Annotated in this window: 72 protein-coding genes, 1 CRISPR repeat array and 1 other annotated feature (1 of these 74 running past the window's edge); of the genes, 9 read left to right on the forward strand and 63 right to left on the reverse strand. The window is 28.2% G+C overall.

All coding sequences use genetic code 11. From position 1 onward, the window contains the following. The 34 genes from KGF39_RS20155 to KGF39_RS02130 all read right to left on the reverse strand — a co-directional run. Positions 1 to 115: type I toxin-antitoxin system toxin (locus tag KGF39_RS20155; RefSeq protein WP_413927061.1), on the reverse strand; the 115-nt coding region annotated here is incomplete at its 3' end. A gap of 133 nt (positions 116 to 248) precedes the next feature. Beyond that, on the reverse strand, positions 249 to 4,712 hold the full coding sequence (locus KGF39_RS01980) for a phage tail tape measure protein (protein ID WP_227820991.1): 4,464 nt from the start codon (positions 4,710 to 4,712) through the stop codon (positions 249 to 251). A gap of 195 nt (positions 4,713 to 4,907) precedes the next feature. Further along, on the reverse strand, positions 4,908 to 5,540 hold the full coding sequence (locus KGF39_RS01985; RefSeq protein ID WP_227820992.1) for an AP2 domain-containing protein: 633 nt from the start codon (positions 5,538 to 5,540) through the stop codon (positions 4,908 to 4,910). Positions 5,541 to 5,625: 85 nt separating this feature from the next. After that, complete coding sequence (locus KGF39_RS01990; RefSeq protein ID WP_227820993.1) at positions 5,626 to 6,741, reverse strand: phage tail tape measure protein; 1,116 nt, start codon at positions 6,739 to 6,741, stop codon at positions 5,626 to 5,628. Positions 6,742 to 6,876: 135 nt separating this feature from the next. Then, positions 6,877 to 7,401: a hypothetical protein gene (locus KGF39_RS01995; protein WP_227820994.1), complete on the reverse strand. Its 525-nt coding sequence runs from the start codon at positions 7,399 to 7,401 to the stop codon at positions 6,877 to 6,879. A 222-nt stretch (positions 7,402 to 7,623) separates the two neighbouring features. Further along, positions 7,624 to 8,044: direct repeats of the CRISPR family, unit length 29 nt; unit sequence CTTTACATACCACTTAGTTAATATAATAC. 220 nt (positions 8,045 to 8,264) lie between these two features. Continuing rightward, the gene (locus KGF39_RS02000; RefSeq protein ID WP_227820995.1) at positions 8,265 to 8,474 is read right to left on the reverse strand and encodes a hypothetical protein; all 210 of its coding nucleotides are present in this window, start codon (positions 8,472 to 8,474) and stop codon (positions 8,265 to 8,267) included. Next, positions 8,455 to 8,931 carry a hypothetical protein gene (locus KGF39_RS02005; RefSeq protein WP_227820996.1) on the reverse strand — a complete coding sequence of 159 codons (477 nt, stop codon included), beginning with the start codon at positions 8,929 to 8,931 and terminating at the stop codon, positions 8,455 to 8,457. The genes KGF39_RS02000 and KGF39_RS02005 overlap by 20 nt, the downstream gene beginning before the upstream one ends. Positions 8,932 to 8,986: 55 nt before the next feature. Continuing rightward, entirely contained in the window at positions 8,987 to 9,793 is an 807-nt protein-coding gene (locus KGF39_RS02010) for a hypothetical protein (protein ID WP_227820997.1), read from the reverse strand. A 5-nt stretch (positions 9,794 to 9,798) separates the two neighbouring features. Then, complete coding sequence (locus KGF39_RS02015) at positions 9,799 to 10,143, reverse strand: hypothetical protein (RefSeq protein WP_021371995.1); 345 nt, start codon at positions 10,141 to 10,143, stop codon at positions 9,799 to 9,801. A 7-nt stretch (positions 10,144 to 10,150) separates the two neighbouring features. Further along, a complete protein-coding gene (locus KGF39_RS02020; RefSeq protein WP_227820998.1) occupies positions 10,151 to 10,585 on the reverse strand; it encodes a hypothetical protein in 435 nt (144 codons plus the stop codon). 1 nt (position 10,586) lies between these two features. Beyond that, positions 10,587 to 10,949, reverse strand: coding sequence for a hypothetical protein (locus KGF39_RS02025; protein ID WP_227820999.1), 363 nt, complete (start codon positions 10,947 to 10,949; stop codon positions 10,587 to 10,589). Continuing rightward, on the reverse strand, positions 10,946 to 11,200 hold the full coding sequence (locus tag KGF39_RS02030) for a hypothetical protein (protein WP_021365399.1): 255 nt from the start codon (positions 11,198 to 11,200) through the stop codon (positions 10,946 to 10,948). The genes KGF39_RS02025 and KGF39_RS02030 overlap by 4 nt, the downstream gene beginning before the upstream one ends. A gap of 25 nt (positions 11,201 to 11,225) precedes the next feature. Beyond that, the gene (locus KGF39_RS02035; RefSeq protein WP_227821000.1) at positions 11,226 to 12,194 is read right to left on the reverse strand and encodes a major capsid protein; all 969 of its coding nucleotides are present in this window, start codon (positions 12,192 to 12,194) and stop codon (positions 11,226 to 11,228) included. A gap of 17 nt (positions 12,195 to 12,211) precedes the next feature. Further along, positions 12,212 to 12,847: a phage scaffolding protein gene (locus tag KGF39_RS02040; RefSeq protein ID WP_227821001.1), complete on the reverse strand. Its 636-nt coding sequence runs from the start codon at positions 12,845 to 12,847 to the stop codon at positions 12,212 to 12,214. Positions 12,848 to 12,982: 135 nt separating this feature from the next. Continuing rightward, positions 12,983 to 13,159 (reverse strand): hypothetical protein, encoded by a 177-nt coding sequence (locus tag KGF39_RS02045; protein ID WP_227821002.1) that lies wholly within the window; start codon positions 13,157 to 13,159, stop codon positions 12,983 to 12,985. Positions 13,160 to 13,188: 29 nt separating this feature from the next. Beyond that, positions 13,189 to 13,404: a hypothetical protein gene (locus tag KGF39_RS02050; RefSeq protein WP_227821003.1), complete on the reverse strand. Its 216-nt coding sequence runs from the start codon at positions 13,402 to 13,404 to the stop codon at positions 13,189 to 13,191. After that, positions 13,405 to 14,820 carry an ADP-ribosyltransferase gene (locus tag KGF39_RS02055; RefSeq protein ID WP_227821004.1) on the reverse strand — a complete coding sequence of 472 codons (1,416 nt, stop codon included), beginning with the start codon at positions 14,818 to 14,820 and terminating at the stop codon, positions 13,405 to 13,407. Next, positions 14,820 to 16,304: a phage portal protein gene (locus KGF39_RS02060; RefSeq protein ID WP_227821005.1), complete on the reverse strand. Its 1,485-nt coding sequence runs from the start codon at positions 16,302 to 16,304 to the stop codon at positions 14,820 to 14,822. The genes KGF39_RS02055 and KGF39_RS02060 overlap by 1 nt, the downstream gene beginning before the upstream one ends. Before the next feature lie 10 nt (positions 16,305 to 16,314). Beyond that, positions 16,315 to 17,580, reverse strand: a complete 1,266-nt coding sequence (locus KGF39_RS02065; RefSeq protein WP_227821006.1) for a PBSX family phage terminase large subunit — start codon at positions 17,578 to 17,580, stop codon at positions 16,315 to 16,317. Beyond that, entirely contained in the window at positions 17,570 to 18,010 is a 441-nt protein-coding gene (locus tag KGF39_RS02070) for a terminase small subunit (RefSeq protein ID WP_021365389.1), read from the reverse strand. Before KGF39_RS02070 ends, KGF39_RS02065 begins: the two co-directional genes overlap by 11 nt. 427 nt (positions 18,011 to 18,437) lie before the next feature. Then, positions 18,438 to 18,614: a hypothetical protein gene (locus KGF39_RS02075; RefSeq protein ID WP_021365388.1), complete on the reverse strand. Its 177-nt coding sequence runs from the start codon at positions 18,612 to 18,614 to the stop codon at positions 18,438 to 18,440. A gap of 14 nt (positions 18,615 to 18,628) precedes the next feature. Continuing rightward, positions 18,629 to 18,760 (reverse strand): hypothetical protein, encoded by a 132-nt coding sequence (locus tag KGF39_RS19790; protein ID WP_022617019.1) that lies wholly within the window; start codon positions 18,758 to 18,760, stop codon positions 18,629 to 18,631. Between the two features lie 263 nt (positions 18,761 to 19,023). Next, the gene (locus tag KGF39_RS02080; protein ID WP_021362352.1) at positions 19,024 to 19,524 is read right to left on the reverse strand and encodes a hypothetical protein; all 501 of its coding nucleotides are present in this window, start codon (positions 19,522 to 19,524) and stop codon (positions 19,024 to 19,026) included. An 18-nt stretch (positions 19,525 to 19,542) separates the two neighbouring features. Beyond that, positions 19,543 to 19,959: a DUF1064 domain-containing protein gene (locus KGF39_RS02085; RefSeq protein ID WP_021362351.1), complete on the reverse strand. Its 417-nt coding sequence runs from the start codon at positions 19,957 to 19,959 to the stop codon at positions 19,543 to 19,545. 26 nt (positions 19,960 to 19,985) lie between these two features. Beyond that, positions 19,986 to 20,183: a hypothetical protein gene (locus tag KGF39_RS02090; protein ID WP_227821007.1), complete on the reverse strand. Its 198-nt coding sequence runs from the start codon at positions 20,181 to 20,183 to the stop codon at positions 19,986 to 19,988. A gap of 278 nt (positions 20,184 to 20,461) precedes the next feature. Then, positions 20,462 to 20,596: a hypothetical protein gene (locus KGF39_RS19795; RefSeq protein WP_255643221.1), complete on the reverse strand. Its 135-nt coding sequence runs from the start codon at positions 20,594 to 20,596 to the stop codon at positions 20,462 to 20,464. Continuing rightward, a complete protein-coding gene (locus KGF39_RS02095; protein ID WP_054273563.1) occupies positions 20,596 to 20,958 on the reverse strand; it encodes a hypothetical protein in 363 nt (120 codons plus the stop codon). The genes KGF39_RS19795 and KGF39_RS02095 overlap by 1 nt, the downstream gene beginning before the upstream one ends. Before the next feature lie 29 nt (positions 20,959 to 20,987). Further along, entirely contained in the window at positions 20,988 to 21,407 is a 420-nt protein-coding gene (locus tag KGF39_RS02100; protein WP_227821008.1) for a single-stranded DNA-binding protein, read from the reverse strand. 19 nt (positions 21,408 to 21,426) lie between these two features. Continuing rightward, entirely contained in the window at positions 21,427 to 22,323 is an 897-nt protein-coding gene (locus tag KGF39_RS02105) for a DnaD domain protein (RefSeq protein WP_227821009.1), read from the reverse strand. Positions 22,324 to 22,332: 9 nt separating this feature from the next. Further along, positions 22,333 to 22,971 (reverse strand): ERF family protein, encoded by a 639-nt coding sequence (locus tag KGF39_RS02110; RefSeq protein ID WP_054273561.1) that lies wholly within the window; start codon positions 22,969 to 22,971, stop codon positions 22,333 to 22,335. After that, a complete protein-coding gene (locus KGF39_RS02115) occupies positions 22,958 to 23,239 on the reverse strand; it encodes a hypothetical protein (protein WP_054273560.1) in 282 nt (93 codons plus the stop codon). Before KGF39_RS02115 ends, KGF39_RS02110 begins: the two co-directional genes overlap by 14 nt. Positions 23,240 to 23,317: 78 nt before the next feature. Next, positions 23,318 to 23,560, reverse strand: a complete 243-nt coding sequence (locus tag KGF39_RS02120) for a hypothetical protein (RefSeq protein ID WP_021365380.1) — start codon at positions 23,558 to 23,560, stop codon at positions 23,318 to 23,320. Between the two features lie 147 nt (positions 23,561 to 23,707). After that, entirely contained in the window at positions 23,708 to 23,869 is a 162-nt protein-coding gene (locus KGF39_RS02125; RefSeq protein WP_227821055.1) for a hypothetical protein, read from the reverse strand. Then, entirely contained in the window at positions 23,856 to 24,248 is a 393-nt protein-coding gene (locus KGF39_RS02130; RefSeq protein WP_227821010.1) for a helix-turn-helix domain-containing protein, read from the reverse strand. Before KGF39_RS02130 ends, KGF39_RS02125 begins: the two co-directional genes overlap by 14 nt. Positions 24,249 to 24,417: 169 nt before the next feature. Between KGF39_RS02130 and KGF39_RS02135 the strand changes: the two genes are divergently transcribed. Then, positions 24,418 to 24,654 (forward strand): hypothetical protein, encoded by a 237-nt coding sequence (locus KGF39_RS02135; RefSeq protein ID WP_021365377.1) that lies wholly within the window; start codon positions 24,418 to 24,420, stop codon positions 24,652 to 24,654. On the opposite strand, the gene KGF39_RS02140 is transcribed toward KGF39_RS02135, so the two are convergent. The 3 genes from KGF39_RS02140 to KGF39_RS02150 are packed head-to-tail and all read right to left on the reverse strand — an operon-like array spanning position 24,612 to position 25,878. Then, positions 24,612 to 24,794, reverse strand: a complete 183-nt coding sequence (locus tag KGF39_RS02140; protein WP_227821011.1) for a hypothetical protein — start codon at positions 24,792 to 24,794, stop codon at positions 24,612 to 24,614. The genes KGF39_RS02135 and KGF39_RS02140 overlap by 43 nt on opposite strands. A gap of 47 nt (positions 24,795 to 24,841) precedes the next feature. Continuing rightward, a complete protein-coding gene (locus KGF39_RS02145; RefSeq protein WP_227821012.1) occupies positions 24,842 to 25,642 on the reverse strand; it encodes a phage antirepressor KilAC domain-containing protein in 801 nt (266 codons plus the stop codon). 2 nt (positions 25,643 to 25,644) lie between these two features. Then, positions 25,645 to 25,878: a helix-turn-helix domain-containing protein gene (locus tag KGF39_RS02150; RefSeq protein WP_227821013.1), complete on the reverse strand. Its 234-nt coding sequence runs from the start codon at positions 25,876 to 25,878 to the stop codon at positions 25,645 to 25,647. A 142-nt stretch (positions 25,879 to 26,020) separates the two neighbouring features. Here KGF39_RS02150 and KGF39_RS02155 point away from each other — a divergent pair, with 142 nt between their 5' ends. The 6 genes from KGF39_RS02155 to KGF39_RS02180 all read left to right on the forward strand — a co-directional run bounded on the left by KGF39_RS02155 (position 26,021) and on the right by KGF39_RS02180 (position 29,737). Next, on the forward strand, positions 26,021 to 26,632 hold the full coding sequence (locus KGF39_RS02155) for a helix-turn-helix transcriptional regulator (protein WP_227821014.1): 612 nt from the start codon (positions 26,021 to 26,023) through the stop codon (positions 26,630 to 26,632). Positions 26,633 to 26,643: 11 nt separating this feature from the next. Continuing rightward, on the forward strand, positions 26,644 to 27,192 hold the full coding sequence (locus tag KGF39_RS02160) for a helix-turn-helix domain-containing protein (protein WP_227821015.1): 549 nt from the start codon (positions 26,644 to 26,646) through the stop codon (positions 27,190 to 27,192). Between the two features lie 75 nt (positions 27,193 to 27,267). Continuing rightward, complete coding sequence (locus KGF39_RS02165; RefSeq protein WP_227821016.1) at positions 27,268 to 27,774, forward strand: ImmA/IrrE family metallo-endopeptidase; 507 nt, start codon at positions 27,268 to 27,270, stop codon at positions 27,772 to 27,774. A 103-nt stretch (positions 27,775 to 27,877) separates the two neighbouring features. Beyond that, a complete protein-coding gene (locus KGF39_RS02170; RefSeq protein WP_227437508.1) occupies positions 27,878 to 28,060 on the forward strand; it encodes a type II toxin-antitoxin system HicA family toxin in 183 nt (60 codons plus the stop codon). A gap of 51 nt (positions 28,061 to 28,111) precedes the next feature. Continuing rightward, a complete protein-coding gene (locus tag KGF39_RS02175; protein ID WP_227821017.1) occupies positions 28,112 to 28,525 on the forward strand; it encodes a type II toxin-antitoxin system HicB family antitoxin in 414 nt (137 codons plus the stop codon). Positions 28,526 to 28,606: 81 nt separating this feature from the next. Beyond that, complete coding sequence (locus tag KGF39_RS02180) at positions 28,607 to 29,737, forward strand: site-specific integrase (protein WP_227821018.1); 1,131 nt, start codon at positions 28,607 to 28,609, stop codon at positions 29,735 to 29,737. Between the two features lie 358 nt (positions 29,738 to 30,095). Here KGF39_RS02180 and ilvB read toward each other — a convergent pair whose 3' ends face one another. From ilvB to KGF39_RS02270, 18 genes are all read right to left on the reverse strand, one after another. Further along, positions 30,096 to 31,784, reverse strand: coding sequence for a biosynthetic-type acetolactate synthase large subunit (gene ilvB / locus KGF39_RS02185; protein WP_227821019.1), 1,689 nt, complete (start codon positions 31,782 to 31,784; stop codon positions 30,096 to 30,098). 50 nt (positions 31,785 to 31,834) lie between these two features. Then, on the reverse strand, positions 31,835 to 32,824 hold the full coding sequence (gene ilvC / locus KGF39_RS02190; protein ID WP_227821020.1) for a ketol-acid reductoisomerase: 990 nt from the start codon (positions 32,822 to 32,824) through the stop codon (positions 31,835 to 31,837). A gap of 284 nt (positions 32,825 to 33,108) precedes the next feature. After that, entirely contained in the window at positions 33,109 to 33,348 is a 240-nt protein-coding gene (locus KGF39_RS02195) for an ACT domain-containing protein (protein ID WP_227821021.1), read from the reverse strand. 111 nt (positions 33,349 to 33,459) lie between these two features. Beyond that, positions 33,460 to 33,718 (reverse strand) — a binding site (T-box leader). Between the two features lie 153 nt (positions 33,719 to 33,871). Beyond that, on the reverse strand, positions 33,872 to 34,633 hold the full coding sequence (locus KGF39_RS02200) for a SprT family zinc-dependent metalloprotease (RefSeq protein WP_227821022.1): 762 nt from the start codon (positions 34,631 to 34,633) through the stop codon (positions 33,872 to 33,874). Next, positions 34,633 to 35,460, reverse strand: a complete 828-nt coding sequence (locus KGF39_RS02205; RefSeq protein WP_107594501.1) for an XdhC/CoxI family protein — start codon at positions 35,458 to 35,460, stop codon at positions 34,633 to 34,635. Before KGF39_RS02205 ends, KGF39_RS02200 begins: the two co-directional genes overlap by 1 nt. A gap of 41 nt (positions 35,461 to 35,501) precedes the next feature. Beyond that, positions 35,502 to 36,374 carry an anti-sigma-V factor rsiV gene (locus KGF39_RS02210; RefSeq protein WP_227821023.1) on the reverse strand — a complete coding sequence of 291 codons (873 nt, stop codon included), beginning with the start codon at positions 36,372 to 36,374 and terminating at the stop codon, positions 35,502 to 35,504. 11 nt (positions 36,375 to 36,385) lie between these two features. After that, complete coding sequence (locus KGF39_RS02215) at positions 36,386 to 36,868, reverse strand: RNA polymerase sigma factor (RefSeq protein WP_003429795.1); 483 nt, start codon at positions 36,866 to 36,868, stop codon at positions 36,386 to 36,388. 51 nt (positions 36,869 to 36,919) lie between these two features. Further along, complete coding sequence (locus tag KGF39_RS02220) at positions 36,920 to 37,876, reverse strand: peptidylprolyl isomerase (protein WP_054273549.1); 957 nt, start codon at positions 37,874 to 37,876, stop codon at positions 36,920 to 36,922. A 67-nt stretch (positions 37,877 to 37,943) separates the two neighbouring features. Continuing rightward, on the reverse strand, positions 37,944 to 38,777 hold the full coding sequence (locus tag KGF39_RS02225) for a polysaccharide deacetylase family protein (RefSeq protein WP_227821024.1): 834 nt from the start codon (positions 38,775 to 38,777) through the stop codon (positions 37,944 to 37,946). Positions 38,778 to 39,527: 750 nt separating this feature from the next. Continuing rightward, a complete protein-coding gene (locus KGF39_RS02230; protein ID WP_054273547.1) occupies positions 39,528 to 40,856 on the reverse strand; it encodes an APC family permease in 1,329 nt (442 codons plus the stop codon). An 800-nt stretch (positions 40,857 to 41,656) separates the two neighbouring features. Beyond that, positions 41,657 to 42,325, reverse strand: a complete 669-nt coding sequence (gene hisIE / locus KGF39_RS02235) for a bifunctional phosphoribosyl-AMP cyclohydrolase/phosphoribosyl-ATP diphosphatase HisIE (protein WP_227821025.1) — start codon at positions 42,323 to 42,325, stop codon at positions 41,657 to 41,659. 28 nt (positions 42,326 to 42,353) lie between these two features. Further along, complete coding sequence (hisF, locus tag KGF39_RS02240; protein WP_227821026.1) at positions 42,354 to 43,112, reverse strand: imidazole glycerol phosphate synthase subunit HisF; 759 nt, start codon at positions 43,110 to 43,112, stop codon at positions 42,354 to 42,356. Beyond that, positions 43,094 to 43,816, reverse strand: a complete 723-nt coding sequence (gene hisA / locus KGF39_RS02245) for a 1-(5-phosphoribosyl)-5-[(5-phosphoribosylamino)methylideneamino]imidazole-4-carboxamide isomerase (protein ID WP_227821027.1) — start codon at positions 43,814 to 43,816, stop codon at positions 43,094 to 43,096. The genes hisF and hisA overlap by 19 nt, the downstream gene beginning before the upstream one ends. Beyond that, a complete protein-coding gene (gene hisH, locus KGF39_RS02250; RefSeq protein WP_227821028.1) occupies positions 43,813 to 44,418 on the reverse strand; it encodes an imidazole glycerol phosphate synthase subunit HisH in 606 nt (201 codons plus the stop codon). Before hisH ends, hisA begins: the two co-directional genes overlap by 4 nt. 1 nt (position 44,419) lies before the next feature. Then, a complete protein-coding gene (hisB, locus tag KGF39_RS02255) occupies positions 44,420 to 45,004 on the reverse strand; it encodes an imidazoleglycerol-phosphate dehydratase HisB (RefSeq protein WP_413927062.1) in 585 nt (194 codons plus the stop codon). Further along, positions 45,001 to 46,050, reverse strand: coding sequence for a histidinol-phosphate transaminase (gene hisC, locus KGF39_RS02260; protein WP_227821030.1), 1,050 nt, complete (start codon positions 46,048 to 46,050; stop codon positions 45,001 to 45,003). Before hisC ends, hisB begins: the two co-directional genes overlap by 4 nt. Positions 46,051 to 46,082: 32 nt before the next feature. Then, positions 46,083 to 46,709, reverse strand: coding sequence for an ATP phosphoribosyltransferase (gene hisG / locus KGF39_RS02265; protein WP_227821031.1), 627 nt, complete (start codon positions 46,707 to 46,709; stop codon positions 46,083 to 46,085). A 21-nt stretch (positions 46,710 to 46,730) separates the two neighbouring features. Then, positions 46,731 to 47,675 carry an ATP phosphoribosyltransferase regulatory subunit gene (locus KGF39_RS02270; RefSeq protein ID WP_227821032.1) on the reverse strand — a complete coding sequence of 315 codons (945 nt, stop codon included), beginning with the start codon at positions 47,673 to 47,675 and terminating at the stop codon, positions 46,731 to 46,733. A 527-nt stretch (positions 47,676 to 48,202) separates the two neighbouring features. Here KGF39_RS02270 and KGF39_RS02275 point away from each other — a divergent pair. Then, on the forward strand, positions 48,203 to 48,379 hold the full coding sequence (locus KGF39_RS02275; protein WP_003420092.1) for a hypothetical protein: 177 nt from the start codon (positions 48,203 to 48,205) through the stop codon (positions 48,377 to 48,379). Positions 48,380 to 48,536: 157 nt separating this feature from the next. Here KGF39_RS02275 and trhA read toward each other — a convergent pair whose 3' ends face one another. Beyond that, complete coding sequence (gene trhA, locus KGF39_RS02280; protein ID WP_054273538.1) at positions 48,537 to 49,190, reverse strand: PAQR family membrane homeostasis protein TrhA; 654 nt, start codon at positions 49,188 to 49,190, stop codon at positions 48,537 to 48,539. Between the two features lie 160 nt (positions 49,191 to 49,350). On the opposite strand from trhA, the gene KGF39_RS02285 reads away from it, so the two are divergent. After that, positions 49,351 to 49,917: a DUF1836 domain-containing protein gene (locus KGF39_RS02285; RefSeq protein WP_065388300.1), complete on the forward strand. Its 567-nt coding sequence runs from the start codon at positions 49,351 to 49,353 to the stop codon at positions 49,915 to 49,917. Between the two features lie 139 nt (positions 49,918 to 50,056). Here the strand turns inward: KGF39_RS02285 and KGF39_RS02290 are convergent, their stop codons facing one another. The 7 genes from KGF39_RS02290 to KGF39_RS02320 form a co-directional block, all read right to left on the reverse strand. After that, a complete protein-coding gene (locus KGF39_RS02290; protein ID WP_054273537.1) occupies positions 50,057 to 50,266 on the reverse strand; it encodes a hypothetical protein in 210 nt (69 codons plus the stop codon). 75 nt (positions 50,267 to 50,341) lie between these two features. Further along, positions 50,342 to 50,995, reverse strand: coding sequence for an FMN-dependent NADH-azoreductase (locus tag KGF39_RS02295; protein ID WP_054273536.1), 654 nt, complete (start codon positions 50,993 to 50,995; stop codon positions 50,342 to 50,344). Between the two features lie 302 nt (positions 50,996 to 51,297). Then, positions 51,298 to 52,338: a Fic family protein gene (locus KGF39_RS02300; protein WP_227821033.1), complete on the reverse strand. Its 1,041-nt coding sequence runs from the start codon at positions 52,336 to 52,338 to the stop codon at positions 51,298 to 51,300. A gap of 107 nt (positions 52,339 to 52,445) precedes the next feature. After that, positions 52,446 to 53,837 (reverse strand): MATE family efflux transporter, encoded by a 1,392-nt coding sequence (locus KGF39_RS02305; RefSeq protein WP_227821034.1) that lies wholly within the window; start codon positions 53,835 to 53,837, stop codon positions 52,446 to 52,448. A 119-nt stretch (positions 53,838 to 53,956) separates the two neighbouring features. Beyond that, on the reverse strand, positions 53,957 to 55,837 hold the full coding sequence (locus KGF39_RS02310) for an ABC transporter permease (protein WP_227821035.1): 1,881 nt from the start codon (positions 55,835 to 55,837) through the stop codon (positions 53,957 to 53,959). Continuing rightward, the gene (locus tag KGF39_RS02315; protein ID WP_227821036.1) at positions 55,837 to 56,583 is read right to left on the reverse strand and encodes an ABC transporter ATP-binding protein; all 747 of its coding nucleotides are present in this window, start codon (positions 56,581 to 56,583) and stop codon (positions 55,837 to 55,839) included. Before KGF39_RS02315 ends, KGF39_RS02310 begins: the two co-directional genes overlap by 1 nt. A 147-nt stretch (positions 56,584 to 56,730) precedes the next feature. Then, positions 56,731 to 57,671 carry the final stretch of an EAL domain-containing protein gene (locus tag KGF39_RS02320; RefSeq protein ID WP_227821037.1) on the reverse strand. It continues 1,279 nt past the right edge of the window, so 941 of the gene's 2,220 nt are visible here — the last part of the coding sequence; its start codon lies beyond the right edge, outside the window — the gene reads right to left on this strand; the stop codon is at positions 56,731 to 56,733.

A 57,671-nucleotide genomic window follows, 5' to 3' on the forward strand; every position in this document is an offset into this window, starting at 1 on the left:
CACTCTTAGTGCCAGCTTTGAGTGGTTTTTTACATTTTCTAAATAACTTACTTATCAAGTAAACTATATAGCTAGCTAAAATACTAGCTAGTACACCTTGTAAAAAATTATCCATACATAATCACCTCCCTTCTTAATGTTGGGAGGATAACCTTTGTTTGTATGAATTCCACTCTTAGATTATAGGTTACATCTTCTTGCTAAAATCATTATACCATAATCTGGATATTCAAAATATATTTGTCACACTAAAACTTTAATTTTCGGTTTGTAATAAATGCTATTTCAGAACCTATTTGCTCTACATCTTGTTTAGTATTATTTATAAACTTTTCTATATGTAAAGTCAACTCAACTCTCTTATCACTACTTTTTTCATTATCAACTTTACTATTATTATTTATATTAACAGTTGCATCCTTCAGTAAATTATTTGAGGCTATTCCTCTTGCCAAAGTATCTGAGTATGCTATACTTTGTAAGTTTTCTATTTCATTTCTAAACCTTGCTGCTTCTTTTCTTCCTCCTGTAGGTATATTTACATCTTTAAATCCTATATTAGAAAGTTGTTTATTTATAGAATTAACTATGTCACTTAAAACTTTACCCAATGCTCCTTGCATAGATTTAATACCATCTATCATGCCCTGCATAGAATCTTTACCAGTTTCCATAAACATAGCTGGTACTACTCCAAATTTATCCTTAAAACTTTCAATTTGTTCCTCTATACTTTTTTGCATTTCTTGACCTAGTTTTCTATATTCTGCATCATAAGTTTTTTTCAATTCTTCAATTTCTTTTTCTATTCTATATTTTTCATCTTCTGTATCTTCTTTGGCTCTTCTTTCAGCTATTTTCTTCTTTTCTTTGTATAATCTTTCGTATTCTTCTAGTTGCTCTTTTGACATCTTGTTGATGGCTTCTATTTCATTATGAGCTTGTGGTCCTTTAGCTAATAGTTCCTCATACAAATCTTTACCTACTTTTGTAGATAAATCTGCCATATCAGTGTCCCATTTTCTAAGTACATCAACTTGCTCTTCTAGGTTTTCCATTAACTCATCATTGTCAATTTCTTCAAATGTTACAGAAGAAAATAAGTCTGTATAATCCATTAAAGATTTTACTCTTGAGTCATATATCTTTTGATATTCTTCATTTAGTTTCTTTTGGTCCTCAATATATTTCTTATCTAAGTTTGCTACTTTTTCAGCATAATCTTCTTTAATATCATTATATTTTTTATTAAAATCTCTTTCAGCTTTTATTTTTTCTTCTCTAAGTTTTTGTAGTTCTTCTTGATGCTTTTCAGTGTCTTCTTTTTCTTTCTTATCATACTTTTTATTAATTTTTTCTAACTTTTCTCTATATTCTTCTTGGTCTTTTACAGATTCCTTATTATATTTATCTTTAATCTTCTTTAGTGCTGCTAGTTTTTCTTTTTTATTCTTATATTTCTTCGCTTCTGCTTCTTTTATTTCTTCGTTTTCTTTTTCATTTCTTTCTTTTTGACTTTTTTTGTATTCTTTATCTAATTCTGCTATTTCTTCAGCTTTTTCTTCTTGTAGTTTTTCAACTTCCTTATTAAACTTTTTAATTTCTTGTGCTTCTTTTATGTTTCCATTACCTATTATTGCTTGGACTGTTCTGAGTGTATTTGTTAATCCTTCTTCTATGTTTGACAATCCATCTAAATACGCTTTTGCTGAATTTTCTCCTGCTTTTTTAAATTGTGAGACAGAGCCAGCAAATCCTTTAGCTGTGCTATTCATAGTACTCATAATTTCATCAAAAATACTACCTCTCATGCTTGTATTATTAAATGTTGACATTTTATTTATACCAGCTGCAAGAGAATCTTTCATTTTAATATTAGATTCAATAAACTCATCACTTCTAAATGAAAAAGATACTGGTTTTGGCACCGAAGAAACTGCACTTCTCATTGCACTTTTTTTACTATTAAATCCATCTATCCATGCTTGACCAGCTCCAGAACCAGCACTTTTAAATTTACTCTTAGAATTATTTGCAGCTGTTACAGCATTACTCATAGAAGTAGCAACCACTTGTGTTAATCTAGAGAAGGATGTATTTACACCATTATATGCATCAGAACCAGCCTGTTTAGCTACTTGTGCAAGTTTTGTAAATGATTGTTTAGCACCATTATACATGTTTGTGCTTGATTGTTGTATAGATTGATTAGCTTTTTTAAAATCTGCATCTGTAGTTGTTGCAACCTTACTTGTACCACTTTTAGCTCCACTTGCCATTTTGCTAAAGTTATTAGTTGCATTAGAAGCCATTGTAGCAGTTGATTTATTTGCATTAGCTTGTGTTGTATTTAAATCTTTAGTAACAGAAGTCTTTAATCCACTCACCTTTGAAGCGGCAGAACTTACATTAGCATCTACTTTCAAAGTTCCAGTCACATTATTTAACTCTTTTGTTTTATTAGACACTTCCTCTAGTTTTTCTTTACTATCTCCTGTATTTACATTTGTATTCACGTTAGCAGATTTAGGCAATGCTTCTATTTCTTGTTTAACACTTGTTACATTTTCCTTACCACTTACACTGGTTTCAATTTTTATTCGTTCTTCTTTTGGAAGTGCATTGAGCAACATTTGAGTTGATTCAACATCTTCTTTCCCCTGTACATTACTTAAAATATTAGTTATAATTTCTGGTGGTATTTTAGCTAAAATATCATTTACATTTTGAGCACCAGTTAGAGCTTCCATATTATTAGTTTTTATATAAGTTTGTACTTCTGGTGGCAACTGTTGATATAGATTATATAATTTTAATATTTCTTCTTCGCTTTCAGTACCATTATTTTTTAAAGTTGTAACAACTTCTTTAGGTACTTGGTCAAAAGATTTAGCAACTTCTGAACCAGCTTGATTTGCTTCTTCTTCCATTGACTTCCAATACGTGCTAGACTCTTTTCGCAGATTATCTATTAAAGTCGCTCCATCAATACCCATGGAATTGAAGTTGGATATAATTGCATTTTTCATTTGTTCTGCACTCATAGAACCATCCGTCGCAACTCCCTTTAATATATCACTCCAAGTACCACCCATAGATGTAAGAGCTGATATAGCCTGTTCATCCATACCTTGCATGACTCCAGCAACATTTTCTGCCATTCCTTCAAATCCAGCTTGACCTATTGTTTTGAATTGATTAAATACATCTGTTGCATTTTGTTTTAAAACATTGCTACTATCTTTTACATTTTCATTTATCAACCTCATAGCCTTATCTATATCTTGTTGTAGTGTTTCTGTACTGTATTTACCACTTATAACCATGCTTTCTAAATTTGCTGAAAATTTTTCTGTAGCTGCTGTAGAATCCATGCCTTGATATATCCCTTCAAATAACACCGCCATACTATCTGATGTACCTCTAAGGATAGCAATTGATTGATTATCAAGCCCTTGCAAATTTTCAGCAAATGTACTTGCAACTTGACCTACATTGTCCCGTGTAAGTTTAGGCCATTCCTTCATTATTAAGTCAAATGTTGATGTAACTGAACTTAATTGACTTGCAGTTGAGTTTTTTATTTTTTCTAAAGCACTTGAAGTTTCAGCTCCTATATTCGACATGGCTTTTGCAGTATTGTTTTCTATATTAGCCCAAGTTTTATCCCAAATGTCATCTACTTCCCAAATCTTTCCACTCAGTATAGCTGATAATCCTTCTGCTGCTCCTTTTAACAGTATCAATAAATTTCCTAGCGTCATTTGTGTTACACCAGATATAAATTCACAGACAGTCCCTATAACAGTTCCAAATGCACCAAATTTATTTTGTAAAAACTCTAAAGCATTCGCATTATCTCCTATCATAGTTATAAGACTTGCTATTGCTCCTACAAGAACTGCTATTCCTACAGGACTTGCTAAAACGGCTGCTCCAAAGCTTACAATTGCTCCCTTCGCTAATCCAAATAGAGAAATTATTTTAGGCATATTTACAATTAAAATACTTAAAATAGTTAATAAAGGACCTAATGTTGCTACTATTGCACCTATTGTTACTATAATTCTTGCTATTTCTGGATTAGCCTTCATCATACTACTTGCCCAGTTCATGAATGAGGTTATTGTTTCTGCCACTTTTGATATAACTGGTGTCATAGCTTCTCCCAAATCAGACAGCATATTCTTTGTTGAATTCAATGTATCTTCAAGTTTTGTTTTTGTAGTATTATCCAGTTGCTCAAATGCTTTATCACAAAGACCAGAAGAATTTTTCATATCATTAAGCATTTGATTAAATGAATCAGCACTTTTTGTACCTTCAATTATTTCCCCTGTTGTCTCATTAACTGCATCACCTAACAGAACATTAGCTGCCTTTGCACCTTCTGCTGAGCCAAATAGGTCTGATAGAGATAAGCTATTTTTCTTTGCATAATCATTTAATATTAATAATACATCTGCTGTTGATTTTCCTTCTTTTTGTAAATCAGCAAATCCTTTATCTGTTAATTTTTTAAGTATCTTATCTGTTTTAGTTCCACTTTCTCCAAGCTCTTTAAACATAGCACCCATATATGTTGTGGCTTCAGCTGAAGCAATACCTTTTGCAGTTAATATAGCATATCCAGCTCCAAGCTGTTCAACGCTTACATTTACATTTTTTGCTGTTGCTATTATTTTACCCATAGAACTTGCTAACTCATCCACTGTTACTTTCTAAACTTCATTGCTTAGGTTCTTTATCCTAAGACTAAGGTTTCCCTTAGAGTTGGACTATCTCTTCACCTTTAACTTAATAATAAGGTGTGGTATTTCATGGATATTTCTGCATATAAAAAAACACTTTTTAAGTGTCTATACTTAGCTTACTTTATCTAGTCTCTAAACCTTTCGAAAGTTTCCTTATCGATTTGGTAATTGATTAGCATATGTTAATATATTATGAGTGTTTATTTCTTTACCTTTTTTCTTTAACAAGTAATATCTTGAGTGAACTAAACTATATTTTATATCGTGTTTTATAGAAAAATCTCTTAATGGCATACCATCTATAACAGCAGTTATTCTTCTATTATGATTATTTATTATTGGTTTTGCCCACCTACAATTATCAGGACTATATCCCTTATTATTATCAATTCTATCTAATTGTAATTTTTTATCATATCCATTTTCTATTGACCACTTATAAAAGTTTTCAAATTCAAGCCATTCATGACAAACTTTAATCCCTCTTCCTCCATAATTTTTATATGATTTGCTATTTTCATTTAAACATCTTTGTTTTATAGCTTTCCATCTATTATGTAGTGAACTTCTAGTCATCCCATGTATAGTTTGAACTTTTTTATTTATTTCTTTGTGATAACATCCACATGATATAGTAGCTCCACTTCTTAAATGTGTTAATTGAATGCTTTTGATATTGCCACAATCACATTTACATATCCACTTAGTTCTTTTAGAAGATATATCTCTTTCTAATGCAACTAATCTTCCAAATCTTTTATTTGTTAAATCTAAATACACACCCATATTATCACCTCAAAATAATTATAACACATAATTAAGGTAACAACAATATTTTCAACACTTAGCTTTCCAATTTTAACACCATTATTTATGCTACTTGTTTCCAAGTAACCGAGCAAAGTTCTTTACCCTTATTTTGTGTCTGAATTAATACATCACTTACATGAGCCATATCCTTTTGGGACATCCCATACGCATTTTGAATTGTTGTTAACACATCTGTCGCTTTTGCTAAATCAGTCAATCCTGCTGTTGCTAATTTATCTGCTTGTGTTAAAAACGCTATTACATCTGCTTGTTTTACACTCGCGGATATAGCATTATATGCAGCATTTACATATTCATCATAAGCCATTCCTATTTCATTAGCACCTTCTTTTAGAGAGTTTGCATAAGCATCCCACTCACTTTTTCCACCTTTAACTTTTTCTGTATTAAGTTGTAATATGGAGTTGACAACTGCCATAGCCTGTTCAGTATTTGTTGCTGCTGTTACTGCTGCAGTTCCCATATCTACTAATTTAGCTGTAACTGTATCAGTCAATGTCTGCCCAATATCTCTCATTTTGCCACCAATTTCTTCAAATGGCATACTGCTTAAACTATCACTTAATCTATTGGCTTCTGCCTCTGCATTATTCATGGCTGTTCTCATATCAGTTAAAGAATCTTCTCCATTTTCGATTTCATTACCTAACTGAGTCTGAGAATTTTTAAGTCTTTCAATAGCTTCTCTATATCTTTGTGACTGTTCTGAACTTTCTCCATACATACTATTACAACGTTCTAATTGTTGTTCATATCTTTCTATTTTGTTTCCTATTTCAGTATACTTTTGCTTCGACTTATCTATTTCACTTGTAAGTTTAGATATCCCTTGAGCATATGCATCTATTGTGTTTCTAGCTGTTTTTAGTTCATTCTCAGTCTGTTTTATAGAGTTTTTTAGTGATGAAAATGGTCCACTTGAAGTTGATGCTATTTTATTTAATTCTGATGCTGCTAACGCTGATTGCCTACCTATTTGTGTCAATGAATTTGCTGTATCAGAAATTTGTTTACCCATTGCCGTCATAGCACTTCCTGTAGTTCTTGTATGTGAATTGAATTGACTAAGTTGTTTAGCTGCATCAGCAAGAGCTTTAAAAAACTTCCCTCCATCTAGGTCTAAATAACCAACTGCTGTTCCTAATTCTAAAGACATATTATTTCCTCCTCTCATAAAAATTTTTCTAAACTATTTTACACAAACAACTAATTTAAGCAAAACAAAAGCATCTACCATTTAAGTAAATGCTTTCTATATAACAGATTTATAATTTTAAAATAAAGTATTTATCTAATTTCGAGACGAGAAATCTAAATCATCAATTAAATTTACATCATTTTTTATACTATTCCAATCATCTAAAAATACATTATAAGTGAGAGTTACATTAACTATAAAGTTTATTCTCACTGAACTAATATTATTTATATCTTTTATATTGTTTACAAATTCTTTCGCAAATTTTCTACATTCATTTTCATCATTAAATATAGAATTTTCCACTTGAACGCTAACTATATATCCATCTCCTTCAGTTGGAGTTAATATGTCAACATAATATGTTGTCTTATCTTTTAAATCCTCTGGTATAAGAGAATCTATTTTTGCCTGCATATCTTCTTTATAAATTGCTTCCTTTTCTTCTTTGCTAATTATATGCTCTTTCGTTACATTATTTTCAACTACTTTATTTTTATTTTTTGAATCTTGTATAGCTTGGTGAATCATCATAGATACTGTAAATACAACAAGATATATTAAAAATATTACTAAAATTTTTTTCAACAAACTTAATTTTTTAAATTTTCCCCACATAATATAATCTCCCTTGTTAAATTATTTATTCAAATATAATTCTATCTAAAATTATTAATTTAGTCTATTGATTTAGCAAATTTATCTAATTATTTGAAAATATTTTGAACACACTAAAAACACCTACTTAAATATATAGATGTTTTGTGAGTTTATTCAATTTTTAGACCACTTAGTTAATATAAATAGCTCTTAATTCAGTAAAAACGCTTTGTGTGATTTCTTTACACACCACATAGTTAATATAATCCCTTGATGCAAAACCTGCAACTGATGCTCTAAACATCATATTTACATACCACATAGTTAATATAATACTCATGTCTGAAAGTGAAGCAGAACAAGCAGCAATAACTTTACATACCACTTAGTTAATATAATACAAAAGGAGTAGGAGAAATTATAGTAGCTCTCTTAAGCTTTACATACCACTTAGTTAATATAATACTTTTGCATCAAGTAGAGGAAGTATATTAGATTCTATCTTTACATACCACTTAGTTAATATAATACATTCTGCACCTTGTTTGACAGTCATTTTTTTATCATCTTTACATACCACTTAGTTAATATAATACGCGGAATTTCTTCTGCTGTTGGGAAAGTTAAAAATACTTTACATACCACTTAGTTAATATAATACCTCAAAACAAATTGAGTATTTTCAATCCTTACACATATAAAACCATATTAAAATTGCATTAAGTAACCAGTAGTGTTTTTCGCACATCACAAAATATGCTTATATCGTAGTAATTTCAATGATTACATCCAATGTATATAAAAAATCGTACACTGCAAAATATCTATATTATCATTATATCATAAATTAACATTAATTCACTCTATTCATTTAGAATATTTTACCTATTAACTTTTTTCTTTTTCTCTAATGCTATTTGGACAAAAGTTTTTCTCTCATTTTTAGCTATAGTTTTCTTTTCATTCTTTTCAAATTTAAGCTTTTTATCATTTTTTATAGCATCTACTAAAAACATACACGCTTCATCAAAACAAAAAGAAGTATATTCATCTTTAATTCTTAATATCTCACTAGGCATCTTGTTGTACATTATCACTTGATTTAGAATCCTCAATATCTGTGGACTCTTGATGAAAGTTTTCTAGTGATTTTGTACCTCCTTGAATACGATTAAATAATGTTAATCTTTGTTCAATAGAAAGTTCCAATCCTATTTTTTTAATCTGAGCATATGTAGGGTTAACTAGCACTTCTTTAGCCACTATATCCATCATTTCAAACATTTCTTTAGAGAAATTAGACTCATCATTCATCTTCTTTAGTACTTTTTCACCTGTACTATCTTTACTTTCCTTCTCTTCAACTAAACTCATTGATGCTGTCATTAGGCTGTTTGGTATCTTACCAGCCATTGCAAGAGCCATTAAGTCAGGTTGTTTTACTTCCGCAACTAACATAGTTCCATCTAAAAATCTTCCAACCTCTATTATCTCAGTCAATTTTATTTTTTTCAATTCTTCTAAACTTGTTACTTTAAGTTCATTCATATTTGTGTCCCCTTTCTAAAAAAAGCTCTAGCTAATTACTAGAGCTTTAATCTATTTATATATTTACACTAACTTCTTCAACCTTATATGTTTCTCCATTTGTTAATCCTATTATCTCTGTTCCTGTTAATGCTGCTTTATCAGACTCAGTACTTGTTAATGTTCCATCTGCTAAAGTATATTTTATATCACTATTAACTGTAACCTTATATATTTTGCCTGCTGTTAATCCTGTTATCTTTTTATCTCCTGCTGTTGCTCCTGATACAGATGCACTGTCTAAAAATACTTTTGTAGCTTCATAACCATTAGGTAATTCCTCTACTATTTCAACCTCATAAGGAGATTGCCCTGTGTTTGGTCTACTATTTATAACATATTCATTTGAATAATATTCTCCATCTTTAAAGTTTAGTGGAACAGATTTTCCTTTACAATTTGGGAAAGTAGTCTTAGCAAATTGCCCAGTATCTCCTCCTGGTCCAACAACTGAACTATATATTATTGTTTTAAAAGATTTCTTAGAAAAAGTCTTCCCTACTTCTGGAGCTAAATATCTCTTAAAGCTACCATCTTCCTCTTTTTCTATTGTTCCACCCTGCATTATTTGAAGTATTTCTGGACAAAATACATTATCTTTTAATGTTAAATCATATCCTAAACTTGTATCTTCTGCTGCTCTATTTGCTATTATTTTTTTCTTTATTTTTAAAGTTAATTCTTCACCTTCAGAAATGATTTCCTCTGTCCCTATCTCATCAGATGTATCAAATGTATATGTAACTGGATTTTGTTCAACTGTTTCAATTTGAACTAATACAACATCTGTAAGTGGGTATTGATTTAATATTTGTACTGCCATATTTATTACCTCCTAATTTGTTTGTTTTCATAATAACTTAATCTTGTGAAATAAGCTTGTTTTTCATCATCTATAAGAATAGGTAAAGCTTCATAAGCTTGTTTTATTCCTACTATTTCATCCATGACACTTTCAACACTTATCTTGTATTCACTTACTTTAGAATACTGTCCAATTGGATAAAATACATATATTTCAAATAAATCTTTTATTATATTTTTTTCTGTTGTTTGTAGAGGACCTTTTTCAAATATAACCAAAAAAGGTTCTATGCATAATCCTTGATGTTGTCCAATAGAATACACATTAAAACCCTTAGTTTTTAAATGTTTATATATTTTTTTAAACATGCTTCACCTACTTTAAAATCACATCAAGACCTCTTATAATACTTGGTCCACATTTTTCTATAGTTGGCATTATAATTGGATATGGTCTACTTCCTGGATGATTAACTTTTTTAACAGGATGTGATGCTCCATCCCAAAATAAATAACTTCCAGGTCTTGCTTCTATAACATGTGGACCTGTACCTTTTTCTAAGTATAATCCATAGTCAACTCCATGACTAAGTGCTATCCTTATAGTGTCTCCTTGCCATTCCCAACTACCATGTAGTCGATTTTTAGCATCATGAGTATAGTCTTTCCATGGTCTATCATTTTTAGCATTGCTTTCTAATAGTTGAGATGAAGTGTCTGCATAAGCTCCTAGTGCAGCCTTAGTTTTCATTTCTCTACTTACTAAAGCATTGAGCAGCTTGCTAGTATCAAATTTAAATCCTTTACTCATACTATCTCACCTTTCCTAACTTTAAATCAAAATAAATATTCATTCTGTTTTGATTTCCAAGGTCTTGTATAATAAACTTATTATCATCTAAGTACATAAAATCACCTTGCTTTATCTTCACTGTATCTTCATCACAAACAACCATTAAGTACTGCTCTTTATCTTTTATAACAATACCTTTATCCTTTGTTATTTGACTTATAGAGCTACTTCCTTCATGATATAAGCCTATCACATTACAAACTATATTTTCTTCATCTGAAGGCTCTCCAAACTCATTTACTCCAACTCTTTTTACTATGCCTTCTGTTGGCATCTTATTGATAGCTTTGATTATCTTTGGTTTTACCTTTTGAGCTATCATAAACATCTACTTCCATTTGTTTTAAACTTTTTTGCCAGAGTTAACCAATATAGTTTATTTTCTGGCATGCTTAAGCCTCCAGGTAAAGTGATACTATCGTTTTCAGCCTTTAATATACATAGCTCATACATGGTTTTATTAAAATCTTGATTGTTTTTATTGTAGTAATAAGTAATTTCATCATCAGAAAAAAAAGGTGATTGTTCTTCTCTAAGTTCTGTTTTTATATTTTTTAAGATTTCTAAATCCATACTATCACCTACTAAAAACTATATTTTATAGTTTATGCTTAAATTCAACTATTCTTATTTGCTTAGGCTCATAAACTCTTGTCCAGTTTTCACCTTTTGCTAACTCTAATCTTGAAGGACCTTCTGTTTTAGCTACACTTGCATTAGTAAATTTTATACCTCTTGGATGTAGTATATATGTTTTTCTATTGATTAAATAATCTACTCCAGAACCTTTTTTCTTATCTCTATCTATTTCTGTAGCAACAAACCCTACTGGATTACCATTTCCTAAAGCTATTGCCCCACTACCAAATAGATAAGAAGTATAAACACCTTCTTTAGATACAGGACAACCATCATCAACTATAACTAATTTATCTTGATAAACTTCAAAGTCTGGACCTGCATCTGGTCTAATAGTTTCTATTAAATTTTGTTTTTTAAGTGCTGACTTAGTAGCTGAGTGCATTGCTATAGCCTTTAATTGTTCTTGTGCATCTCCTAATAATTGTTGTGCATCTATAAAAGCTGATGGTGACCATTTTGCAGCATTTCCTGTTCCTGCTGATATATCTAACTTATTTGTTGTCATATTTGCAGCTAAAAATACACCATTTAAAACTGCTATAAGTTCTTTTTGCATATCTCTAGCCCAGAAGCTTCCAACTAAACTAGCTATTGCTGCCATTGGGTCTTTTCCTGCCATAGCTGCTGATAAATCAGTAGCTGCCCACATTTTTGCTCTTCTTAATATAGCTGCTGCATCTTGACTTGAAGTAATTTTATTTGGTGTTAAATCAGCATCTTCTATTATTTGTTCTGATTCTCCACTTAAATCCTCAAAGAAAGGCATATTTACAACTGGTGCAGCTTGAGAAGCTAAAGCATTTAAGCTTGCATCATTTGTAATTATTCCACTTTGATATAGAGCTGATAACTCCATGCTTTTGTTTATTACATATGGGTTAAACAATTCTGGTACTATTACATCACTTAATTTTGTTACTGCCATTTAAATCACTCTCTTCCTTATAAATTTATTCCTGCTTGAGCTGCAAATTCTTTAGCTCTATCAGGGTTTTCTTTTAATAATCTTCCTTGTTCTGTTAAATTGAATGTTTCTTTTATAAAAGGATTATTGACTACATTTGATTTTCTTGGGAAATTACCAGGTGAACCTGTATTACTTGGAGTAGAACTTTCAAACCACTCTTTATATGTTTCTGATATGTCTTTAAATTGTTCATCTAAGCCTATAATTTCTCCAGTATCTTTTACTTCCATTTTACTGGTATCAAATTCTTTACATAGGAGCTTCCTATATTTTTCATTTACTCCAGATAGTTTAGAATTTATAGCATAGTCTATAGTCATATTTTTTATTTTAGCTTTACTTGTACTATCAAGTTCATTATATTTATTTTCCCATTCTTTCACTTTTGCTTCTATATCTTCACTGTTTTTACTATTTTTCTTCAAATCTGATATAGTGTCATTTGCACCTTTTATTTGCTCTTCTAAGGCTAATTTTTGTTCTTTCAACTTATTGTATCTTTCATCTATATTTTCTTCCTTAGAAGTGTAGATTTTCTCTTTTTTCATACCCTCAATTATGTTTTTTATGTCTGTATCTTGGTATCCTAATTTTTTTAATAATTCTTCCATTATTCCCTCCTACACTACGCTTTTATACGAGTTTTGCTTCTCTAGTATAGTTTGCTATTTATTTCTTTTACGCCTACATATAGCTAAAAAAGGCAATAAAAAAACACTTACTAATTTTTAATTTAAGTAAGTGTTTTAATCTTCTTTTAATACTCCTATTTCTTTTAGTTTCTTTCTAAATTTTTTCCTTATTTCTGCTTGTTCTTCCTCAGTTCGCTCTACTTCCCTAATAGTCTCACCCCATGGAATATCTTTCCACCTTGGATGACTAAAAGGCTCTGAATACTTATCATCTCCAAATTTATTATACATTTTATAACTCCTCTGACTATTATAAATATTTACTCTTCCATTACACCTATTTTCTTGAGATGCTCCCTAAACTTCTTTTTGTTCTTAATCTTATCTTCTTCTGATATTTCTTCATGACCTATCACTTCAAATCCAATTGGTGAATATTGTGTTCTCCATAAAAACATATCATGAGGAGATAATTTTTTATAAGCATCTCCTTTTTCTTCGTCAGGTAGCTTTATAAATTCTTCTATTGTTAGCATTTAATTCACTTCCTCTAATAAAATATGAATTGTTCCCCTAATTCTTTCAATTTCAATAACTTTAAACCTTGAACCTCGTTTATACAATACTTCTTGTTCTTTAGGGTTATATTTACTTACATCTTTTCCTTTTTGTGAATTTAATATATACATTTGTACTTGACCTTCAGGATTATAAGTATTTCCTTTTGTTGTTGAAGTATAGTCATAATTAGTAACTATTCCCCCTAATTTGTACATACTTATGAATTCATCTAACATTTCTTTATTATAAAAATACAATGACCTTGTAACATCCCCTTCATAATTTGGCATTTTATCTAAAACTCTATCTAAGTTATTTATAAACCATTCATCTTCTTCTGTCAATTTAATATTTCTTCTTAATTTCTCATTAATTTTATAAGCATCTCCACCCATATATTTATATAAAGCTAACATTTCATCTTCAGTTGGTTCTTTACTCTTATTAACTTTTCCTTCTATTCCTGCAAACTCTAATCCATATTCATCAAACCATTCATCAAGTTTAGAGTTTTCTTCTCCATCTATCCAGTCTCTTAACTCTTTACCTATGTCCTCCATACTCATTGGAATATCATATTCAAAAGTACACTTTCCTAAAGGATGTTCTAATGGTAATTCTTCTGGAATATATGTTTTTCCATTTCTATCTGCACAAACCTTACACATTCTAGGATGATGTGATGACATCCATTTAATCCCTTTAACAAATGGATTCTTCTTACAACTTTCTTTAGCTGTCTTTTGATATGCATGAGTTATATATGTAGATGCTAGTCTATAGGCATTAAAATCTATTTTTTTATTACTTTTAGGGTATACCTTTGACCAATCATAATCTTTCTTAACCTTTGGATTAACATACTTTTCTAAATCTTTTGCTATATCATAACTACCTCTTTTTTCTGCTAATCCTCTACTTACAATGTAGTCTAAATCCTTCTTAGTTTTATCTATATTACTCCAAATTCTATCACTTAATTTAAGTTTATCTTTGTACATACTACCAGATATAACTTGTCTTAGTACATCTTCATGAACTTTACTAAACATATCAGTGAATTGTGGCTTTAAATTAACTGAATAGTTATCACATATGTTATTGAAAAAGCTTAATTGTTCATCTGTGGTAGCTTTTATTACTTTTGATATTTCACTTTCAATATCTTTTTTTAGCTTCTTTCCTAATCTATCATACTCTTTATTTAAATAAATTATACTTTCTCTTAAATATTGTTCAGTTAATGTGTTAGAGTTAACTCTATTTAATTTTTTTGCATATTCATTAGCTATATCTTTATATAACTTTCTTATCTTTTTAGTAGTTCTATTTGATGATATGTCTCTAGCTCTTTCAGCATTCTTCATAGCCTTATTAAACTTATTAGCCATTATTCATCATCAACTACTTCTTTTGATTCTTTTTCATTAGTTACTTCATCTGATTCTTCTGTATCTATAACTTCTGATTCTTCTTCTAAATTAAAACTTTCTTCTAATATTTGTCTTTCAATTGATATTTGTTGCAGTTCTTCATCTGCTATATCATCATTACTATTATTCCACTTCTTAATGAAAGTCTTCCTAGACATTGCTTGAGCATTTACTTGTTGAATATCAAGTAATTTTTCTGAGTCTTCATCTTCTTGTAATGGGTATTGATTTTCAACAATTACTTCATAAGAATCCTTATCCAATATAGGTATTTTTACTATGTTATATACTTCTATCATCTCTATCATTGCTTGTATTAACCATTCAAGAGCTGGACCCCATGATTTCATTTTTTCCTCACATCTAGTTATTAATTGCCAATACAAAGCTTTCATTGATTTACCTGATGTCATCATACCTTTAAGGTCCTGATTATTTATAAGTGGTATATTTAGTACTTCATGCATATCTGATTTAATTCTATTAAGTGAATTTTCTATTCTAGTATCATATCCAAAGTCAGTAGGAATTGTATTAATCTGTGCTTGTTTTTGGTCAGCCGTTTGAGAAGTTTCTACATCCCAATAAGCTCCTGGTTTTATTTTAAAATGCTTACTTGACTCTTCTTCAACATCAACACCATATATAATGCGATTCATACCCTTTTTAAGAGTATCTATATCTTCAGAAGCAAGTTTATTATAAGCCATCTGATTATCAAATATCTCTTCTATGTCACTCTCACCCTTTAAATCACCAAGCAAACCATCATTAAGAATTACATAACAAGGTATTCCACTAAGTTTTAAATCTGTATCACTCACTATTTCTTCTATACATAACCCATAACCATTATAAATACCTTCACTTAATATACATTTACCATTAACCATTTCATATTTTTGTTTCCAAATTCTCTGTTTATCTTTTTCAACTTCTTGATTTGTTTGATGGAAAAATACGATTTTCTTGAGCTCATCAAATTGGTTATCAAATGGTTCATATATAAACTCTAAACTTGGTACAAACATTATCTTTAAACTCTTACTTTCTTTATCTGCATGTAGCTTTATAGCTATTCTTTTACCAATAAAACAATCTCTAGCCGCTTTAATTAGTTTATCTGAAAACAAATTTTTCTTTAGAATCTTATTAATACACTGGTTTATTTCTTCTGCCTTATCTTTATCTAAATCATTCTCTGGTTTTATTGTAAATATTGGTGTCTTACCAAATAAAAATCTAGCTTCTTCTTTAATCAGCTTTTTAATATAATTTGTTTTCTTCCTTGTTTGTTTATAATCTTGTTCCTCTTCTATCCAATGTTGTCCTGTACCTTCATACTTATCATACAGCCTTATAATTTCACCCATTTCTCTTATTACTTCTTGACCATATAAGCCTGTAAGTTCCATCTGAATTATATCTATCAAATCTAACATGTTACACCCCCTATCTACTGTTATATTTTCTTTCTCTTCCATGTGTTTTCATATCTAACTCTAATGCATATCTTGTTGCATCAATTGAATGATTGTCTTTATCTTCTAGCTTAGCTCTTACATTCCCATCCTTATCTGTTTGATAATCTATATTTTCAAATTCTCTAGCTATATTTGGAGTTCTGTTTGGGTCTATTACTATTGCTTGTAAATCATCCAGCCAGTTCTCTCCAAATTCGATTGAACCAGGTCCTTTTTTAGCCTTCAATGCTTTTATTCCATATTCTCTAAGCTCTGCAATACTTCTTGGTTCTGCACTATCACAAATAACACTAAAGTCATCATATCCTTTTGATTTAATCTTAGAAGCTAATTCTCTTATAGACATTTTCACCCCAAATATTTCATCTATAAAATATATAATTCTTTTCTTTTTGTCATAATGCAGTCTTACAAATGCCATAGGATCTGTTGCATATCCAAAGTCATTACCTTGCCTTATGTTGTCAAAATGGAATATTTCTTCATTTGTGATTGTTTTAAACTCTAAATTGGAAAAAGGGACTACTCCAGAACCAATTGGCTCTCCTAAGTACTCCCATCTATATTTAAACTCATTTCTTATTTTAATTTCATTAGCTTCTTCAATAAAAGCCTTTGATATATGAGGATTATCTAAATAAATACTGTGATGAACATATGTATTTTTAGGTAATGTATGTGTTTCAAATTTCTTATTAACCCATGATTGTTTTCTTTTTGGAGGATTATATGATAAGAATATTTTATAATTCAATTTGTCTGGTAATTCTCCACGTAACACTGAATTAATTACCATAGATAACTCATCCTCTGTTTTTATTTCTGCAACCTCTTCAAACCATGCAAAAGCAATTGGATACTTAGCTGATTTTATAGATTTTATCTTTTGTGGGTCATCAAGCCCTCTAAATATAAACTTATTTCCTCTTGGAATAAAAATAATTTCCATTGGGGATTTTTTAAATTGAAATAAATGGGTTAAACCAAATATCTCTATAGTTTCTTTCAATTGCTCATACACACTATCCATTATTGTATTACCAACTTTCCTAAAACAGACAGTATTTACTGGATATTTGACCATAGCCATAGTTAACCAAAAGGCTATATGAGTTGACTTAGCTGAAGCTCTTCCACCTTTTAATACATGATATAGGTATTTGTTACTATTACTTACTTTCCAAAAGTCATAAAAATTCTTATTTATTATTTCAGATATTTTTCTATCCATCATTTAAATTACCTACATCATCAATTATAGTTACACCAACATTTCCATCTAAATCAACCTTCTCAGTCCATAAAGCATACCTTTTACCCAATAATTCAGCTGCCTTATTTCTATCTTTTATACTTACATCTTTTTTTATTATTTCAGGACCATTTTCTGATACTATTACAACTTCTTCTTGCTCTTGATTTCTTAGTATCTTTGTTAAATACTCCATAACTTCTTTTGCATCTGCTATCCTCTTTGATTCAATTTGTTTTAATCTTTCATCAATGTAATTTTTTACCTTATCATTACTCAGCAGTCTACTTCCATTGCTTTCTGATGTTCTTTGATTGTTATTTTTGTATGCTTTCTTGTATGCTTCTGTTGCATTACCAGTTTCAATATAATAATCACAGAACCTTTTTTGTTTTTCAGTCAAATCTGCCATACCACCACCTCTTTATTTGCTTTATAAATAAAAAAATAAGACTTTAAATTTAATCTAAAGTCTTATTCTTAGGGGATACATATTATATTTAAGGGAGCAAGTTTTAGGAATCGAACCTAAGATTACACACCAGTCCTTGCAAATTGAGTGAGGTTACCAAGCCCCACTCTTTTAGACATTTGAATTAAATTCCGTTTTAATCCAGCATATCTACATATAGTGTATTAATAAGTTTGAACATAGTAAGAATTGAACTTACAGCATCCTCATGCCCTGCCTAGTTTGTTCATATAAGCTAGGTGAATCCCTTTACCTAGCCCACATATATATTTAGTTTTGAGAGAGAAATATTCATTTCCACAATACTATTATCTCACATTTTAAATTGTAAAATCGGCAGAAAAACGGCAATAAAAAGACCTAGAATTTAATCTAGGTCCTTCTTTTTAATCCTAATTTCATTGTTTTCAAAATAAACTTCAACTTCTCTTTCTTCTTGTGTGATATTCATTTCTTTAATCCATGTGGCTGGTAGACTTATTTTAGGACTTAGTGAGCCCGAGCCACTTTTTGATAAGAGTACTTTCAATATTCTTTTCTCCATTTCTTTCTCTCCCTCTAGGAAAATAAATATTTTATAGCAAATACTAATAATGCTATTGCACCAATTAATTTAACTATACCAAAACTTAATTTCCCTAACTCTGTAATTAATTCCTTATATTTTCCCATTGTATTTTGAGTGGTCATGTATTATTATTTAATTAGAAGGGAAGGTGCTGACTCCCCTTCTAAAGTCTTATAGGCTATCTAATACCATTTTTATAACGGCTATTAGTGTACCTATTTCAAGAACAAGTTCGGTAAGGGCTTTGACAACTTTGCCGAACTCTTTTATTTTTTTGACCACTTCTTTCACCTCCTTTCTATATTTATATTATATCGCGTCGTACCGACATAATCAATACCTTTTTTCCTTTTTTTAGTAAAAAAAATAGACAGCTATTCACTGCCTATAAATCTAACATCTTAAATAATGGTTCTTGCTCTATTAGTGCTTTCTTGCCAAACAAGGCTATTGATATTGAACTAATGGCTTGATTAGCTCTTTCTCTTAATTGTCTTTCTTCTAAGTATACTTTATCAACTATTAAACTCCATTCTAAGCCTTCAATATACCTATACCTTATAATTTGTTTATGTATAGGTTTTAAATTGCTTATGGATACATCTATTGTATATTTTAGTGCTTCCATTTCATATAATTCTATCTGTTTTTCTATTATCTTTTCTTCAAGATTAATTAACTCATTTTCAACTTGATTACTTATTGAATTAGTCTTACTTATAGGAATGCTGTCATAGCTTAAACCTTGCATAAAATCACCTAAATGGAACTCTTTAAGATTTTTTATTTGAAGTTTTAGACTTTCAATATTAATATGTAGTTGTTTGTAGTTCTCAAGGTGTTTTTTAGTTGCCATAAAAAACTCCTTTTTAACTTTACTTGCCATAACATCACCCCGATTTATTTAAGCTACCTTTTTCTTATTTTCTTTTCTCTTTTTCTTAAGTTCACTATATTCTATCCAACCATCTACCCCATATTTTTTGCTTTTAGCAATCCATATCAATTTTTTGTCCTGATATTTATAGTCAAAAAGCTTTTTTCTAAGTTCACCCTGCTGTGTACTATACCCTTTCACATCTATATAAACGACTTCACCATTCCATTTGTATATGGCAAAATCAACTGTATATGTAATAGCTCTATAGCTTTTTCCATCTTTTTTAAATTTAGGTTGTAATTCAAACTTTTGTTGAAGTCCAAAGTCTTTTATTTCTCCATTTTCCTTTTTTTCTTTTAAATATAAATAATACTCTGACTCATCTTTACTATCAAATTTAATTCCATCTATTACAATTTTCTTATTATTGTATTTACTCAATCAAATACTCCCTTTATCGCTTAAAATTACTCATACTTATTAACATCATTTATAAATTCATAAACCTCATGTACACTATATCCAAACTTTTCAAATCCTTTTACATATCTTCTTATTGAACTTGGTATACTTCTACCTACTCTACAATTTTCATACCCTTGCCACAAGTTTTCTTTTTCCTCTTGCTTCACCATTTGAGAAACTGCTTTTTGAAACTTATTCATTGCTATTCCCCCATAGTTTTATTGTTTAAAATTAATTTTGCTGTTCTCTATTGCTTTTATTAGCCTTTCTCTCACATCTTTTACAACAGTAAATTCTTTTAGACTGTTTTGGGATGTAAAATAATTTGCCACACCAATTACAAATTATTCTTTTATTCATAAAACCACTTCTTTCTCATTTTTCATGATATTTGTTATAACAATTTTCACACTCTTTTAGATTTAATCTATACTCATAAACTCTTCCAACTATAAAGCTACTTATTATGAGCACAATACTAGTTAAAATATTCATTTCTCAACATCTCCTCATATTCTTCTCTAGCTTTGTCTATTGCAGTAAATATATCTTCTCCAGTGTCATATAACTCTTTTGCTCTTTTAATTGTATATTCTGTCCTTGAAACTTCCATTATTCCTCCTCAATGTATTCAACTTTCCAGCCACTTCTAGTTTTACTTTTCTTTTTAATAGCTTGATAAACTGCTTGATATTTTAACCTTAAAAAACAGGCTGCACCATCTATAGACTCAAATTCTTTTACTTCCCCTGTATTAACATTTCTAATTCTTACTGGTAACTCTTTTTTTATTTTTCTGTCCTTCTTTACTCCAAACTCAGCTAACATTTTTTCTGGCTTAGGATATACCTTTTTTCCATTTTTTGTGATTCCCAACAAGCAACAATATAATGCTAAGTAGTTTCTACATGTAAGGTCATCTTCAATAAGGTTGTCCACTACTGAGCCACTAAAATACCTTTCTACTTTAAACATTTATTTCACCTCATATTTATTTTTTCAGATTAAAATGGTAGCTCATTATCATCTATAATTTCAAATCCTTGAGGGTCTAGTCCTATTGTTTCATCTTGTATACTCTCTTTATATGAATTACTCGATTTACTCTTGCTTTCTAATGATTGTACTGATTTTGTACTGACTTTTGTAAATGTTCTTTTTTCACCTGATTGAGTTTGATAATTGTCAACTCTTATATTCCCTTCTAATGCTACTAGCTTCCCTTTTATTATGTAATTTGCACAGTATTCAGCTGATTTACCTATTACTTCTATTGGTATAAAGTCAGTATCCCTTTTTCCCTCTTTATTTATATAGTTTCTATCTATAGCTATTGTAAATGATGCTACTGCTGTACCTGTTCCTGGTATGTATTTGAGTTCTGGGTCTCTAGTTAATCTCCCAACTAATACAACTTGATTCATTTTAATACCTCCATCAATATTATTTAAACTTAGCCTTTTGGCTTTTCTTTATAATTTCATCTAATTCTTTGTTACTGTATTGAGTAAATGTTTGTTCAAAATTAGCAAACTTATTTTTGCTTACTGCACTATTAGTTTTTTTTAACTTTTTATTTTCATGTTGTAATTTATATGATTCTAATTGTTCATATGTAGTTATATTTGCATCCTTCCACTTTTTAAGGATTCCTTTTAAGTATGATAAATTCATATTCATTCTTTCAACACATATTTCTATAGCTCTTTTAAATACTCTTATATCTACTTCATTAGATACTTCTAATAACCATTCAGCTGTGACTGGATATACTACTCCTATATTTTCTTCATATAGCTTCTTAAATTCTTTTAAAGAGTTATCCACAGCTTGCTCTATATACATACTACTTTTAAAACTGTTATTTATAATACTGTTACTTATAGTGTCCGACTTTTCCATGTCCGGTTGAACCATGTCCGGTAAATTCGGACATGGTTCCATGTCTGCTTTTTTCGGACATGGTTTTTTTTTATTTTCTTTCTTACATCTAATGGATATATGACTTTCTATATAGTTTCTATCAAATACTACCTCATATATATTATTTTGCATCCTTCCTTCCCTAGTTTTATTTTTATATACTTTTATATAACCACTCGTCTTTAGTTCATTTAGATATTTACTAAAAGTATCTTTATTTATACCAAGTTCATGAGTCATAATATCCCTTGATGGATAACATGTCCCACTTGCTCCTGCAAAACTGGATAGATAGAAATATAAAGCTCTTGCTCCTGTTGTTAGCCATGAATCTCTAGCTACCAATTGTGGTGAAAGACCATACCCATCACTAAGTATATTTCCTTTCTCTATAGTTGCTTTGTCTCTGTCCTTCAAGAAATTCACCTACTTAATTATTCCTTTTTCCCTTTGTAATTTCTCATATCCAACACATATCTGGTCATATTCCTGTTTGCTTAAATCCTTAACTTCTTTATTAAACTTATAATACACTTCACTTTTTACCCTATCTGAATCCTTACCTATTGTATTTCCTATTGAAAACAATCTTTTTATTTGATTTTGACTTATTTTTATTTGATTATTTTCATTTGCTTTACTAGAGAAAGTTCCTAAGTCATTTCTTTTATAATCTTCTTTTCCACTAGTAGCATCAAAAGTATCATTTTCTGTAATATTTAATAATTGAATGTACAAATATCTTGTCTGATATGTTTCAATTCCTCCCAATGCTTGTAACTCATTAGAGCCTTTTAATTGTAATTCTCTCATTGGAGAAGTAAATATTATCTCTTCTGTTGGTTTTTCTCCATTAATCAATGTTAGGGTTGCATAATCATTTGTGAAGGTCACTATAGGGCATAATTTAGCTTCTTGTAACAGTTCTGTTGCTTGAGGTAAGAAGTCTGCTAACTCAAAATATTTAAAGTTAGCAAACTTGTTTTGACCACTCTTTTTTATATCTAATTTATTAAACTTAATTCTTACATCCATCAATTTTATGTAAATATTATTCACTTCCATCAATTTCTCCCTCCATTTCTCTAATATTTCTTTCTAAAACTGACACAAAACCATCTATATAATCACCATAGTTCCCTTGTAATTTGTATTCCTCTAAATGTTCTTTGAATTGTTCCAAAGTACATCCTTTTCTATGTTTATCTATGCAAGATTCTAATGCTGATATTTGTCCAAATTTTACATCCCAATCTACTTCATCTACTGTTGTAAATCTTAATAAAAATAATCTATCTTCTAAATCCTTAATTATTTCATTTTTTGTTTTCATTTATTCCCCCTTATGTTATAATATAGTTATAATTTTTGTAACTTATTTTCACTTAGAGCCTGTGCGAAGGCTCTTTTTTTATATCTGGACATCTATTGGTCTATCTTTTTCAAGTTCTTCTTGATACATCATAGCTTCTCTAAACTCAATAGAAGCTTCTAACTCAATGTCATGTTCAAGACCCTCTAATATATTTTGACTAGCAAATTTTACGGCTTCCCACCACATTAAACTACTATTATTTTTTGTACCTTGTAATTTACATATTTCTTTTTCTGCTTGTTTAATTTGACCTATTGCTATTAGTCTAGCTGCTTCCATTTAAATCCCTCCCAATTTATTACTATCTATATAAACTACATTCTAAATTGCTACAATTATTACACATTAAACCCTTTAGAATGTTATATTACCTATTCTAAATCCATTCTTTTTGTGCTATAATTTGTTTGTGTTATATTTTATTTTTTATTTTTTTGTGTGTTGGTTATTTGACCAGCACTTTTTATTTAATACTCCAACCGATATTTTCTTACCAGTTTTAATATCTTTAAATACTATGTCTGCTATAACTTTTCCATCTTTTTTAAGAGTTACTATATTATTCTTATTAGTATTAAGGCTTAACAATTTCATCCCCTCTCTCTGCTGCTTTTAAAAGTTCATCCAAGTTTTTACCTTGATTTCTTTCAATAAAATCATCAACTTCATATCTTGAAATTTTTCTACCATCACCTCTAACAAGTGATTTTATCAAACCTGTGCTCACTAACCTACGCATAAAAACTGTATCTAATTTTAAAATTCCCCTTGCTTCTTCTACTGTTATCAAGTAATTTGGATAACCTCTTTTTATTAAAACAACTATGTCTTTAGGCTCCAGTACTTTTACCTTTTGCTCAACAGTTTGACTCTTAACTCTATCTGTTTCTTGTTTATTTATCTCTATTTCTATTAAACTTTTTAAACTATCACTAAATTGTTTTGCTATACTTTCAGAAATATCCATGTGAAAATTTTCTCCCCTCTTTTTAATGAAATATATAAAATTAATTTTATATCTACGCATTATTACCAAAATCCTATATATATTATTTTCAGCTCCATACCTCATGTTATAATTGACTCAAGAAGTATTCCCACATACTTCCAATACATAAGCAAAGGATGGTGAAAATATGAATAAGGACGAGTTAAATAAAATTTGCGACGAAGTGTACAACAGAATACTAAAAAGTGAATATTCAGATGAAACACTTCTTAGGAATAAAATTAGTGAATTTATTTCCCTAAAAGAAAAATCTGCTAGTGAAATAAGTAATACAGAGCTTTGTATGTTTTTTTATTTTGAGAATATTGCATTTACTAAAAACTATGTTAAAGAAGTCTTATCTGAAATTCTTTTAGATAAATAGTCGCTTATTTCATCTATTTTTATTGGCTTTGTTTTTTCTTCAAGCAAAGCCAATCTTTTCCCTATATCAGACTCTTTCAGAAGATAATCAGCAATATAGTGTAAATCTTTTTCTGTAATCTTTGTATCCTTTTCATTCATTAAAATACACCTCTCTTTTATATATTTTGAATCCAATTTTCTAAGTACTAACCTAACATTGAAGTTTGATAACTATATTCTTTTTCTATATCTGGTAATATATTATTTGTTTTCAATAAATCATATAAAAACAATCTTCCCTTTTGAGTCCACTTAGTTGTCATTTTTACATCAGTCATTCCATCACTTCTAGTTATGTCTATTGTTTCTGAATGAGTGTATCCCTTCCCTTGATATTGTTTATATAAAAGCCATTGCCCACTTTGTTTGTATTGAATTCCTCTTTCATGAAGTATTTTATTCATTTCTTTTCCAGACATTCCATAGTCTTTTGCTATTTGAGTTATAGTGACAAGACCTTTGTTTTTTAATATCATATCTGTGTAATCTGCCTTTGGCTTTAATTCTTTTATTACTTGGTCTTTCATTTTCCCTTCTAGTTGTAATTTCTCATTTACTTCTACTTGCTCTATAAGGTGTTGTAACGCTTCTTTATACGTAGTTGGTAGTTTAGGTTGTTCATTTTTTAATACTTGCTCCATTTCTTCAAACTTAGTTACATAAATTGCTGTAAATACAATCCCTTTTTCTCCCGTCATTTTATTAGCAACCATATCACAACCTTTTTTAGTTAATAAGTAACAAGGTTGAGTTTTATTTTGAGCATTTACATAAGTACTTTCTATAAAGAAATCTTGACTCTTCAAATTTGATGAGTCCTCTATAATCTTTTTATATCCTCTTATGTCTCTTAATAAGTTATCATGTTTCTTTTCTATTAACTCTGCTACATCTCTACTTTCAACTAAAAATTTTCCGTTTTTAATTATAACTTGCAAATTATTCATAATTATTTCCTCCCATCTTGTAAATCATAATTTACTGAATCTGTAAAAAAAATTTCTTCTATGCTTTTCCCTAATTCTATAGATATTCTATATGTTATTTCTGCTGATGGTTTAACCATACCATTTTCAATTTTTGATAGATATGGTCTTGATATTCCTACCTTTTGTGCTAATTTACTTTGCGAAAAATTTAGCTCTTTTCTTGCTTTATATAAATTATTAGTTATTTTAGCCACCTCCTCGCCTTCTGTTAACCATAGTATACAGCGTTTTTATTTTTATGTCAACTATGTTTTACTATTTTTTGAAAATTTGTCAACAATAGTTAACACTTTTCTGATATAATCATATTAAATCAAATCATAAGAGGTGAAATATATGCAAAAACTGGGTGAAATAATAAAGGAATATAGAGAAAAAAATAAGCTCTCTCTTAGAGATTTTTCTAACTTATGTAATCTTAGTCATACTTATATAGATAAACTTGAAAAGGGTAAAGACCCTCGAAATGGAAAAGCAGTTGAACCCACACTTGATGCATTAGAAAAAATCAGTCTAGCCTTAAATTTAACATTGGATGAACTACTTCTTAAATTAGGCAAAATTGGAAAAGGTGTCTCTACACAAATAGAAAATGATGATTCTTTTAAAATAAATCAATCTTTAAATCCCATTTTTTCAAAAAGATTAAATGGATTGATGCAAGAAAAAAAAATACCATTAGATATATTAAGTCAAGAAGTAAAAATAGAAGAAGATTTATTATACAAATATAAAAATAATCTTAGTTCACCTCCAAGTGATGATATTGTAAAACTTGCTCATTATTTTGATGTTACAACAGATTATCTTTTAGGCACAACACTTGTTAGAAAGCATATAGATACTGTAGCCGCACACAAAGCAAATCCACATAAGGATTTACCTGAAGAAGCACAAGAACAGCTTAATGATTATATTGAATTTTTAATGAATAAATATAAAAAGTAAGGATTGAATCTATGTTAATATTAAAAAAATTGAGAACTGAAAAAGGAATTTCTTTAGATAAATTAAGTACAGACTTAAGTATAAATAAGTCTACTTTATCTAGGATTGAAAATGGATTAAGAGAACCAAAAGAATCATTTATTAAAGATTGCTCAGACTATTTTGGAGTATCTACAGATTACTTAATTGGAAAAATTAACATAGATGATTCAAATCAATTAACAAAATACTTGAGTTCAACTTTTCCAATAAGGTTAAAAGAATTAAGAAAGAAAAAAGAATTAACTCAAGCAGAATTATCAAAATTACTTAATTGTTCACTAAGCAAAATTGCTATGTTAGAAACTAGCAAAAGAGAACCTGTTAAAGAAGACTTGTTAAGACTTTCAGAATTTTTTAATGTGTCAGTTGATTATCTACTTGGCAAAACCTTAATTGAAAATTACACAACTACTGATGAAATATCCAAAATAATTAAATCTTATGAAAGTTTACCTAAAGAAGCTCAAGAACATATTAATAGCTACATAGAGTTTTTAGTTGATAGATATAAAAAATGAATATTTAGAGCAGTTAACACCTGCTCTTTATATATAAAAAAGTAACACATACATTCTTTTTATAGGGGGATTTCCATGAACAAACTAGACGCACTTTTAGACTTAGCAAATAATGAAGAAATAGAAATTTACTACACTGACAAAATAGCAGATGACATAAAAGGATTGTATATAAACAAACAAGGTCTAAAAATTATATCATTGCTTAATTCATTAAAGCAAAACAAGACTAAGCTAATAGAAATACTGGCAGAAGAATTAGGACATCATTTTACCAGTATTGGAAATTACATATCTCCAAATAAAGACTACAGCAGTAAAATCATGATAGACAAATGTGAAAATAAAGCTTTAAAGTGGGCATGCGAATTTCTTATAACAGAAGAAGAGATTATACATATTATCAACTCTAATATAACCTGTGTATATGAAATAGCTGAAATACTAGAGGTTAGTGTTGAATTCTTATTAAAAAGATTAGAATTTCTATCAAGAAAGAAAAACATGTTAGACTTAGGAAATAACAGATTTTTAATATTAACCAATTTACCTAACTTTTATATATACGAAAATATCTTTTAGAATTTTATTCTACTTTTATAGATTAAATATTTTTACAAATATACGCCTTCTTATTGACACGCATTATTAATGCGTGTTATAATATAATTGTAAGGAGGTGCATATGAAACCTAGAGAATTATTAAAAATATTAAAACAAAATGGTTGGGTAGAAGTTGGACAAAGAGGCTCACATCTTTATCTAAAACACCCAACCAAAAAAGGTAAGATATCAGTTCCAATACATAACAAAGACTTCAAACTCGGAACACTAAACAATATCTTAAAACAAGCAGGGCTTAAATAGCCCAGCTTGTACCCCTTACAATCTTATTATACAACAAATCGAGGTGATTAAATGGATAAATATTTGTTCTTTGCAAAATTTACTGTGGCTGAAGAAGGTGGCTATTGCATATCTTTTCCAGAACTTGAAGGTTGCTTTTCTGAATGTGATACTATTGAAGAAGGAATGAAAAATGCCAAAGAAGTTTTAGAGTTATTTTTATGGGGACTTGAAGAAGATGAAGAAGATGTTCCTAATTTAATGAAACCAGAGGATATAGAACTAGAAAAAGGAGAATTTTTAATTCCTATTAGTGTCTATATGCCTATTGTTAGAGAAGAAATGAACAATAAAACTGTTAATAAAAATCTAACTTTACCATACTGGTTAAATAAAGAAGCTATGAAACATAAAATCAATTTTTCACAAATATTACAAGAAGGTTTAAAAGAAGTTCTAGGTATAACAGAGAAAAAAAGAGTATAAATAGATGTATAAAGAGCAGTCAATCTGCTCTTTTATATAAATACCAAACAAACATACATTCTAAAAAGGAGGGATACTATTATGAAAGGTGGAGTAAGAAAAAGAAGTAACAAATGGTATTACTACTTTGACCTAGGCATAGTAGAAGGAAAAAGAAAAAAAGTAGAAAGAGTTGGAGGCAATACTAAAAAAGAAGCAGAAAAAGCATTAAGAGAAGCACTAAGTGAATATGAAAACTCTGGCATAGTATTTGAAGAAAGCAACATCAGCTTATCAGACTACTTAGACTTTTGGTACAAAGAATATGTCTTACTTAATTGTAAATACAACACTCAAGAAAGCTACCGAATAAACATAGAAAAACATATAAAGCCAAAGCTAGGAGCTTACAAAATAAAAGCTTTAACTCCTGCAATACTACAAAACTTCATAAACAAAAAGTACAAAGAGGATTACTCTCAAAATACATTACAAGTATTAAAAGCCATATTACATAGGTCATTAAAATCAGCAGTCCACCCTTACAAACACATACGAGAAAACCCTATGCAATATGTAAGCATACCAAAAACTAAATCTAAAACAGAAACTAATAAAATTAAAACTATTACATTAGAAGAATTTAATCAAATACTAAATATATTTCCTCAAGATTCATTTCAACGTATAGTTTTACTAATTGGATTTCATACTGGTATGCGAAGGGGTGAAATTATTGCACTAAAATGGGATGATATAGACCTTGATAATAAAACTATCACAGTAAAGCATACTTTGATTAAAAAGCCAAATGGAATGTTTGAATTAGGGCAACCAAAAACAGAAAGCTCTTGCAGAACTATATTCACAGGTGACACTTTAATAAAGGCATTAAAAGAACATAAATTATATCAAAAGAAAATGAAATTAAAATATGGAGAATTTTACTTTGATAGTGATTGGGTATGTACCAAAGAAAATGGTCAACAAGTGAATACTCACACTTTGGACACTATAGTAAGACAAATTCGAGTAGCTTTAAACAATGACTTTCATTTCCATTCTCTAAGACATGCACATGCTACCCTATTATTAGAAAATGGTGCTAACATTAAAGACATACAAAACCGTTTGGGTCATAGCCAACTATCAACTACAATGGATACCTATTCACATGTAACTGATAAAATGAAAAATGAAACTGTAGATATATTTGAAAAAATTACAAATTAGAGTTTGCCACCCAAAAATATAATACGGTGGCAAATGGGTGGCAAAATCTAATTTATCTATTTTAAAAGCTAAAATTATCAAATTTATATAATCATCTATATACTTGTAATTTCAAGGCTTTAGAGTATATAACAACCATAACTAATATAAGGTATTAATAATAATTCTAACGAATAAAACTTAATATTTACTTAAGTTGTAATATTATTCTAAGTTTTATAATTAAAATTTAATAAGTACTTATTTAGATACTCAGTAATTTATCTATAAAAATAAAAATACCAATATACCTTTAAACAAAAAAACTGAATATCAATAAAATTTTAATAACAAACTTTATCAATATTCAGTGTAAATTTTAGTTACATATCAAATTTTCCAATGCATCATTAGGGGCTACAATAGGATAAACATCATAATCCTTATCTATATCACATTGTAAAAACACGGGTTTATTAAAATCTATCACATCTAGAACTTTTTCTAATTCTTCCATATCGGATACCTTATATCCATCAATATTATAGGCATTTACTAGTTTAACATAATCCACGTTTTCATTAATGTCAGTTTGAGAATATCTTTGATTAGAAAATAACTTCTGCCATTGTCTTACCATTCCTAATGTTCTATTATTAAGTAGTAAAATAAGTATAGGTACATTATAATTTGCAACTGTAGCTAGTTCATTACAGTTCATTCTAAAACTTCCATCACCAGTGACTAAAACCACATTTTTATCTACATTACCGACTTTAGTTCCAATAGCTGCACCTAAACCAAAGCCCATAGTTCCTAGTCCTGCTGATGTTATAAAACTTTTATTACCTTTAAAATTCCAGTATTTGGCGGCCCACATTTGATGTTGACCAACATCAGTTACTACTATAGTAGAATTTTCTAATTTCTCATATTTCTCATTTATTTTTTTAAGTATGTTTTGTGGATGAAATTCATATTTTTGTACACCCTCACTCTTTCTAAATGTCTTTATCTCTTCTTTCCAACTACTATTATTCTTACTCTCAACTCCTTCAAGTAGTAAACTAAGAACCAACTTCAAATCTCCAACTAGAGATACATTAGATTTTATATTTTTACTTATTTCAGACGGGTCTATATCTATGTGTATTACTTTTGCATTTTTAGCAAATTCTGAACTTTTACTTATTACTCTATCGCTAAATCTTGCACCTATAGCTATAACCAAATCTGAATTAGAAAGGGCTAAATTACTTTCTCTACTTCCATGCATTCCAACCATTCCAAGAGATAGTTCATTTTTTCTATCTATATTGCCAAGACCCATAAGTGTATTTAATACAGGTGTATCTATTTTAATTGCAAATTTTTCAAGAATCTCCTCACTATCTGAAGACTTAACTCCTCCACCAGCATATATTATAGGTCTTTTAGATTCTTTTATGATATCTATTGCTTCATTTAAGAGCTTAGCATTAGTTTCATCATCTAGACCAAAATCGCTTTTATAATCTATATCATCATCTATTTGACATAAATCATAATCCTCATCACTAAAATCCATTTCTGCTAAAAATAAATCTTTTGGAACATCTACAAGTACAGGTCCTTTTCTACCTGAATTTGCAACTTTAAAAGCTTCTTTTATTGTAGGAACTAATTCTTTAGTATTTCTAACTAAATAATTATGTTTTGTCATAGATAATGTTGCTCCAGTTATATCAATTTCTTGAAAAGAATCTTTACCTAATAAACTCGTTGGAACCTGACCCGAAATTACAACCATAGGTGAGGAATCCATAAAAGCTGTTGCTATTCCAGTTATAGCATTTGTTGCTCCTGGACCAGATGTTATAAAACAAACACCCACTGTATTAGTACTTCTTGCGTATCCATCTGCTGCATGAACCAAACCTTGTTCATGGGATGTCCTTATATGCTTAAAATCATCTGAATAATCGTATAGAGCATCATAAAGAGGTATCACTGCTCCACCAGGATATCCAAATACCGTGTCAACTCCCTCTTTCTTTAAACATTCTAAAATTACCTTTGCTCCATTCATACGCACTACTATGCACCACTCTTTCCCTCAAACTAATCCATTTCATATATTTATTTCAAGAATGACATCATACTTCTTAGATTTCTGCCAACTTCAGCAATTTCTGTAGCATATTCTGCTTCTCTAGTTTTTAGGAAGTTTTTACGTCCTTCTTCATTCTCTTTAATCCATGCCTTTGCAAATTTTCCATTTTGTATATCCTCTAAAACATCTTGCATACCTTGTTTTGCTGCATCAGTTATTACCCTTTTGCCAGATACATAATCTCCATATTCTGCTGTATCACTTATGCTATATCTCATTCTTTCAAATCCACCTTCATATATAAGGTCGACTATTAATTTCATTTCATGTAGACATTCAAAATATGCTACTTCTTTTTGATAACCTGCATCTACAAGTGTTTTATATCCCAATTTTATAAGTTCACTTATTCCACCACAAAGTACTGATTGTTCTCCAAATAAATCTGTTTCTGTTTCTTCTTTAAAAGTAGTTTCTAAAACACCTGCTCTTGTTGCTCCTATACCTTTTGCATATGCTAAAACTGTCTCTGTAGCTTTTTTAGTGTAGTCTTGATATACTGCAAATAATGCAGGAACTCCACTTCCCTTTGTAAATACATTTCTAACTAGGTGACCAGGTCCTTTAGGAGCTACCATTACAACATCAACAAATTCTGGTGGTTGTACCTGATTATAATGTATATTGAATCCATGTGCAAATGCTAATGTTTGACCTTCTTTTAAGTTATCCCTTACACTTTCTTCATAAACTTTTTTTTGCTTTTCATCAGGTATTAACAGCATTGTGAAATCACTTTCTTTTGTAGCTTCTGCTACACTCTTAACTTCAAATCCATCTTCTTTTGCTTTTTGTGCTGATTTACTTCCATCATAAAGTCCTATCACTACATCTACACCATTATCTCTAAGATTTTGTGCATGTGCATGACCTTGGCTTCCATAACCTAAAACTGCAACCTTTTTATTTTTTAAAACCTCTAAGTTCACATCATTTTCATAATACATTTTTGCCATTTTAATTTCCTCCCAATACTTTCTCTTATTTTATGATATTTATTTTTATTAGAAATTCATACTCATTATCATCGACTTAATACTGTTCAGCAAATTCTATTCCTCAATTTATATAACTTTTAAAGTATATTTTTAGAATTTTCAGTTTTTATTAATTGTGATAAACCCATAAGTTTAATGATACTTGTATTTTAAATCTAAGATTTTTCTTATTTAATATTTATCTTTGGTTTTTTATTTTAAAATGAGTATCTTTAGTTTTTATTTTTATAAAGCAGATTTAATTAGTGTCTCATTTTCTCAACAGTTATCTCTCTTATATCATGTAGTTTCTTCATATGGTTTAAGACAGAATCTAAGGATGTCTTTTCTTCATTTACTATTAATTTTATACCTGAGTTATTCATATTGTCTACAGTCATACTTATTGATTGTATATCAACTTCTCTTCTTCTTAGAGTCATAGCCACTCTTAAAAAAGAATCTATTCCTTGGTTTAATTTAGCAGATACAGTATTTTCCATAAAAATTCCTCCTTATTTTTATTATTTTTTATTGATTTTATATGGATTAAATTACTTTATATTGCTTAAAATAAAAAAACTTTCATCTTTATAAGCAATATAAATATTACTTATAAGGACGAAAGTTATATTCCGCGGTACCACCTTATTTGTAGATATAAAAAATACATCTACCCCTCTTTTTCAGGTCGGGTAATCAATTACCTTAACCTTAGCCATGTAACGTTGGCAGACGTTTGTACTTACTAAAAATATTCAGTACAAAAGCTCCAGAGTGATCATTATACTACTGTTAACACCAATTCTCAGCAACATTGGTTCTCTGTAGATAACACGCTATTAGTATTGTTGTCTCTGTCATTGCTTTTACTTTTTTAATTTTAACTCTGTTTTGTTGTTAATATAGATTATATTCCCTATTATTTACGATGTCAACGACTTTTTAAAAATTTTTCAGATTATTTGTTTTTTTCACAATAATATTTCTTTTATATTATAAGTGTATATTTTGGAATAATCGTTTTCATATTATTATCTTATATCCATTTATTTTTAGCCAATTTTCTTTGTCTTTATAATCTGGCATAATGGATTTTATCAAATCATAGAATTTTTTAGAGTGATTCATATGTACTAAATGGCTAAACTCATGTATTATTACATAATCAATTACATCTAATCTTGCCATAGATATTTTTGAATTTATATAAATATTTTTTTGGGATGTGCAACTTCCCCATCTCTTTTTTTGTTCTTTTACCTTAACACTTGCTGGAATCAATTGTTTCATTATTTCACAATTTAATTTAAGAAAATCTATTCTCTCTAAAACTATTCTTTGACTTTCTCTTTTATACCAAGACTTTAAAGACTTTTTAATAAATTCTTTACCTGTATCATTTGTATTAATAATTATTTGGGACTCATCAAGATTTATTTTACAATTACTTTTTTTGACAGAATCCTCCAATATTTCTTTTATAACTAAGTGATACTCTTTCCCTAAATAAAGAAACTTATCACCAGTTATAAACATTCTTTGTCTGTATATTTCTTCTCTGTATTTGTATTTTTCTAATTTTTTAAGTATCCAGTCTCCTTTTTCAATTATTATATCTTTTATTATTTTTTCAGATATTTTAGGAGGGCTTATTACAATTATTTGACCAAATGAGTCTATTTTTATAGAAATATTTTTTCTATTTTTATACAATAAAATTACTTTTATTTCACTACCTCTAAGAATTACATTTAAAATATCAACTTCTTTACCTACTGTATTCATCAATTTACCTTTTCCTTATTAGCCCTACAATTTATAAGTTCAGCAGCTATGCATACAGCTATTTCAGCTGGTGTTTGAGCATCCAACTTTATTCCTATTGGTGCATGTACTTTTGATAATTCTTCCTTTTTAAAACCTTTTTTCATAAGTTTTTCATATGTCAATCCAATTTTTGTTCTACTTCCAATCATGCCTATATAACTAGAATTTCTTTTAAGAGCCCATTCTAAAGCACTTGAGTCATATAAATGACCTCTTGTTAGAATAATTATATAACTATTTTCATCAGTTGGAAAATCTGGTATATTTTCAAAAGAATCTAAAACTATTACTTCTGAATCTGGAAATCTTTCAGAGTTAGCAAATTCTTCTCTATCATCTATTACCACTGTTCTAAATTCCAAAAGGGATAATATTACGGCAACATCTCTTGAAATATGACCTGCTCCAAATATATACGCTTTACTTGTATTTTCTTTTAGGTTTCTATTAAATCTTTCTATATTACTTTCTAATTTACTATCTATGAAATCTATTTGGATTTCTCCATTACCTCCACATATCATTCCAAGTTTTGCCACATCAGATTTATTTAGGCTAAATTTATACAACATTGACTCTCTATTTTTTATTACATTAATTGCATGTTTTATACATACTGCTTCTACACTACCTCCACCTACTGAACCAAATATGGTAGCATCATTTTTTACAATCATCATTGCTCCTGTTTCACGTGGTGTTGAACCTGAGTGAGAAGTTATTGTAGCAAATGCGAAATCCTCATTATTTTCTATTAATCTTATCGCTTGTTCATATATATTCATATAATTCTCCTTACCAGTCTATCTAAAAATCTTCTATATATCTATCTTAGGTTTTTTATTACTTTATATGGTATCACAAACTCAACTGCTCCCATATAACCAGGTGCTACTTCATATTCATCAAAACTAATTACAAGGTTTCCATTTTTATTAAAATAAAAATCTTGATACTTATTTATAGATTCAAAATTTTTTACTGGTGAATCTTTATCTTGGTCTATAAAATAGGATTTTGTATTATCCTTTTTTATTTGCTCTCTCATTTGTTCTTTTATATTATCACTTATAACTTTTACATATTTATCGTCTTTAAAAAGCATTGGCAAAGTCAAAACTATTTGTCTTTTTTTATCAATATTATAATGTACTTTACTAACATATGATGATGCTTCTATCTCATTTTTTGTCATTTCTATTGATAGAAAATCTTTAGAATTATTTTTCACACTATAACTCAAACTTAAAGACTTATGCCCTTTGTTCCTTGATAATTGTATCTTTTCCATTCTCTCTTGAAATTCATTATAAAGCCTTTTTCCATCCTCCATAAAATCACTATTTAATCTTTTTTCTAAATTTTTATCTTTTAAACCTTGTATTTTAGGAATATCAATCTCAGCTTCATAATTTTCAGTTTTTAAGTTATAATTTTTTATAGTTATTACTTTTACTATTTCCCCAATTATAGGTATCTTAGAAAAGCTGTCTGCAAATACAGGGCTTATGTTGACTAATACTACAAACATACATGCAAAAGCTATTGCAACTTTAAATCTTAATCTATTTACTTTCTTATTTTGCTCTCGGTATATATTTTCTATTTTTTCATGATTTATTATAGTATCTAGTTTCTTTGGTATTGGAATTTTATGATACTCCTCTTTTAACTTATTTAACCTTTCTTTGCTCGTCATTCTTTTTATCCCTACTCTTCAATTTTTAATTTTAATTTTTTTAAAGCAGTATATAGCCTAGTTTTAACAGTATTCACATTTTCATCCAATATTATTGCCACTTCTTCAATCTTTAAATCTTCAAAAAATCTTAATATTATAATAGATTTGTATTCAATAGGTAATTCTTCCAAAGCTCTTCTTAAATCCAAATCAGTGTATTTATCATATTCTCCAGTCTCATCTACAAGGTCAATATCTGTCATATTATTATACTTACGGTTTTTTCTAATAAAGTCTATACTCGTTCTAACTAAAATTTTATAAAACCACGTTTTTATATAATTTACTTCTTTAATATTTTCCACTGAATATAATGCCTTATACATAGCTTCCTGAACCACGTCTAGGGCATCTTCTTCATTCTTTGTATAACTATATGCAATTCTATAAAAAGAGTCTTTATTATCGATAATGTATTTCTCAACTTTCGTTCTCTTTAAACTCTTAAACATTCCTGTAAAATCTCCCTCCGATTACAGGCTAGGATTGATTTTTTAGAAATTCTATCTGTCTATTTTGGCATCTTCATTCAGTTTTTTTATATGTTCAAGATACTTTTCATTTAAAATAGATTCTCTTATTAAACTCTGACACTCATTAAAACTTTTTTGTCTTTCTCTTTTATCAGTAACTTTGACTATATGATATCCATAACTAGTCTCAAATACATTTGAAACTTCATTTTTCTTTAATTTGAACACTTCTTTTGTAAACTCAGCATTTTTGTCATCTTTTGAAAAATATCCTAACTGACCTCCATTTTTTCCAGTTGCCTTATCATCTGAATACTTTTTAGCCAATTCTTCAAAACTTTCTCCATTTTTAATTTTAGCCAATATACTGTCTGCCTCTTTCTTCAAAGCTTCTTTTTTATCTTTACTTACTTCTTTTTTATTTTTGTCTAAAGTTGATATAAGTATCTGAGAAGCACTTACTTCTTCTACATTAAAATCCTTTTTATGACTGGTATAATAAGCTTCCATATCAACATCGCTTATATTTGTTCTACCTTCAAAGGCTTTCTTATTTTTATCTATGGCTAAATCTTTAGATATTTCTTGTTTTAAATATTCTTTATCAACACCTGCTTTGTCCATTTTTTCTTTGTAACTCGCATTCAAATTCATTTTTTCTTCTAGTTCTTGATATTTTGAGTCTACTTCACTTTTACTTGGAGTTAATCCTTTATTCCTAGCCTCTTGATATAAAAGTTCATTATCCACCATAAACGATATTATAACATTTTCTAATTTATTTCTACCTTTTTTATCTAAAGTTTTTTCCAATTCATCTAAAGATTGACCATTTATATAATTATTAGTAGCAGATAAAACTGCTTTCGTTTTTTTATACTGTTCTTTTGTAATTTCTACATCATTTACTTTTGCCAAACTTTTATTGCAACCAACCATCATTAAAGATAGTATCCCAATCATTCCTACATAAAGTTTTTTATTCAATATACCTACACCTCACTCATTTTTATTCTCAATTTCTAAAATCTCAATAAATATTCTTATATTTTAATTACTCTAAATTACGTAACCAATAATTTTTTGGTATTTGATTTTGGTCCACTGCTGCAAATTCATAACCTTCATCTGATAAGAATTTTAAAACTGAATCTAATGCTTCTGCACTTTGCTTTTTCTCATGCATTAAAACTACCAATTGGTCTTTATCTTCACCTTTTCTATTCTTAATATGATTTTTTACATTTTGTACAATTTGAGAAGAATTAGATTTCCAATCTTCTGTATCTAAGTCCCAATCCCAAATCTTATATCCAGCATCAACTAAAGCTTGATAAGAAGCTTGTGGTGTATATGGTTTACTTCCATAAGGTATTCTTATTACTTTTGAATATTTACCAGTTATCTTGTAAAAAGTTTGGTCATTTGTATCAAATTCCTCTTTTGCTGATGTACTAGTAACATAAAGCTTATGAATATCATGTGATACACTATGAAAACCTGCTGTGTTCCCATTTTTAATTATATTTTTAACTTGTTGTGGATATTCCTTCATATTTCCATCTATCATAAAAAAAGTTGCTTTAACATTATATTTATTTAAAGTTTTTATCATCTGGTCAGTAAATTTAGACGGACCATCATCTATAGTTATGTATGCTACTTTTCCAAAACTTTTACTTGGTCCTTTGCTAATTTCTGTCGCTGTATTAGATACTATATCCGTAATAGTAGAACTTGACAATTTTGCATTTCTACTAATTTCATCTTCTTTCATATTTAAAGAGCTAGCACGTATACCAACCACTATAAAAGCCAGACATACTACAATAGCACTTAAAAGCACATACAGTTTCTTTCTATTTATTTTTTTCTTTTTATTTCTCATCGTTCGACCTCCAATATTACTATATTTTTACATTTATATTTTTGTAGTATTTTCTCCCAAAAATTTACACTACATATATATAGACGTTGAACTTCGACAAAAAGTTTTACTTAATTTTTAAAATTTGTTATTTTGATGATTATTATGCTGTATAATTTCTGTATAATTGTATAGAATGTTGAAAATTGAGTATTATATAGTGTTTTTTACAATTAATTCTAGTTAATATGTAATTTATAATTTTTAAAATTTATAAATTTTTTTTATAAATTAGAAAGATTAAACAAAAAGTAAATACTAAAACAATGCTATGCTACATCTTTGATATATACATTATATATTTATATTAGTTAGTTTTTGTTATCAAATAAAAATTCCTAATCTTATTCATAATCCTCACATTAATCAGTTAATGTTTTACATTTAATATCATATTCTATTATTTATAATAGAAAGATTTAGTTTTAAGAAAATTATGGATACTGTTTATTATATAGACATCATTTGGTTTGACTATTAAAAAAATACTCAAAAATAAATACTTTTTTAGATGTTTAATTTTTTATCCCAAAAAATAAAAATAAAAGTGGGTCTCTTAAAATGAACTTTTTAGTTCATGAGGCACTCTTTTTTGTATGAAATTAAATATATTTTCATCATTTCAACAATCAAAAAGAGGCTTATCTCTCTATTTTGAGACAACCTCTTTTATTTTTTATATAATTATAAAGTATTTGTAAACTACTTAGATTATTTTTTAGCGCCTTTAGTCATATAAGCATACACTGGTAAGCCTATAGCTGTTATTATAAGACCTCCTAGAGATATCATAGTAGTTTTCATACCTGCAAAACATAATTGATTAACTACAACAAATATACCACTTGCTATAGCTATTATTGGAACAATTGGATATAATGGTACTTTATACTCTCTTGGTATATCTGGATGAGTCTTTCTAAGTTTCATTACTCCTATAAATGTTAATACATAGAATATCCAAGTGGCAAATACTGCTAAGTCAGTTAATAAATTAAATTGACCTGATAAAGCATATATAGATGCAATAACAGATACTAATGCTATAGCATTTGCTGGAACTTGGGCAGAATTTAATTTAGAAAATATACTATATTTTGGTAAAGTCTTATCTGTAGCTAAAGTATATGCCACTCTTGAACCAGTTAGTAAAAAACCATTTAATGCTCCAAACACTGAAATTAATATACCTACAGATATTATTTTTCCACCCATTGAGCCAAATATAACTTCAGCAACTGCTGATGCAGGAGAAGCATAATTTGCTAATTCACTAGCTGGTAATACCCAAAGATATGCTAAGTTTATTATAAAGTAAACAGCCATAACAACTGATAATCCACCTATTATAGCTTTTGGAAGGTCTTTTCCAGGGTTCTTCATTTCTCCAGCTAAAGTACCAACATTCATCCATCCATCAAATGCAAATAATATAGCAATTAAAACTTGACCTAATACACTACCTAGACTTAATCCCTCACCAACCATAGGTGTAAGTATTGGATTATCTCCACCACCTTTAATAAATCCAACAATCATTATTAAAATAAGTGGTATTAATTTACATATTGTAGAAACTGTCTGTATAACTCCTCCAGTTTTTGAACCTAGCATATTAAGTCCTGCAACTATTACTATAATTCCAATTGCTATTGGAAGTAACAATGATGGACTACCAATTAGTGCTGATGCTTGTTCTCCAAATATAACACCCAATGCTGCCATCATCCCAGGATAAAATAATACAATTTGCATCCAACCAGTTAAAAAACCTAATTTTTCTCCATAAATTTCTTTTATATATACCATCATTCCACCAGTTTTTGGTATCGCAACTGATACCTCTGCAGCTGTAAGACCAGCTGTTATAGTTATAATTCCAGCTATTAACCACGCCAATATACCAAGACCTGGAGCTCCTCCAGTTAATGTATAAACTGCTTGTGGTTTAAAAAATACACCCGCTCCTATAACGGAACCAACAACAGTTGATAATGCTGCTGACACGCCAAGAGTCTTTTTTAGTTCATTACTTCCCATGTTCTTCCTCCTACTTACTCCTATTTAATTTTAATTTCATAGTTATATAAGCATACATTATGCCAATATTATAGAAAAGCAGTTTTATTATTTATTAAAATAAAATACCTCTATTCAACTTTTGTAATCTTTTACTTTTAATTCCAGTTTAAAAAATTTATAAAAATTAAAAATCCAAATGTAATAATATTTTTTAAAAGTAAATGTATTTTTTATATTGTATAATATACATTGTATATTTATAACATTAAAATACATCATAACTATTAAGTTGAAATCATTTTAAATTTTTTGCAATAAAATTTCACTATTTTTCAAAAACATTTTAACTTATTTCTGTAATTTTCTATTTTTAATGTCTTTTATATAATAGTATGATTTTTGCTTATTTTAGAGTCTATTTTATAGTAATAAATAATTTGACAATTTATTATAACCCAATTTAAACCAGAAATCAAAATTAATATTTTATTTTTTTGTTTAAAAGTGAAATATTAGTTTTAAAAACTCTTTTTATATGTTGAAATCTGAATATGTTTTTTTATAAAACCACTACTTTTATTCATATCTTTTAATATAAAAATTATTTTCATATTATTATTCTTAAATATAATTAGATAATTCTCTTTTTTCTAAAATAAATAATGTACTACAATTATTTTATTAACAAGTTATATATATAGTTAATTTTAGCAAGTAATTTAAATATTATTCTATAAATCGAAAATATAAAATAAAAAAATATACCACTTTTTATTAAAAACGGTATATTTTCTTACTACTCATCAATCTATTTTATTCTATTTTCTTCTTTTAAGTAATTCTTTTTTTATTTCATCAATTTCAACACCTTTTTCTATCATTAAAACCAATGTATGATACACTAAATCGCTAATTTCATAAATAAGTTCACTTTTGTCTGTATTCTTTGATGCTATAATTACTTCACTACTTTCTTCACCGACTTTTTTAAGAATTTTATCTATTCCTTTTTCAAAGAGATAATTAGTATAAGAACCTTCAACTGGATTATTTTTTCTTTCATTTATCAAATCATATAATTCTTTCAGTATATTTTTTTGTACTTCAAACTCCATTTTAGTAGTATCATCAAACAAATCTCTATAAAAACAAGAATAATTTCCTGTGTGACAAGCTACACCAGTTTGTTCAACAAAAAGCAATATAGTATCTACATCACAATCATAAGACATCTTAACAACTTTTTGAGTATTACCAGAGGTCTCACCTTTAACCCAAAGTTCTTGTCTACTTCTACTAAAATAGCAAGCTACTTTATCTTTTAGGGTTCTCTTTATAGCATCCTTACTCATATATGCTAACATCAGTACATCTTTACTCACTACCTCTTGAACAACAACAGGAACTAATCCTTTATCATCAAATTTTACACTTTTTATAAATTCTTCTACTTCATCACTGTATACATTGTTACATTTATTATCCATTTTTCTAATCTCCTTTTAAGTATTTAATTTATAATCTTACTTCTACACCCATGTTTTTTAAATATCTCTTTAAATCATTTATTTTTATCTCACCAAAATGAAAAACAGATGCTGCTAAAATTCCATCTACATCAGACTTCTTAACCGCCTCATAAAAATCTTCCATTTTTCCCGCACCCCCAGATGCTATGACAGGTACATTTACTAAAGAAGTTATCTTTGATAATAATTCTATATCGTATCCATTTTTCATTCCATCTTCATCTATACTATTTACAACAATTTCTCCTGCTCCAAGTTCTACACCTTTAACAGCCCATTCGATTGCATCCAGATTAGTCTTTTCTCTGCCACCTTTTACATATACACTCCATGAACCCTCTTTATTTTTCTTTGCATCTATTGATAAAACAACACATTGTGCTCCAAATTTTAATGAGGCTTCCCTTATTAATTTAGGATTTTTGACTGCTGATGAATTTATAGAAACTTTATCAGCACCTTTTCTTAGAATATCAGTAAAGTCTTCTAATTTATTTACTCCTCCACCGACACAAAATGGTATATTTATATTTTCTGCAACTTTTGTAACAAATTCTAAGGATGTTTTTCTCTCTTCATTTGATGCGGTTATATCATAGAATACAAGTTCATCTGCACCACAATCGCTATAAAATTTTCCAAGTACTTCTGGACTATCAACGTCTACTATATCTTTGAACTTTTTCCCTTTTACAACCCTTCCATTTCTTACATCTAGACAAGGTATTATTCTTCTAGTAAGCATAATTGTTGTGCCTCCTTAAAGTCTATCTTTTTATCATAAAGTGCCTTACCTATTATTGCACCATATAAGTTCATATCTTTTAGTCTTTTTACATCTTCTATAGAGGTTACTCCTCCAGAAGCAATAATATTTAATGACGTTTCCTTTGCTATTTTTTCATATATATCAAAATTTGGTCCTTGCAACATCCCATCTTTTGATATATCTGTATAAACAATAGTTTGTACCCCTATCTTTTCAAGTTGTTTACACAATGTTAAGGAGTCTACATTACTTACAACTTCCCAACCTCTAACTGCTACCTTTCCACCTTTAGCATCTATAGAAACTACTATTTTATCTTTATATTCATTGACCAACTCTTCAACCAAATTTAAATTTTCAATAGCTATACTACCTAATATCACTCTAGTAACACCAGCTTTTATTAAGCTTTGGACTTTCTCCTTATCTCTAACTCCACCACCAACTTGAATAGGTATATCTATATTGTTTGCTATATTCTCAATTGTCTTTGTATTTACATCAAATTCACTTCTAGCTCCATTTAAATCTACTATATGTATGTATTTCGCTCCTTCATTTTTCCATTTATATGCTACTTCCAATGGATTATCATAATATACATTTACTTTATCAAAATCTCCTTGAGTAAGTCTTACACATTTATTATCTTTTATATCTATTGCTGGAAATATTATCATTTTATCATCTCCCCATATGCTCTTAATATATTTAACCCCACTTCCCCACTTTTTTCCGGATGAAATTGTATACCATATACATTATCTTTTCTAACAATAGCAGGAATTTTCTTTTCATACTCTGAAAACGCAATTAGTTCCTCATTTGATGAATTTGCATAATATGAGTGAACAAAGTATACATAGTCATCTTCATTTATATATTTAAGTATATCATCATTTTTCTTATTAAATTTTAGATTATTCCATCCCATATGTGGCACTTTTAAACTTATATCCAGTTTATCAATACTTCCTTTTATAAGCCCTAAACCTTCATATTCTCCATACTCATAACTTTTTTCATAAAGTAATTGCATTCCTAAACATATACCTATCATAAATTTCCCTTTAGAAACATGTTCTTTTATTATTGGTATCAATCTCAGTTTATCTAAGGCATTTATAGAATCTCTAAAAGCTCCAACACCTGGAAGTATAAGTGAATCCGCCTGTTTTATTTCATTTATATCACTAGAAATTTTGGTTTCTATTCCAACTTTTCTGAAACCTCTAGATACAGAATCTATATTTCCAAGGCCATAATCTACTATTATATTCATTCTACAAAACCCCCTTTGAAGATGCTATCTCATTGGAAATTACTTCACTACCTTCTTTTAAAGCTCTTGCAAATGCTTTAAAAATACTTTCTATCTTATGATGGTCATTTTCTCCATATAAAAGATTAATATGTAGTGTTACTCTAGATTCATTTACAAAAGCTCTGAAAAATTCGTTAAAGCATTGAGTACTCATACTACCAATCATTTGAGTATCAAATTTAGCATTAAATACAAGATACGGTCTATTGCTTATATCTATTGCTACCATGGATAAAGATTCATCCATAGGTATATAGATATTAGAATATCTTCTTATTCCTTTTTTATCACCTAGAGCATTTTTAAATGCTTCACCTATAGCTATACCTATATCTTCCACACTATGGTGGTCATCTACATATGTATCTCCTTTACAAAGCACTTTTAAATCGAACTTGCCATGAAATGCCATTAAAGTAAGCATATGGTCTAAAAATCCTATTCCAGTATCTATTTCAGATTTACCAGAACCATCAACGTTTAGTTCTACTGAAATCTGTGTTTCAAGAGTATTTCTTTCTATCCTCCAAATTCTCATACCTATTTCTCCTTTTTCAAAATATCTCTTATAGCATCCATAAATATAGCATTTTCTTCTTTTTCACCAATTGTAACTCTATAATAATTTTCTAACTTCCCACCAAATTCTCTTATTAAAACGCCTCTATCAATAAGTTTTTGTGATAGATTTTCGATTTCAGAATAAAACAGTATAAAATTTGCTTGTGATTTATATGCCTTAATTCCTATGCCAATCATTTCTTTATATAAAACTTCTCTTTCTTCTTTTACTTCTTTTATATAGTCCTTTACTATATCTTTATTTCTAAGTGCTCTTGTAGCAACAAAATCTGACAATGAATTTAAATTATATGGAGGTCTTACCTTTTCAACAGAATCTATTAAACTATTATTAGATAACATGTATCCTGTTCTTATTCCAGCCAATCCAAATGCCTTTGATAAAGTTCTAAGAACTATTAGATTCTCATATTTGAAAACATCACTCAACATGCTTTCCTCTCCAAAATCCATATACGCTTCATCCAAAACTACTAAACTATCAGTTGAATCTAAAAGCTTTATTATATCTTCTCTCTTCAGTATTGTTCCAGTTGGATTATTAGGATTGCATACAATTACTATTTTAGGATTATTTTCCTTTACTTTTTCAATTACATTATCTATATTTATAACTAAATTTTCATCACTTTCAACACCTATAAATTTAGAGCCATTTATTTGACTATATATAGAATACATACTAAAACTCGGAGAAAAACTCAATATCACTTCATCCTTATCTACAAAAGTATGTATTATTAAATCAATTATTTCACTTGAGCCGTTTCCTACTAGAAGATTCTTCTTACTTACTCCAGAAATATTTATATAATCTATTATGGAATCTTTCAAATCACTATAAGAATCTTCTGGATATAAATTTAAATCTATATCACTATCTGAAATCTCTTTAATAAGATACTTAAACAACTTCTTACTTCCTTCGTTTGCATCAAGTTTTACTTTGCAGTTTACGTGATTTGGTTCATATCCCTTTAACTCTCTTATACTTTCTTTCTCTCTCAATTTAAACCCCTCCTTATAAATCTTAGTTTATTTTAGCTATCAAGTTCTTCAAATAAACGAATTATATTTTGAATTTGTTCATATTTAAATCTATAACTAGCTCTATTTGATATGATTCTAGCACTTATATCACATATATCTTCTAATATTTCAAGACCATTTGCTTTAAGTGTATTGCCAGTCTCAACTATGTCTACAATTACGTCTGATAATCCTACTATTGGAGCTAGTTCTACAGAACCATTTAATTTTATTATCTCAATTTTTTGACCCTTCTCTTTAAAATACTTTTTTGCTATATTTGGATACTTTGTTGCCACTTTTAGATATTCATCTTCTCTATATATGCTTTCTCCCTTTAATCCTGCTACAGAAAATTTACACTTACCAAAACCTAAATCATATATTTCATATACATCTGTCTCATTCTCTAAAATAGTATCTTTACCTGCTATACCAAGGTCAGCCACGCCCTTTTCAACATATGTAACTACATCTGATGGTTTGACATGTATATATATTATTTTATTTTCTTCATCTTTAAAGATTAGTTTTCTTGTATCTGTGTCTATACTATCTCCCAAACCCATCTTTTTAAATTTTTTAAATGATTCTCCTTCAATTCTTCCTTTTGCCAGTGCTATAGTCAAATACCCCAAAATAATCTCTCCTTTTCAATCTTATTTATATACGTACTTCATTAATTCATAAACACTTAATGTAAATCCAATAGCTGGGATTTCTTTTCCATACTCCTTAGTTAAAGAATCGTATCTTCCACCACTAAGAATCTCTTTATAGGAGTTTGGATAGTATCCTCTAAACATGATACCTTCATAGTAATCAAGCATTGTAATCATTGATAAATCAAATCTAGCCTTGTCTAAAAAGTTACATTCTTCAATTAAATTATTTACTTGCTTTAGCTCTTCAAGAGCTTGTTTCATCTTGTCATTGCAATAGAATTTTTTTGATTTCTCAATAACATTGTATAAATTTCCTTGTAAACTTAAAATATTTGATAATAATTCTTTTACTTCATCCTTAATTTGTAACTCTTCAATATATACTTTTAATTCATGAGTATTTTTTGTATATAACAAACTTTTAATTTGATTTTCACAATTCTTATTTAAATTTAATTCTTCTAACAAACCATGAATATACTTACTACTTCCAACCTCTAATATGAAATTATTGTTGTATTTATCAAGTATCTTAAGAGCTAACTTTACTACTTCTCTATCTGCTTCTACAGAAGATTCTCCTAGATACTCACAACCTATTTGTCTTATTTCTTTTATTCCAACTGTATTTTTATTTTTATATATTGACGAATTATAAAAAAGCTTAAGCTTTAAACCATCTTCCCATCTTGGCACAAGGCTTTTTATTATACTTGTAGTTATGTCAGCTCTAAGTACCATTACTTTTCCATTTACAACTTTTACCATAGATTCCTCTGGAATTTTATTATTTATAGTTGTAAATTCATCATATTCTTCAAATAATTGTGGTTCTATTTGAAAATATTCTTCGTCTAAAAAAAGTTTATCTATTTCCATTTTTAATTTATATCTTTTTTTAGAATAAATGACTTCATCTTCAATCCTCAAAAACTTCATATTCTCACCCTTTTCATTAAAATTACTATTACATTTGTAAATTTAAAACAATAAAAAGCCATATAGGCTTTATACCTATATGGCTATAATTTTTATCTTAAAATTACTTCCCATCATAGATACAAGACCAATTACACTAAAAACAGGGCTTGTGTCTATGAATTAATTTCATATTACAATCCCTTTAATCTATGATGATGGTGATGATTTAATTTTGTATTTAATTTTACTATATTTAATCTCACCATGATAATTTCCTCCCAAATAATTTTTATTAATATTCTAAATTTACAGTTTTTTGTTACTATTAATAATAATATATTTTTCAAAAATTGGCAATAGTTATTTAGAAAATTGAATAAAATGTTTTATATGTATATTTTGTTTATATAGTTAAAAATTTAATCTTCACCTAATTTGGAAATTTTATGTATAAAAAATGAAATTTCGGGAAAAATTGTAATAATTTAAAAAAACTTATTAAAATATAGTATAATAAGTATATCTTAATGTAAAGGGATGATTTTATGTATAAATATGATGACTATGTGAATTTAACAAATGATTTAGATTTACCTGTAGAAATTAGAAATAAATGTGTCAGAATTGTTAGTGTTTCAGAGAATTTAGAGGATATAATTATAGTACATAAATTCAAACTATATGTCGTAAATGAAAAGTACATTAAAGGAATTATGGAATAGACATTTTGAATGGACTATTTTTATCAAAATTTTATTATAAATAGAATTTAATATTTATAATAAGGAACTGTCTTATTATAGAAGATACAATCTATATAAGACAGTTCCATTTTATTCATTGTAGAATTTTAGTATCAATTAATCAAATCTTTTAAAACTATAAAACATACAATAAAACGGCTAAAAAGTGAAATAAAGAGCCTATCATAATAAAAATATGAAATATTTCATGGAATCCAAATTCAGGGCTTATATTAGGCTTTTTAATTATATAAATAATCGCACCTATAGAATAAGATACACCTTCCATAATTAATAGTCTAAGACAGTCCTTAGGAATTGAATTGAATGCATTTATATCAAAAACAATTGCCCAACCCATAAGTAAGTATATACTTGTAGACAACCATCTAGGTGCATCCATCCAAAAGATTTTTATTATTATTCCAATAAAAGCAACTGTCCATATTGCTGTAACAAATATTATGCCCTCTTTTTTTTCCATAAAATTCAGACAGATTGGTGTATAAGAACCAGCAATCAATACATAAATCATTGCATGGTCTACTTTTCTAAAAAATAATTCTTGTTCTGGTGTTCCCTTTAAAAAATGATAATACGAGCTTGCACTATATAGAGCAATTAATGAAAGTCCAAATATCGATACAGATACTATCATCAAAAGAGAAGTTTCCTGTAATGATACAGATTGAAAAACTAAAATTATAGTTGCTAAAAGAGATAAACAAGCTCCTATAAAATGAGTTAAACTGCTTATTGGGTCTCTACCCCTTAAAAAAAATTGATACATTTTATCCTCCTACAATTATGTATTTTAAAAATTACATTTAACAATATAGTTTCCATTACTATATTATATATTTAATTATACCACTTTATGTTATTTTTACAAGTCTTAATATTGTTTTGCTTTCTAATTTAGTGTATTATATATATTATGGAGGTAGCATATGATGAATAATGAACTTAATACTATAATACTAGAAACACTAAATAATGCAGATATAACTTCAAATGATATTCCTTCTATTGACTTATATATGGATCAAATTATTTCTCTAATTGACAATAAGCTTTCTGCCAATAAAAGATTTGAGAGTGACAAAATTCTTACTAAAACCATGATAAATAACTACAGCAAAGAGGGATTAATCAAACCTGTTAAGGGAAAAAAGTATACTAAAGAACAAATTTTACAAATGATAATCATTTATTCAATGAAAAATACACTTACAATACAAGAAATTAAAAGAATCTTACATGGTGTGTATGAAAAGGATGATTTCAATGAAGAAAACTTAGTCTCATGTTACGAAAATTTCATATTAATAAAAGAAAATCAAAGAAGGAATATACCAAGTTTTATAGAATCTAATTTTGAAAATGTGAGTATAAATCCGGAAAATAAAGATGATTTGTTAATAGCCTTACTAAGTCTGACTTCAATGGCTGACCAGTTAAAAAGTATTTCAGAAAAATTAGTAGACACATATTTTCCAGAGATTGCTAAAAAATAATTTTAATAAAGTAAGACTGAAAATAAATATTAAAATACAATGTTATTTAACTCAACTTTTATTGTATACAATATAATTTTCAGTCTAAATATCAATACTTTCTATTTTTAATTCTTTTAATAATTTCCATATTAAGGTTCTACAAATTTAATTTTATTCTATTTAAGTTTTGACAATGTGAACAATTTAAATTAACTTGGATTTGTTTGTACCCTATGAAAACGGCTTGTTTTAATGTACCAGTGCCATCATCTATCATAACTACATTGTCTTTTATCTCTACACAGAAATTATTTTCTTGATTACACCAATAACAATCATACTTTTCATTACTTTTTTCTTCTCGCATGATTCTCGCCTCCTTCAATATAAGTTTCTACATTAAAAGAGGTTTTTCCTTTATATTTTTAATAAAATATTATAACTAAAACTTCATATCATCTATTATACCATCTATTTTTTCAGATGCCTTTTCTATTGCACCTTGTCTTTCCTCTTCACTAGTTCCAGTTCCATCTACCAATAATTCATCAAATTTTTTAATTCCTATAAATTTCATAATACTTTCCACATAATTTAATCCTTTATTCATAACTGGTTTTAACACCCATGGTATGTGTCCACCCGAAGATTGTATATACACCATACTTCTATCAATATCATTTAAAATCCCTTGTGGTTTGTCATTCCCTTCAAATGATATAGTTTTTCCATCTTGAATTATACAGTCTATATATTCTTTAAGTGGTGCTGGAAAAGATAAGCTCCACATAGGTGCTGCTATTACGTATACACTTGCACTCACAAATTGGTCACAAAGATTTCTAATCTTTGTAAGCTCTTTTCTATCCTTATCATCCAGATTCTTAGAATCTTCTTCATTAACTATACTATTTCTCTTTTCAAAGTATTGATATTCAAGTCTTGGTATATGTTCTTTATAAAGGTCTATCTCTTCAACCTCGAAATCCTTGTTTTTTTCCATAAATTTATTTATAAATTTTCTTGCTACAGTTTTACTTGAAGATAAGTCTTCAGGTTTTGAATTTACATTTATATATAATAATTTTTTCTTCATAAGCTCACTCCTAATATTATTTTTATATTATTATTTCACAAATATACCCATTCTATTCTTTTGTTGAATTATAAAATAAATACAAAGATACATCTTAAATAATCTTAAAAATAAAATATAATTCGTATTAACTATAGAAAATATTAAAAATATAATAAAAAATGTAAATATCCCAACTTAAATAATTCTTACAATATTTGTTACAATAAAGCACACTAAATTAAATAATACTTAAAATCTATAATTTTAATAAAAATAGTATAGTGTAAAACACTATACCATTTCAGTTATTTAAATATTTTTTAATATTTTTTCTTCCATTTTGCGCTTCTGCCTCTTGCAACAACTTCTATCTTATCTTGTTTTCTTAGATTATTAAAAACTCTATTTATAGTAGGCTCTGGAATGTCAGGACACAAATCTCTTATATCTTCTTTTGTAAAGTATCCAAGAGTAGAATTTATTATTTTTTCTATTCTACTAGTTTTTGTCTGTCTCTTCTTATCAGATATGTTTAAACTATCATCCAACTTCTCATATGCAGTCAATATTGTCTCTAAAAAATACTCAATCCATGCATTCATATCTGCTTTTTCATTTCCTATGGAAGCTTTCAAATAATTTAGATTACTATAATATTCATATGAACTATCATCAAATATTTTTCCTAAACTGATATATCTTCCAACTTCATATCCATTTTTATTTAGTAACAATAGGATAAGTACTCTCGCCATTTTTATATTACCTTCTTTAAATGGATGTATCAATATGAAATCTAAAACAAATGCAGAAATTAATATTAATATATCAATTTCATCTTCCTCTATCAATGTATTATAAGCTTCACATATTTCTTCTACAGCTTTTTCGACCTTATTGACACTTAAATCTATACTTGTAAATTCATTAGATTTTAAATTGTGTTCAATAAAATCATTATCTGACTTATAACTTCCTCCTCTAGTAGATGAAAATTTATATAAGTATCCATGAAGTTCAAGAATTGTTTGTGAACTTATTGGAATACTTTCATAAGCGCTGTTAATAGTTTTTACTACATCTCTGTATTCAACAATACTCAATTCCTCTCTACTTCTAGGTGTAACTTCATTACTTATTAATTTTTCTAAATTAAAATTATTACTATCTCTTTGATTTCCAATGTATGTAGATTCTGAACAATCTACTAAGGATTTTTTTTCTAAGCTTTCTAAAATTTCTTTTGGTTGCTTTTTGTAAAGCAGTTGTCTACCCTTGTATTCATTTATCTTAGACAACATTTTAGCTACATTCATGTTTACATACATATTTTTTAATTTGCTTTTTTTTGTAAATTCCATAAAATCACTCCATAATTAGAATTTCTCTTATCCTTGACAGCGGTTTTATTTTATCATATAATCATAGTTTTTGCAATTTTTTGCTCAATTATCTGAAATTATATTTTCTATTCAGTTGTTATCTCATTTAATCTTTCACTATTATTTAATTTCTTACTTTTAGGAGTATATCTTTTTAACTCTCTAAATACAACTATACCTGTAATTACTGTAGCTATAAAGTCAGATACTGGTTGAGCTGTCCATACACCCTGTAAACCTAAGAATGTAGGGAGAATTAATACTGCTGGTATCAATAAAATTACTTGTCTTAAAAGACTCAATAACATAGCCATTTTGGCTTTTCCTATAGATTGTATAAAGTTTGTTCCTGTAACTGATAATCCTACAATTGGCAACATAAGTAAGTATATTCTTAACCCATTAACAGATATATTCATAAGCTCAGGGTCTTTATTAAATATACCTATGATAGCTTCTGGGAAAAGCATAATTACTACCATACCCATACACAAAATTATAGTAGCTACTACTAATGAACCTAAATAGGCTTTTTTAACTCTATCATATTTTTCAGCTCCATAATTGAAACCTATAATAGGTTGCGCTCCTTGATTTATTCCAAAAATAGGCATTAAAAATACCATTGCGATAGAAGAAATAGTAGCCATAGCCCCTATAGCTAAATCTCCACCATGAGTTTTAAGTGCAATATTTGATATTACTTGGACTAAACTTGCTGCAAGCTGCATCGCAAATGGCGACATACCTATTGCAAACACTGCCTTTACTAACTTTTTTTCTAATTTTAAATTAGATTTGCTGAATCTTAAGTTTGATTTCCCACTTATATAATATCCTATAGTTAAAACAGCTGTAAGAGCTTGAGAAGTTACTGTAGCAACAGCAGCTCCTTGTATTCCCATATTGAATCCAAATATTAATATCCAGTCTAAAACTATATTAGTTAAACATCCTACTATCATTATTCCTGCTGAAATTTTAGGACTACCATCAGCTCTTATTGAGTGGTTTAAAGAAAAGGAAAGAAGATTTACTATTGTACCTAATAATATAATATTTATATATGATTTTGCATATATTAAAGTATTTTCACTTGCTCCAAACAATGTAAGTATTTTATTTGCAAATAATATTCCAAGTATCATTATGATAATTCCTGTTACTACAGATAATGTCATTGCATTTCCTATAAGTTTTCTTGCCTCTTCTACTTTACCTTGCCCAAGCTTTATTGATATGGTAGTAGTAGTCCCTATCCCTATCAACATACCAAATGCAAGTATTATTGTCATTATTGGCATTGTAACACCAAGACCTGTTATTGCAAGTGGACCAACTCCTGGTATATTTCCAATAAAAATTCTATCTACTACATTATATAAACTATTTACCAGCATACCTATTATAGCTGGTATAGAATATTTCAGTAGTAATTTACTGATTCGTTCTGTTCCTAATAATTGTTGATTTTCCATCAAGTTTCCTCCTTCTTCTAATATTCAATTTTCCACATATTACAAGGGAGGTGCAAATGCCCTCCCTTAATATTAACTACTTTTTAAATATTAATTTTATATATCTATTATATACCACTTTAATCAAAAAACCAAACTTTTCTAGTATAAAATTTTTTTAACAGATAAAAATAAAGTGAATATATAATTGATATCACTAGTAATATACCCTGATTTTCTAAGTTAAAACTATTATTTAATACCTTATTTAAAAATAATAAAGAAATTACGCTATTTATAATTGCTATAAGATATGGTATAAAAAATAATGTACCTATCTCTATACTAACAATCTTATTCATATTTTTAAAAGATAGACCTATTTTTGATAGTTTTTTATACTTAACATTATCTTCTAACTCATCTGTATATAATCTGAAGTATAAAAAACTAAAAACTCCCACAAATAGTATCACACCTATAAAAATGCCCATAAATTGGAGAATTTTGCTTTGTTGTAACTCTACTAAATACATATCTGGTAACGTTAAAAAATATGACCTATTATATTCTCTATCTAAATTAAAATGTTTTTCTTTTAACTTTTCAGTTATATTTGCACTGCTTTGCCAGTTTTTATAATCAAATCCATGAAAATTCAATTTTGAAAATTCCCCTTTTATGTCATCATATAAATCGTTATTTATAACTATAATTTTACTGAACATTCCTGTAGGAAAAATTATTTTATTTGTTGATTTTTTTATTTCTATATTCACATTTTTTACATTATAATTTTTTAATTGTTTTAAAGAATTTATATGCTCTTTCGAATTGCTACTAGGAATTATAACACCTTCATACTTTTCTAACTTTGAACTAATTTTATCTAGTCCCAATTCCTTTGATAATTTGTTATAATTCTTTACACTTAGTAAGACTTCCCTATTATATTTAAGAACAGGAAAACTTAACTCCTTATAATCATATCCTTTGATTGTATTTCTAATTTGTTGTAATTCTTCATATTCTTTTTCATTATTATGTTCTGAAAAATATGAGTAAACCATTGGAAAATTATTTTTAGAAGATTCTCCTTGAGAACTTACAAGTGTTGAGGTTGTTGTAAATGCTACTAAAGTAGCTGATAAAAGTATTGTTATTAAAAATAACAATCGTGTATTATCCTTTAGTTTATACATCAAGTTACTTATAAGTAACATATTTACTTTGTTTTTATAAAACTTTTCTTTATTTTTCAAATACTTTAATATCAAAATAGTAAATTGAGAAAAAAATAAAAATATTCCCAAAGTAATTAATAGTGTTGTTGTATATATACCTCCATTTATCTTCAACTCATTGCCAAATAGTATTATAACATATCCTAATATAAGACATACTACACCAGTTATTCCAAATAACTTTGAAGTCTTTATATCTTTTTTAGGCTTTCTTGTACCTACCAAAAGCTCTAAAATACTGTTTTTATTTAATAATTTTAAGCTCATTGGTCCTGTTATTAAAAATAAAATCATAAAAGATATAACAGTCATTAGTATTGCTTTTATTGGAAAATAAGACTCCGTTAAGTTCATATAAAATAACTTACTTAAATACAATAAAAACAATTTTGAAATTGATAAGCCCAGTAATATACCTAATATTATTGCTAAAAAACCTATTATCAAATTTTCAATCAATATCAACCTTTTCAGTTGTCTGTTGCTCATTCCAATTATCATCAATACTCCAAAATCTTTTAATCTATATTTTAAGAAATTGCCTAAAGAATACAATATAAAAAGTAGACTAAATCCTAGTATTATTAATTCTGAAGTCATAAGAGCCATAAATGCAGTAGAACCACTTTGAATTCCAGAGTTTGTTATAATTGGGTGGAACATAGATACTGCAAAGACAAAAAATATCATTATAGAAAAAACCGAACTTAAAAAATATGCTAAGTATGCCCTAAAATTTCTAACTATATTATTATAAGCAAATCTTCTAAAATTCACTATCTTACACCTCCTATTTGAGACAATACAGATAATATTTCAGAATAGAAAGAATTTTTGCTTTCAGATTTTTTTATTTCTGTATATATACAACCATCCTTTATAAAAATAACTCTATCTGAATAACTTGCACTATATGCCTCATGAGTTACCATAAGTGTTGTTACATTTTGTTCTTTGTTTACCTTAGTAAATAACTTCAAAACATCATCAGTAGATTTTGAGTCAAGATTTCCAGTTGGTTCATCTGCAAGAAGTATGGAAGGTTTATTTATAATGGCTCTAGCAATAGCACACCTTTGTGCCTGCCCTCCTGAAATTTCATAAGTTCTTCTATCTAAAAGTTTATCAATTCCTAAAAATTTAGATATACTTCTAGTTTGTATATTCATCTCTTTAACACTTGCGCCATCTAGTGTAAGTGGCAACATAATATTTTCGCCAACAGTTAAAGTGTCAATCAAATTAAAATCCTGAAATACAAAACCAAGTTGCTTCCTTCTAAATTCAGCAAGTTTTTCTCCTTCTAATTTACTTATATCATATCCATCCAATATAACTTTACCCTCGCTCTGTTTGTCAACTGTAGATATTATATTTAAAAGAGTAGATTTACCACTTCCAGATGGCCCCATAACAGACACAAACTCTCCTTTTTCTATATTTAGATTGACCTTATCTAATGCTTTAAATGGAACTTTTCCACAATATGTTTTTGATATATTTCTAATACTTAATATGTTCATTTTATATTCTCCATAATTTTTTTATTTTTATTACAATACTATAATATCGTGAACATACTGCTTTAACCATAAAAATACCCTAACAATTAGCTTACATATTTGTAAGTCAATTGTTAGGGTATTCTATAATCCAATAATTAATTGTCATCAGTTAAATTTAAAGTTTAAATTATTTTCAAATTCATCTAATACCATAGGTTTAGCAAATAAATATCCTTGAGCCTTATCACAACCTATTTCTTTTAAAAACTCTACTTGCTCATAAGTTTCTACTCCTTCACAGATTACTTTAATATTAATCGCCTTTGCCATCTCCACTATTTTAGAAATAATAATTTTTCCACGTTTTGTATCTGTTGTTTCAATTAAAAACACTCTATCTAATTTTAAAACATCGAAAGGAAGGTCTTTTAATAGATTTAAAGATGAATATCCTGAACCAAAGTCATCCATTGATATAAGAAATCCTATTTCTTTAATCTTCTTCATTATATTAATCAATATATTTAAGTTATCAAACACAATACTTTCTGTTAGTTCAAGTTCGATAAACTCAGGAGATATATCGTATTTATTTATCAGATCAGTTATATTTTCTATAAAATTATTCCTATATAAATGAACTCTAGACATATTCACAGAAATTGGTACAGGAGTATACCCTTTATTTATCCACTTATTTAAGGTCTTGCATACTTCTTCAAATACGAACATATCAATATTTACAATGAAACCATTCTTTTCAAATAAAGGTATAAAATCTATAGGTGAAATAAATCCCATTTCTGGACTATTCCATCTTATCAAGGCTTCTGCTCCTTCAATTTCATTTCCATCATTTAGACTATACTTAGGCTGATAGTACACTATAAATTCACCTTTTTCTAGAGCTTTATTCATATTATCTTCCAATCGTTTTTCCTTATACAATCGATTTCTTGTCTCTTCATTAAAAAATGAATATGAATGTTCATATTTGTCCTTTTTAGTTTTTGCTGCAATATTTGCTCTATCAATTAATAAGTCAATCTTTTGAATATCATCTTTTTTAGTAATCTTATATATTCCACTCGATATAACAATTTTAT

The sequence above is a fragment of the Clostridioides sp. ZZV14-6345 genome (genome assembly GCF_020657775.1).
Lineage (GTDB): Bacteria > Bacillota > Clostridia > Peptostreptococcales > Peptostreptococcaceae > Clostridioides > Clostridioides difficile_D.

Coding starts and splice junctions, on each gene's coding strand:
- KGF39_RS01985 (WP_227820992.1), bottom strand. CDS start 5,540: ATGGGTGTGTATTTAGATTTAACAAATAAAAGATTTGGAAGATTAGTT.
- KGF39_RS01990 (WP_227820993.1), bottom strand. CDS start 6,741: ATGTCTTTAGAATTAGGAACAGCAGTTGGTTATTTAGACCTAGATGGA.
- KGF39_RS01995 (WP_227820994.1), bottom strand. CDS start 7,401: ATGTGGGGAAAATTTAAAAAATTAAGTTTGTTGAAAAAAATTTTAGTA.
- KGF39_RS02000 (WP_227820995.1), bottom strand. CDS start 8,474: ATGTACAACAAGATGCCTAGTGAGATATTAAGAATTAAAGATGAATAT.
- KGF39_RS02005 (WP_227820996.1), bottom strand. CDS start 8,931: ATGAATGAACTTAAAGTAACAAGTTTAGAAGAATTGAAAAAAATAAAA.
- KGF39_RS02010 (WP_227820997.1), bottom strand. CDS start 9,793: ATGGCAGTACAAATATTAAATCAATACCCACTTACAGATGTTGTATTA.
- KGF39_RS02015 (WP_021371995.1), bottom strand. CDS start 10,143: ATGTTTAAAAAAATATATAAACATTTAAAAACTAAGGGTTTTAATGTG.
- KGF39_RS02020 (WP_227820998.1), bottom strand. CDS start 10,585: ATGAGTAAAGGATTTAAATTTGATACTAGCAAGCTGCTCAATGCTTTA.
- KGF39_RS02025 (WP_227820999.1), bottom strand. CDS start 10,949: ATGATAGCTCAAAAGGTAAAACCAAAGATAATCAAAGCTATCAATAAG.
- KGF39_RS02030 (WP_021365399.1), bottom strand. CDS start 11,200: ATGGATTTAGAAATCTTAAAAAATATAAAAACAGAACTTAGAGAAGAA.
- KGF39_RS02035 (WP_227821000.1), bottom strand. CDS start 12,194: ATGGCAGTAACAAAATTAAGTGATGTAATAGTACCAGAATTGTTTAAC.
- KGF39_RS02040 (WP_227821001.1), bottom strand. CDS start 12,847: ATGGAAGAATTATTAAAAAAATTAGGATACCAAGATACAGACATAAAA.
- KGF39_RS02045 (WP_227821002.1), bottom strand. CDS start 13,159: ATGTATAATAAATTTGGAGATGATAAGTATTCAGAGCCTTTTAGTCAT.
- KGF39_RS02050 (WP_227821003.1), bottom strand. CDS start 13,404: ATGCTAACAATAGAAGAATTTATAAAGCTACCTGACGAAGAAAAAGGA.
- KGF39_RS02055 (WP_227821004.1), bottom strand. CDS start 14,820: ATGGCTAATAAGTTTAATAAGGCTATGAAGAATGCTGAAAGAGCTAGA.
- KGF39_RS02060 (WP_227821005.1), bottom strand. CDS start 16,304: ATGTTAGATTTGATAGATATAATTCAGATGGAACTTACAGGCTTATAT.
- KGF39_RS02065 (WP_227821006.1), bottom strand. CDS start 17,580: ATGATGGATAGAAAAATATCTGAAATAATAAATAAGAATTTTTATGAC.
- KGF39_RS02070 (WP_021365389.1), bottom strand. CDS start 18,010: ATGGCAGATTTGACTGAAAAACAAAAAAGGTTCTGTGATTATTATATT.
- KGF39_RS02075 (WP_021365388.1), bottom strand. CDS start 18,614: ATGGAGAAAAGAATATTGAAAGTACTCTTATCAAAAAGTGGCTCGGGC.
- KGF39_RS19790 (WP_022617019.1), bottom strand. CDS start 18,760: ATGACCACTCAAAATACAATGGGAAAATATAAGGAATTAATTACAGAG.
- KGF39_RS02080 (WP_021362352.1), bottom strand. CDS start 19,524: ATGGCAAGTAAAGTTAAAAAGGAGTTTTTTATGGCAACTAAAAAACAC.
- KGF39_RS02090 (WP_227821007.1), bottom strand. CDS start 20,183: ATGAATAAGTTTCAAAAAGCAGTTTCTCAAATGGTGAAGCAAGAGGAA.
- KGF39_RS19795 (WP_255643221.1), bottom strand. CDS start 20,596: ATGGAAGTTTCAAGGACAGAATATACAATTAAAAGAGCAAAAGAGTTA.
- KGF39_RS02095 (WP_054273563.1), bottom strand. CDS start 20,958: ATGTTTAAAGTAGAAAGGTATTTTAGTGGCTCAGTAGTGGACAACCTT.
- KGF39_RS02100 (WP_227821008.1), bottom strand. CDS start 21,407: ATGAATCAAGTTGTATTAGTTGGGAGATTAACTAGAGACCCAGAACTC.
- KGF39_RS02110 (WP_054273561.1), bottom strand. CDS start 22,971: ATGGAAGTGAATAATATTTACATAAAATTGATGGATGTAAGAATTAAG.
- KGF39_RS02115 (WP_054273560.1), bottom strand. CDS start 23,239: ATGAAAACAAAAAATGAAATAATTAAGGATTTAGAAGATAGATTATTT.
- KGF39_RS02120 (WP_021365380.1), bottom strand. CDS start 23,560: ATGGAAGCAGCTAGACTAATAGCAATAGGTCAAATTAAACAAGCAGAA.
- KGF39_RS02130 (WP_227821010.1), bottom strand. CDS start 24,248: ATGGATATTTCTGAAAGTATAGCAAAACAATTTAGTGATAGTTTAAAA.
- KGF39_RS02135 (WP_021365377.1), top strand. CDS start 24,418: ATGAATAAGGACGAGTTAAATAAAATTTGCGACGAAGTGTACAACAGA.
- KGF39_RS02140 (WP_227821011.1), bottom strand. CDS start 24,794: ATGAATGAAAAGGATACAAAGATTACAGAAAAAGATTTACACTATATT.
- KGF39_RS02145 (WP_227821012.1), bottom strand. CDS start 25,642: ATGAATAATTTGCAAGTTATAATTAAAAACGGAAAATTTTTAGTTGAA.
- KGF39_RS02155 (WP_227821014.1), top strand. CDS start 26,021: ATGCAAAAACTGGGTGAAATAATAAAGGAATATAGAGAAAAAAATAAG.
- KGF39_RS02160 (WP_227821015.1), top strand. CDS start 26,644: ATGTTAATATTAAAAAAATTGAGAACTGAAAAAGGAATTTCTTTAGAT.
- KGF39_RS02165 (WP_227821016.1), top strand. CDS start 27,268: ATGAACAAACTAGACGCACTTTTAGACTTAGCAAATAATGAAGAAATA.
- KGF39_RS02170 (WP_227437508.1), top strand. CDS start 27,878: ATGAAACCTAGAGAATTATTAAAAATATTAAAACAAAATGGTTGGGTA.
- KGF39_RS02175 (WP_227821017.1), top strand. CDS start 28,112: ATGGATAAATATTTGTTCTTTGCAAAATTTACTGTGGCTGAAGAAGGT.
- KGF39_RS02180 (WP_227821018.1), top strand. CDS start 28,607: ATGAAAGGTGGAGTAAGAAAAAGAAGTAACAAATGGTATTACTACTTT.
- ilvB (WP_227821019.1), bottom strand. CDS start 31,784: ATGAATGGAGCAAAGGTAATTTTAGAATGTTTAAAGAAAGAGGGAGTT.
- ilvC (WP_227821020.1), bottom strand. CDS start 32,824: ATGGCAAAAATGTATTATGAAAATGATGTGAACTTAGAGGTTTTAAAA.
- KGF39_RS02195 (WP_227821021.1), bottom strand. CDS start 33,348: ATGGAAAATACTGTATCTGCTAAATTAAACCAAGGAATAGATTCTTTT.
- KGF39_RS02200 (WP_227821022.1), bottom strand. CDS start 34,633: ATGAATACAGTAGGTAAAGAAGTTGATATTTTAAATGTAATTCTTAGA.
- KGF39_RS02205 (WP_107594501.1), bottom strand. CDS start 35,460: ATGAATATATATGAACAAGCGATAAGATTAATAGAAAATAATGAGGAT.
- KGF39_RS02210 (WP_227821023.1), bottom strand. CDS start 36,374: ATGACGAGCAAAGAAAGGTTAAATAAGTTAAAAGAGGAGTATCATAAA.
- KGF39_RS02215 (WP_003429795.1), bottom strand. CDS start 36,868: ATGTTTAAGAGTTTAAAGAGAACGAAAGTTGAGAAATACATTATCGAT.
- KGF39_RS02225 (WP_227821024.1), bottom strand. CDS start 38,777: ATGAGAAATAAAAAGAAAAAAATAAATAGAAAGAAACTGTATGTGCTT.
- KGF39_RS02230 (WP_054273547.1), bottom strand. CDS start 40,856: ATGGGAAGTAATGAACTAAAAAAGACTCTTGGCGTGTCAGCAGCATTA.
- hisIE (WP_227821025.1), bottom strand. CDS start 42,325: ATGGATAATAAATGTAACAATGTATACAGTGATGAAGTAGAAGAATTT.
- hisF (WP_227821026.1), bottom strand. CDS start 43,112: ATGCTTACTAGAAGAATAATACCTTGTCTAGATGTAAGAAATGGAAGG.
- hisA (WP_227821027.1), bottom strand. CDS start 43,816: ATGATAATATTTCCAGCAATAGATATAAAAGATAATAAATGTGTAAGA.
- hisH (WP_227821028.1), bottom strand. CDS start 44,418: ATGAATATAATAGTAGATTATGGCCTTGGAAATATAGATTCTGTATCT.
- KGF39_RS02270 (WP_227821032.1), bottom strand. CDS start 47,675: ATGAAGTTTTTGAGGATTGAAGATGAAGTCATTTATTCTAAAAAAAGA.
- KGF39_RS02275 (WP_003420092.1), top strand. CDS start 48,203: ATGTATAAATATGATGACTATGTGAATTTAACAAATGATTTAGATTTA.
- trhA (WP_054273538.1), bottom strand. CDS start 49,190: ATGTATCAATTTTTTTTAAGGGGTAGAGACCCAATAAGCAGTTTAACT.
- KGF39_RS02285 (WP_065388300.1), top strand. CDS start 49,351: ATGATGAATAATGAACTTAATACTATAATACTAGAAACACTAAATAAT.
- KGF39_RS02290 (WP_054273537.1), bottom strand. CDS start 50,266: ATGCGAGAAGAAAAAAGTAATGAAAAGTATGATTGTTATTGGTGTAAT.
- KGF39_RS02295 (WP_054273536.1), bottom strand. CDS start 50,995: ATGAAGAAAAAATTATTATATATAAATGTAAATTCAAAACCTGAAGAC.
- KGF39_RS02300 (WP_227821033.1), bottom strand. CDS start 52,338: ATGGAATTTACAAAAAAAAGCAAATTAAAAAATATGTATGTAAACATG.
- KGF39_RS02305 (WP_227821034.1), bottom strand. CDS start 53,837: ATGGAAAATCAACAATTATTAGGAACAGAACGAATCAGTAAATTACTA.
- KGF39_RS02315 (WP_227821036.1), bottom strand. CDS start 56,583: ATGAACATATTAAGTATTAGAAATATATCAAAAACATATTGTGGAAAA.